The organism is Streptomyces sp. NPDC049597 (assembly GCF_040675505.1).
Classification (GTDB): domain Bacteria; phylum Actinomycetota; class Actinomycetes; order Streptomycetales; family Streptomycetaceae; genus Streptomyces.
The window spans coordinates 55,778-107,751 of sequence record NZ_JBFAOY010000025.1 but is presented as its reverse complement, the minus strand read 5'-3'; the positions used below and the strand labels follow the sequence as shown (position 1 = coordinate 107,751).

The 51,974-nt window shown below is 71.1% G+C and carries 49 protein-coding genes, 2 tRNA genes and 1 riboswitch (1 of these 52 cut by a window edge); of the genes, 24 read left to right on the top strand and 27 right to left on the bottom strand.

Going from position 1 to position 51,974, the window contains the following annotated elements; genetic code table 11:
- On the bottom strand, nt 1–571 hold a 571-nt coding region (locus AB0K02_RS25590), incomplete at its 3' end, for a PLP-dependent transferase (protein WP_365994856.1).
- Between the two features lie 51 nt (nt 572–622).
- Nucleotides 623–1,000, bottom strand: a complete 378-nt coding sequence (locus AB0K02_RS25585; RefSeq protein ID WP_365994855.1) for a phage holin family protein — start codon at nt 998–1,000, stop codon at nt 623–625.
- Nucleotides 1,001–1,047: 47 nt separating this feature from the next.
- On the opposite strand from AB0K02_RS25585, the gene AB0K02_RS25580 reads away from it, so the two are divergent.
- From AB0K02_RS25580 to AB0K02_RS25565, 4 genes are all read left to right on the top strand, one after another.
- The gene (locus AB0K02_RS25580; protein WP_365994854.1) at nt 1,048–1,365 is read left to right on the top strand and encodes a cupin domain-containing protein; all 318 of its coding nucleotides are present in this window, start codon (nt 1,048–1,050) and stop codon (nt 1,363–1,365) included.
- Between the two features lie 128 nt (nt 1,366–1,493).
- On the top strand, nt 1,494–1,709 hold the full coding sequence (locus tag AB0K02_RS25575; RefSeq protein ID WP_365994865.1) for a DUF5326 family protein: 216 nt from the start codon (nt 1,494–1,496) through the stop codon (nt 1,707–1,709).
- A 309-nt stretch (nt 1,710–2,018) separates the two neighbouring features.
- Entirely contained in the window at nt 2,019–2,567 is a 549-nt protein-coding gene (locus tag AB0K02_RS25570) for a helix-turn-helix domain-containing protein (RefSeq protein ID WP_365994852.1), read from the top strand.
- Nucleotides 2,568–2,712: 145 nt separating this feature from the next.
- Nucleotides 2,713–3,147: an SsgA family sporulation/cell division regulator gene (locus AB0K02_RS25565; RefSeq protein ID WP_365994851.1), complete on the top strand. Its 435-nt coding sequence runs from the start codon at nt 2,713–2,715 to the stop codon at nt 3,145–3,147.
- A 22-nt stretch (nt 3,148–3,169) separates the two neighbouring features.
- On the opposite strand, the gene AB0K02_RS25560 is transcribed toward AB0K02_RS25565, so the two are convergent.
- Entirely contained in the window at nt 3,170–4,498 is a 1,329-nt protein-coding gene (locus tag AB0K02_RS25560; protein WP_365994850.1) for a YibE/F family protein, read from the bottom strand.
- A gap of 71 nt (nt 4,499–4,569) precedes the next feature.
- Nucleotides 4,570–4,702: riboswitch (TPP riboswitch) on the top strand.
- Between AB0K02_RS25560 and thiC the strand changes: the two genes are divergently transcribed.
- On the top strand, nt 4,695–6,470 hold the full coding sequence (gene thiC, locus AB0K02_RS25555) for a phosphomethylpyrimidine synthase ThiC (RefSeq protein WP_365994849.1): 1,776 nt from the start codon (nt 4,695–4,697) through the stop codon (nt 6,468–6,470). (Overlaps the previous riboswitch by 8 nt.)
- A gap of 155 nt (nt 6,471–6,625) precedes the next feature.
- Here the strand turns inward: thiC and AB0K02_RS25550 are convergent, their stop codons facing one another.
- The 3 genes from AB0K02_RS25550 to AB0K02_RS25540 form a co-directional block, all read right to left on the bottom strand.
- Nucleotides 6,626–7,450, bottom strand: coding sequence for a hypothetical protein (locus AB0K02_RS25550; RefSeq protein ID WP_365994848.1), 825 nt, complete (start codon nt 7,448–7,450; stop codon nt 6,626–6,628).
- 148 nt (nt 7,451–7,598) lie between these two features.
- Complete coding sequence (locus AB0K02_RS25545) at nt 7,599–8,681, bottom strand: metallophosphoesterase (RefSeq protein WP_365994847.1); 1,083 nt, start codon at nt 8,679–8,681, stop codon at nt 7,599–7,601.
- A gap of 175 nt (nt 8,682–8,856) precedes the next feature.
- The gene (locus tag AB0K02_RS25540; protein ID WP_365994846.1) at nt 8,857–9,969 is read right to left on the bottom strand and encodes a LacI family DNA-binding transcriptional regulator; all 1,113 of its coding nucleotides are present in this window, start codon (nt 9,967–9,969) and stop codon (nt 8,857–8,859) included.
- 362 nt (nt 9,970–10,331) lie between these two features.
- Here AB0K02_RS25540 and hisC point away from each other — a divergent pair, with 362 nt between their 5' ends.
- A complete protein-coding gene (hisC, locus tag AB0K02_RS25535) occupies nt 10,332–11,411 on the top strand; it encodes a histidinol-phosphate transaminase (protein WP_365994845.1) in 1,080 nt (359 codons plus the stop codon).
- A 46-nt stretch (nt 11,412–11,457) separates the two neighbouring features.
- Here hisC and AB0K02_RS25530 read toward each other — a convergent pair whose 3' ends face one another.
- Nucleotides 11,458–11,868 carry a cyclophilin-like fold protein gene (locus AB0K02_RS25530; protein WP_365994844.1) on the bottom strand — a complete coding sequence of 137 codons (411 nt, stop codon included), beginning with the start codon at nt 11,866–11,868 and terminating at the stop codon, nt 11,458–11,460.
- 201 nt (nt 11,869–12,069) lie between these two features.
- On the opposite strand from AB0K02_RS25530, the gene AB0K02_RS25525 reads away from it, so the two are divergent.
- The 4 genes from AB0K02_RS25525 to AB0K02_RS25510 all read left to right on the top strand — a co-directional run bounded on the left by AB0K02_RS25525 (nt 12,070) and on the right by AB0K02_RS25510 (nt 19,646).
- Nucleotides 12,070–13,575 (top strand): cytochrome ubiquinol oxidase subunit I, encoded by a 1,506-nt coding sequence (locus tag AB0K02_RS25525; protein ID WP_365994864.1) that lies wholly within the window; start codon nt 12,070–12,072, stop codon nt 13,573–13,575.
- A 21-nt stretch (nt 13,576–13,596) separates the two neighbouring features.
- Entirely contained in the window at nt 13,597–14,598 is a 1,002-nt protein-coding gene (cydB, locus tag AB0K02_RS25520) for a cytochrome d ubiquinol oxidase subunit II (RefSeq protein ID WP_365994843.1), read from the top strand.
- A 15-nt stretch (nt 14,599–14,613) separates the two neighbouring features.
- Nucleotides 14,614–18,168 (top strand): thiol reductant ABC exporter subunit CydD, encoded by a 3,555-nt coding sequence (gene cydD, locus AB0K02_RS25515; protein WP_365994842.1) that lies wholly within the window; start codon nt 14,614–14,616, stop codon nt 18,166–18,168.
- 314 nt (nt 18,169–18,482) lie between these two features.
- Nucleotides 18,483–19,646: a M23 family metallopeptidase gene (locus AB0K02_RS25510; RefSeq protein WP_365994841.1), complete on the top strand. Its 1,164-nt coding sequence runs from the start codon at nt 18,483–18,485 to the stop codon at nt 19,644–19,646.
- A gap of 62 nt (nt 19,647–19,708) precedes the next feature.
- Here the strand turns inward: AB0K02_RS25510 and AB0K02_RS25505 are convergent, their stop codons facing one another.
- Entirely contained in the window at nt 19,709–20,572 is an 864-nt protein-coding gene (locus AB0K02_RS25505; protein WP_365994840.1) for an HAD hydrolase family protein, read from the bottom strand.
- Between the two features lie 94 nt (nt 20,573–20,666).
- Here AB0K02_RS25505 and AB0K02_RS25500 point away from each other — a divergent pair, with 94 nt between their 5' ends.
- Nucleotides 20,667–21,566, top strand: a complete 900-nt coding sequence (locus AB0K02_RS25500) for an LLM class flavin-dependent oxidoreductase (protein ID WP_365994839.1) — start codon at nt 20,667–20,669, stop codon at nt 21,564–21,566.
- 90 nt (nt 21,567–21,656) lie between these two features.
- Here the strand turns inward: AB0K02_RS25500 and AB0K02_RS25495 are convergent, their stop codons facing one another.
- Nucleotides 21,657–22,229 carry an RNA 2'-phosphotransferase gene (locus AB0K02_RS25495; protein ID WP_365994838.1) on the bottom strand — a complete coding sequence of 191 codons (573 nt, stop codon included), beginning with the start codon at nt 22,227–22,229 and terminating at the stop codon, nt 21,657–21,659.
- 874 nt (nt 22,230–23,103) lie between these two features.
- Here AB0K02_RS25495 and AB0K02_RS25490 point away from each other — a divergent pair.
- The 4 genes from AB0K02_RS25490 to AB0K02_RS25475 are packed head-to-tail and all read left to right on the top strand — an operon-like array spanning nt 23,104 to nt 26,613.
- Nucleotides 23,104–24,069: an ABC transporter ATP-binding protein gene (locus AB0K02_RS25490; protein WP_365994863.1), complete on the top strand. Its 966-nt coding sequence runs from the start codon at nt 23,104–23,106 to the stop codon at nt 24,067–24,069.
- Complete coding sequence (locus AB0K02_RS25485; protein ID WP_365994837.1) at nt 24,066–24,968, top strand: ABC transporter permease; 903 nt, start codon at nt 24,066–24,068, stop codon at nt 24,966–24,968. Before AB0K02_RS25490 ends, AB0K02_RS25485 begins: the two co-directional genes overlap by 4 nt.
- Nucleotides 24,965–25,876, top strand: coding sequence for an ABC transporter ATP-binding protein (locus AB0K02_RS25480; RefSeq protein WP_365994836.1), 912 nt, complete (start codon nt 24,965–24,967; stop codon nt 25,874–25,876). Before AB0K02_RS25485 ends, AB0K02_RS25480 begins: the two co-directional genes overlap by 4 nt.
- 17 nt (nt 25,877–25,893) lie before the next feature.
- Entirely contained in the window at nt 25,894–26,613 is a 720-nt protein-coding gene (locus tag AB0K02_RS25475; RefSeq protein ID WP_365994835.1) for an ABC transporter permease, read from the top strand.
- Between the two features lie 25 nt (nt 26,614–26,638).
- Here AB0K02_RS25475 and AB0K02_RS25470 read toward each other — a convergent pair whose 3' ends face one another.
- Both AB0K02_RS25470 and AB0K02_RS25465 read right to left on the bottom strand, forming a co-directional pair.
- Nucleotides 26,639–26,908: a hypothetical protein gene (locus tag AB0K02_RS25470; protein ID WP_365994834.1), complete on the bottom strand. Its 270-nt coding sequence runs from the start codon at nt 26,906–26,908 to the stop codon at nt 26,639–26,641.
- Complete coding sequence (locus tag AB0K02_RS25465) at nt 26,872–27,639, bottom strand: hypothetical protein (RefSeq protein WP_365994833.1); 768 nt, start codon at nt 27,637–27,639, stop codon at nt 26,872–26,874. Before AB0K02_RS25465 ends, AB0K02_RS25470 begins: the two co-directional genes overlap by 37 nt.
- A 287-nt stretch (nt 27,640–27,926) precedes the next feature.
- On the opposite strand from AB0K02_RS25465, the gene AB0K02_RS25460 reads away from it, so the two are divergent.
- Complete coding sequence (locus AB0K02_RS25460) at nt 27,927–28,547, top strand: NAD(P)-binding domain-containing protein (protein ID WP_365994832.1); 621 nt, start codon at nt 27,927–27,929, stop codon at nt 28,545–28,547.
- Nucleotides 28,548–28,807: 260 nt separating this feature from the next.
- Nucleotides 28,808–28,894: transfer RNA gene (locus tag AB0K02_RS25455), tRNA-Ser, on the top strand.
- A gap of 3 nt (nt 28,895–28,897) precedes the next feature.
- Here the strand turns inward: AB0K02_RS25455 and AB0K02_RS25450 are convergent.
- The 9 genes from AB0K02_RS25450 to AB0K02_RS25410 form a co-directional block, all read right to left on the bottom strand.
- A complete protein-coding gene (locus AB0K02_RS25450) occupies nt 28,898–29,710 on the bottom strand; it encodes an HAD family hydrolase (protein WP_365994831.1) in 813 nt (270 codons plus the stop codon).
- Nucleotides 29,707–30,984: a serine--tRNA ligase gene (gene serS / locus AB0K02_RS25445; RefSeq protein ID WP_365994830.1), complete on the bottom strand. Its 1,278-nt coding sequence runs from the start codon at nt 30,982–30,984 to the stop codon at nt 29,707–29,709. The genes AB0K02_RS25450 and serS overlap by 4 nt, the downstream gene beginning before the upstream one ends.
- Nucleotides 30,985–31,464: 480 nt before the next feature.
- Nucleotides 31,465–32,406 carry a prephenate dehydratase gene (gene pheA, locus AB0K02_RS25440; protein WP_365994829.1) on the bottom strand — a complete coding sequence of 314 codons (942 nt, stop codon included), beginning with the start codon at nt 32,404–32,406 and terminating at the stop codon, nt 31,465–31,467.
- 45 nt (nt 32,407–32,451) lie between these two features.
- Nucleotides 32,452–33,681, bottom strand: coding sequence for an iron uptake transporter deferrochelatase/peroxidase subunit (efeB, locus tag AB0K02_RS25435; RefSeq protein WP_365994828.1), 1,230 nt, complete (start codon nt 33,679–33,681; stop codon nt 32,452–32,454).
- Nucleotides 33,682–33,687: 6 nt separating this feature from the next.
- On the bottom strand, nt 33,688–35,628 hold the full coding sequence (locus AB0K02_RS25430) for a copper resistance protein CopC (RefSeq protein WP_365994862.1): 1,941 nt from the start codon (nt 35,626–35,628) through the stop codon (nt 33,688–33,690).
- 15 nt (nt 35,629–35,643) lie between these two features.
- Nucleotides 35,644–36,090: a copper chaperone PCu(A)C gene (locus AB0K02_RS25425; protein ID WP_365994861.1), complete on the bottom strand. Its 447-nt coding sequence runs from the start codon at nt 36,088–36,090 to the stop codon at nt 35,644–35,646.
- Entirely contained in the window at nt 36,090–36,749 is a 660-nt protein-coding gene (locus AB0K02_RS25420; RefSeq protein WP_365994827.1) for an SCO family protein, read from the bottom strand. The genes AB0K02_RS25425 and AB0K02_RS25420 overlap by 1 nt, the downstream gene beginning before the upstream one ends.
- Nucleotides 36,750–36,780: 31 nt before the next feature.
- The gene (locus AB0K02_RS25415; protein WP_365994826.1) at nt 36,781–37,527 is read right to left on the bottom strand and encodes a YcnI family protein; all 747 of its coding nucleotides are present in this window, start codon (nt 37,525–37,527) and stop codon (nt 36,781–36,783) included.
- A gap of 95 nt (nt 37,528–37,622) precedes the next feature.
- Entirely contained in the window at nt 37,623–38,405 is a 783-nt protein-coding gene (locus AB0K02_RS25410; protein ID WP_365994825.1) for a hypothetical protein, read from the bottom strand.
- A 202-nt stretch (nt 38,406–38,607) separates the two neighbouring features.
- Between AB0K02_RS25410 and AB0K02_RS25405 the strand changes: the two genes are divergently transcribed.
- Entirely contained in the window at nt 38,608–39,060 is a 453-nt protein-coding gene (locus AB0K02_RS25405) for an ATP-binding protein (protein WP_365994824.1), read from the top strand.
- 28 nt (nt 39,061–39,088) lie between these two features.
- On the opposite strand, the gene AB0K02_RS25400 is transcribed toward AB0K02_RS25405, so the two are convergent.
- Both AB0K02_RS25400 and AB0K02_RS25395 read right to left on the bottom strand, forming a co-directional pair.
- Complete coding sequence (locus tag AB0K02_RS25400) at nt 39,089–40,546, bottom strand: aminopeptidase P family protein (RefSeq protein WP_365994823.1); 1,458 nt, start codon at nt 40,544–40,546, stop codon at nt 39,089–39,091.
- Between the two features lie 129 nt (nt 40,547–40,675).
- Nucleotides 40,676–42,217 (bottom strand): PP2C family protein-serine/threonine phosphatase, encoded by a 1,542-nt coding sequence (locus AB0K02_RS25395; protein WP_365994822.1) that lies wholly within the window; start codon nt 42,215–42,217, stop codon nt 40,676–40,678.
- 493 nt (nt 42,218–42,710) lie between these two features.
- Here AB0K02_RS25395 and AB0K02_RS25390 point away from each other — a divergent pair, with 493 nt between their 5' ends.
- Nucleotides 42,711–43,451, top strand: coding sequence for a bifunctional DNA primase/polymerase (locus AB0K02_RS25390; RefSeq protein ID WP_365994860.1), 741 nt, complete (start codon nt 42,711–42,713; stop codon nt 43,449–43,451).
- 189 nt (nt 43,452–43,640) lie between these two features.
- Complete coding sequence (locus tag AB0K02_RS25385) at nt 43,641–44,258, top strand: hypothetical protein (protein WP_365994821.1); 618 nt, start codon at nt 43,641–43,643, stop codon at nt 44,256–44,258.
- Between the two features lie 193 nt (nt 44,259–44,451).
- Here the strand turns inward: AB0K02_RS25385 and AB0K02_RS25380 are convergent, their stop codons facing one another.
- The 3 genes from AB0K02_RS25380 to AB0K02_RS25370 all read right to left on the bottom strand — a co-directional run bounded on the left by AB0K02_RS25380 (nt 44,452) and on the right by AB0K02_RS25370 (nt 47,045).
- Nucleotides 44,452–45,435: a DUF5926 family protein gene (locus tag AB0K02_RS25380; RefSeq protein WP_365994820.1), complete on the bottom strand. Its 984-nt coding sequence runs from the start codon at nt 45,433–45,435 to the stop codon at nt 44,452–44,454.
- A 153-nt stretch (nt 45,436–45,588) separates the two neighbouring features.
- On the bottom strand, nt 45,589–46,188 hold the full coding sequence (locus AB0K02_RS25375) for an ATP-binding protein (RefSeq protein WP_365994819.1): 600 nt from the start codon (nt 46,186–46,188) through the stop codon (nt 45,589–45,591).
- Nucleotides 46,189–46,241: 53 nt separating this feature from the next.
- A complete protein-coding gene (locus AB0K02_RS25370) occupies nt 46,242–47,045 on the bottom strand; it encodes a glycerophosphodiester phosphodiesterase (protein ID WP_365994818.1) in 804 nt (267 codons plus the stop codon).
- A 276-nt stretch (nt 47,046–47,321) separates the two neighbouring features.
- Here AB0K02_RS25370 and AB0K02_RS25365 point away from each other — a divergent pair, with 276 nt between their 5' ends.
- Complete coding sequence (locus AB0K02_RS25365) at nt 47,322–48,767, top strand: trypsin-like peptidase domain-containing protein (protein WP_365994817.1); 1,446 nt, start codon at nt 47,322–47,324, stop codon at nt 48,765–48,767.
- A gap of 79 nt (nt 48,768–48,846) precedes the next feature.
- Nucleotides 48,847–48,931, top strand: a tRNA-Ser gene (locus tag AB0K02_RS25360).
- 292 nt (nt 48,932–49,223) lie between these two features.
- Here AB0K02_RS25360 and AB0K02_RS25355 read toward each other — a convergent pair.
- A complete protein-coding gene (locus AB0K02_RS25355) occupies nt 49,224–49,511 on the bottom strand; it encodes a DUF3303 family protein (protein WP_365994816.1) in 288 nt (95 codons plus the stop codon).
- 541 nt (nt 49,512–50,052) lie between these two features.
- Nucleotides 50,053–50,961, bottom strand: a complete 909-nt coding sequence (locus tag AB0K02_RS25350; protein WP_365994815.1) for a LysR family transcriptional regulator — start codon at nt 50,959–50,961, stop codon at nt 50,053–50,055.
- A gap of 121 nt (nt 50,962–51,082) precedes the next feature.
- Here AB0K02_RS25350 and AB0K02_RS25345 point away from each other — a divergent pair, with 121 nt between their 5' ends.
- Complete coding sequence (locus AB0K02_RS25345) at nt 51,083–51,817, top strand: type 1 glutamine amidotransferase domain-containing protein (protein ID WP_365994814.1); 735 nt, start codon at nt 51,083–51,085, stop codon at nt 51,815–51,817.
- Between the two features lie 35 nt (nt 51,818–51,852).
- Nucleotides 51,853–51,974, top strand: the 5' end (the start) of a protein-coding gene (locus AB0K02_RS25340) for a type 1 glutamine amidotransferase domain-containing protein (RefSeq protein WP_365994813.1). 574 nt of this gene lie beyond the right edge of the window; the window shows 122 of its 696 coding nt (coding positions 1–122); the start codon lies at nt 51,853–51,855; its stop codon lies off the right edge, out of view.

Here is a 51,974-nt window from a genome sequence, read left to right as displayed (position 1 = left end):
CGCCGAGGTCCAGCGGCCGCTGCCCGAGCGGGGTGGCGAGCGTGTTGTCGACGGCGACGAGCGCGCCGACGGCGTGCGCGGCCTCGGTCAGGCGCCGTACGTCGCACACGTCGAGGCCCGGGTTGGACGGTGTCTCGATCCACAGCAGCCGTGCCCCGCCGAGGACGGAAAGCTGCGCGTCGCCACCGGTGGGGGCCGTGCGGACCTCGATGCCGTACGCCTCGAGCTGTTCGCGGACCAGGGGCAGGGCCTGGTAGCCGTCGGAGGGCAGGACGACCGCGTCGCCGGACCGCAGCCGCGACAGGAGGACGGCAGAGACCGCAGCCATGCCGGACGAGAAGGTGATGGTCTCGACGGCCTCCCCCGGCGCCTCCAGTTCGCTGATCGCCTGCTCCAGGCGGGTCCAGGTCGGGTTCTCGTCGCGGCCGTAGGTGTACGGGCCGGTGGGCTCGCCCGGCAGGTGGAAGTGGGCGGCGAAGACCGGGCCCGGCAGGGGCGGCTCGTACTTCACCGGATCGGGCAGCCCCGCCCGTACCGCTCGTGTGCCGTCTCCTCGGGGCGCACCGGTCATGCAGGCCGCTCCTGTGCCGCGTCTTGTGCGATGCCGGATCTCATGCCGCGCTCAGTCCTTGTCGGGCAGGACGACGTTCAGCGCCCACGAGACGACGGAGATGATCAGGCCGCCCAGCACGGCGGTCCAGAAGCCCTCCACATGGAAGTTCAGATCGAATTGGTCGGCCAGCCACGAGGTCAGCAGCAGCATGAGCGCATTGATGACCAGGGTGATCAGACCCAGGGTGAGGATGAACAGCGGCAGCGTGAGCAGCTTCACCACGGGCTTGACGAGGAAGTTCACCAGGCCGAAGATCAGCGCCACCAGGATGAGGGTCCACACCTTCTTGCCAGTGCTGTCCCCGGTGAGGGTGATGTCCTGCAGGAGCCAGATGGCCACCAGCAGGGCTCCCGCGTTGGCGATCGTCTTGACTAGGAAATTCATCATGTGTCTGATCGTGGCAGACGTATCGGGCCAAGTGCAGGGGCGGACGGATGAAGGCATTCCGACTGGACGAGCTGGAGGCGGAACGCGCCGCCAACGACGGCGCGTATCTGCAGTTCCTGCGTGAGCGGAACATGTCGGTCGGCCTGTACGCACTGGACGCCGGACAGATCGATCCGCAGCTGCCCCACAACCAGGACGAGGTCTACCTCGTCGTCAGCGGCCGTGCCTCGATCACGGTGGGCATGGAGACGACGCAGGTCGGGCGGGGCAGTGTCGTCTACGTGCCGGCGGGGATGCCGCACAAGTTCCATCACATCAGCGAGGATCTGCGGGTCATGGTGGTCTTCTCTCCCCCCGAGAGCTGAGCCGGACCCCGCACGGTCCCTAGGGGTTCACTCAGGGGACTTCAAGGGATCACGGGCCCCCGGGCAGAGCGTCCCTCCGCCTAGCATCGAAGGCACGCAGTCCAGGAAACGAGGTAGGGACGATGGCCGTGCGGAAGCTGTTCGCGGGGATGCCCTGGTGGGTGAAGTGGATCGCGGTGCCTGTCATCGCCCTTGCCGTGTTCGGCGGCCTGATCACGAGCGTCATCTGGTTCGTGGTCAGCGTGCTCTTCAAGGTGCTGCTCTTCGTCGCGCTGGTCGGCGGACTGATCTTCGTCGTACGGAAGTTCATGGCGTCCTCGGGGTCGTCGCGCGAGGACTGGTGAGCGGGTGACGGGCGTCCGTTAGCCCGGTCGGGGGAACGGGCCGGACAAAGCCCGCCCCGTGCCGGGTGCTGCCCCTAGAGTGGCAGCTCTCTGCCGCCCCCTCGGACATCTCGGCGCACGTGTGCGCCGGCCGGCGCACACGTGCCGGCCCGCGGCTGACCGCCTGTTCAGACCGGCTGTTCAGGGTCCCGGGGTTGCGGCGGCCGCGCGGGGGCGGCCCCCGCGGGCGGGCACGCTGCCCGTCACCACGCCTGGGGGTGACCTTTGGCCGGGGCTACGAACGCCGCTGTCCCTACCCTGATCGGCTCGGTGCAGCGTGCGCTCCGGCTGCTGGAGGCGGCGGGGGCGCACGAGGGCGGAGCCCCCGCCAAGCAACTCGCGCGCGAGGCCGGCATTCCGCTGCCCACCGCCTATCACCTGCTGCGCACCCTGACGCACGAGGACTATCTCCGCCGGGACAAGGGCGTGTTCACGCTCGGGGACGCGATCGGACGGCTGGCCGGGAGCGGACGTGTGCGCGGTCGCCGCAGCACCGTCGAGGACTCACTGACGCACTGGCGGGACGCGTTCGACGTCGCCGTCTACCTGGCCGTCCACCGCGAGGGCGGGATGCGCGACCGTGCCGCGCTCCTGGAGCGGCCCGAATCCCCCGTGCCCGGCGAACCGCTCGTCGAACGCCAGGAGTACGCGATGGGCACGGTCTGCGCGGCCATTCCGATCACAGCGGGTGACATGGCTGGGACGATGGCCGTCTCCCTCCCCGTGCACCAAGAGGCCAGGCTCGGCCCGGCAGTTGAACAGCTGCAGGCAGGGATCGGCAGCCTGCTGGCATCGCTGGCGTTCTCTATCAGTATCTGAAATATCACTCCTTGTGATCTGCTGCCGCTTCCAGCACGATGGCGTCGACAAGGCCGAGAGAGCCGGCAGCGATCGTTCCTGGCCGTTTCCCTCCTTTTTTCGTCAGCACGATTCATTCCATGCTTCAGCTACTGCGAGGTACGTGATGCGCGAGTCGGTCCAGGCCGAGGTTCTGATGAGTTTTCTCGTCTCCGAGGAGCTGTCCTTCCGGATCCCGGTGGAGCTGCGCTACGACACCGCGGATCCGTACGCGGTGCGGATGACCTTCCACCTTCCCGGTGACGCCCCCGTGACCTGGGCCTTCGGCCGGGAACTCCTGCTCGACGGGATCAACACGCCGAGCGGGGACGGCGACGTGCACATCGCGCCGACCCGGGCCGAGGCGCTGTCGGACGTCCACATCCGGCTGCGCGTCGGGAGCGATTCCGCGCTGTTCCGCGTCGGCGCTCCGCCGCTCGTCGCCTTCCTCGACCGTACGGACAAGCTGGTGCCGCTCGGCCAGGAGCTCGCGCTGGGTGATTTCGAGGTCAGCCTGGAGGAGGCGCTCGGGCGCATCCTGGCCGAGGAGAACGCCGGCTGACGGCCGGTGATCGGCCGCCGCGCTACTTCTTGCGGCGCCGCCCCCTGCCGCCCCGTGCGGGCGCGGCCGCACCTTCGGCCGCCCGTCCCGGGCGATCCGCGGACACGACGAGTGCGGCGAGCGCGGTGGTCACGGGTACGGAGGCGACGAGCCCGATCGAGCCCACCAGGGTCCGGACGATCTCCTCCGCCACCAGCTCGCTGTTGGCCACCGTGCCCACGCTGGACTGGGCGATCGAGAACAGCAGCAGCAGCGGCAGCGCCGCGCCCGCGTACGCGAGGACGAGCGTGTTGACGACCGAGGCGATGTGGTCGCGGCCGATCCGGATGGCGGAGCGGTAGAGGGCGCGCGGCCCCATGTCCGGGTCGGCCTGGTGCAGTTCCCACACCGCCGACGTCTGGGTCACGGTGACGTCGTCGAGCACGCCGAGTGAGCCGATGATGACCCCCGCGAGCAGCAGGCCGCTCATGTCGATGTTCGGATAGAGGCCCTTGATCAGGCCGGTGTTGTCGTCGGTGTTGCCGCTGAGACTGGCCCAGCCGATGAACAGTGAGCCGAGCAGGCCGATGAGAAGCAGTGAGATCAGCGTGCCCAGTACGGCGACCGACGTCCGCGCGGTGATGCCGTGGCACGAGTAGAGCGCGATGAGCATGATCGCGCTGGCCCCGACCACCGCGACGATCAGCGGATTCGAACCCTGCAGGATCGCGGGCAGGATGAACAGCGTCAGCACGGCGAACGAGACGGCGAGCGCGATCAGCGCCATCACGCCGCGCATGCGTCCGACCAGGACGACCACCAGGGCGAAGATGCCCGCCAGCAGGGCCATCGGGAATCCGCGGTCCACGTCGGTCACCGAGTACTGCAGATCGCGGGGCGCGTCCGGCGCGTACGCCACCACCACGCCCTGGCCCTCCTTCAACTGACGCGGCGCGTCGGGCTGGACGATCTCGACGAACTTCCGGCCCTTGTCCTTGCCGGTGGTGACCTCGACGGTGGCCTTTCCGCAGTCTCCTCGCTGCGCGGTGACCGCCTCGCGGCCCTCGGGCGTCGAGGTGTCGCCCGTCGGCGGGACCTGGCCGGCGTTGACGTCCTTGCAGTCGACCCTCTCGACGCTCACCACCCTGCCCTGCTCGGTCTGCCGGTCGAAGCCGACGCCGGAGCGCTCGTGGCCGGGCGCCGAGCCCGGCCACAGCACGGCGAGGCCGACGAGAACGGCCGTCGCGAAGGGGATCAGCACCGCGGCGATGACCTTGCGAAGGTGCTGGGAGACGGGCGCCGCCGGCCCGTGACTGTGCACGTGGCCGTGGTCGTGGCCCTGCTGTTCGGGGTGCTGCGGTGATGAGGTCACGGACAGATCATCGCAAGAACGAGAGGGGCCCTCTGTTCAGCGCGCCAGACGTGACGCTAGCGTGGTGTCACCTTTGCACACGCGGGAGCTCGGAGCACCGGGCTGAGAGGGCGCTGACCTTCGTACATCCGTACGGGACAGCTGCGCCGACCGCCGAACCTGTTACCGGGTAATGCCGGCGTAGGGAGTAGGTCTCATGACCGTATCGGACGCACGCACGCCTGCCTCGAACCAGAACGACGAGGCCGGGAAGTCCATCGGCTGGCACAAGGGGTACGTCGAGGGCTCGCGTCCCGACCTCCGTGTGCCGGTCCGCAAGGTGCACCTCACCAACGGCAAGGACGTGACGCTGTACGACACGTCCGGGCCGTACACGGATCCCAACATCGAGACGGACGTACGCCGCGGTCTGCCGCCGCTTCGGGAGAACTGGATCGTCGCTCGCGGCGACACCGAGGAGTACGCGGGCCGCCCGGTCCGCCCGGAGGACGACGGAATCAAGCACACCTCGCCGCGCGGCGGCCTGCGCAACCTCGACGCCGTCTTCCCCGGCCGTCAGCGTCAGCCGCGGCGGGGCCGGGACGGGCAGGCGGTGACGCAGCTCGCGTACGCCCGCCGCGGCGAGATCACGCCGGAGATGGAGTACGTCGCCCTCCGGGAGAACGTCGCGCCCGAGGTGGTGCGGGAGGAGATCGCGGCGGGCCGCGCCGTCCTGCCGGCGAACGTCAACCACCCGGAGATCGAGCCGATGATCATCGGCAAGCGGTTCCTGGTGAAGGTCAACGCCAACATCGGCAACTCCGCGGTCACCTCCTCCATCGAGGAGGAGGTCGAGAAGATGACCTGGGCGACCCGCTGGGGCGCCGACACGGTCATGGACCTGTCCACGGGCCGGAACATCCACACCACGCGCGAGTGGGTCCTGCGCAACTCCCCCGTGCCGATCGGCACCGTGCCGCTCTACCAGGCGCTGGAGAAGGTGGACGGCAGGGCCGAGGAACTGACCTGGGAGATCTACAAGGACACGGTCATCGAGCAGGCCGAGCAGGGCGTCGACTACATGACCGTCCACGCCGGCGTCCGCCTGCCGTACGTGCCGCTCACGGCCAACCGCAAGACCGGGATCGTCTCGCGCGGCGGCTCGATCATGGCCGCGTGGTGCCTGGCGCACCACAAGGAGAGCTTCCTCTACGAGCACTTCGAGGAGCTCTGCGAGATCCTCGCCGCGTACGACGTCACGTACTCCCTCGGCGACGGCCTGCGACCCGGCTCGATCGCGGACGCCAACGACGAGGCGCAGTTCGCGGAGCTCAGGACGCTCGGTGAGCTGAACACGATCGCCAAGCGGCACCACGTGCAGACCATGATCGAGGGCCCGGGCCACGTCCCGATGCACAAGATCAAGGAGAACATCGACCTCCAGCAGGAGATCTGCGAGGAGGCGCCGTTCTACACGCTCGGCCCGCTGACCACGGACATCGCTCCGGCCTACGACCACATCACCTCCGGCATCGGAGCGGCGATGATCGCGTGGTGGGGCACGGCCATGCTCTGCTACGTGACGCCCAAGGAGCACCTGGGCCTGCCGAACCGCGACGACGTGAAGACCGGCGTCATCACCTACAAGATCGCGGCACACGCGGCGGACCTGGCCAAGGGGCACCCGGGCGCCCAGGAGTGGGACGACGCGCTGTCCGACGCCCGCTTCGAGTTCCGCTGGGAGGACCAGTTCAACCTGGCCCTCGACCCCGACACCGCTCGGGAGTTCCACGACGAGACGCTGCCCGCGGAGCCGGCGAAGACCGCGCACTTCTGCTCCATGTGCGGTCCGAAGTTCTGCTCGATGAAGATCTCCCAGGACATCCGCCGACAGCACGGCGGCAACCAGGAGGAGATCGAGGCGGGCATGGCGGAGAAGTCCAAGGAGTTCGCCGCTGCGGGCAACCGGGTCTACCTGCCCATCGCGGACTGACACAGGTCACGGACCGCCGCCTCCGCCCGGCCCCCTTGCGTCCGGCCCCTTTCCGTCCGGCCCTCGTGCACGAGCACGGGTGCGGACGTCGGTGGCGCGGGCGGAGGCCGGGCGTACGGCGGCGGTGCCCGCTGGTCCGGTGGGCGGGCCGGCGGTCAGTCCGGCTGGTGCTCCGGGCCGCCGAAGTCGGGGCTGGAGAAGTCCGGACTGGTGTAGGTCGGACGCCGGCCCGCTGTACGGCCCTCGGCCGGGCTGGAGAAGTCCGGCCCGCTGTAGCCGACCTTGGGGATGCGGTTCACGCGGTGCGGGGGACCGGCCGGGGACGCCGTGGCGGCGGGGTCGGTCAGGGCCGCGCGGAGGAAGGGCAGGATGCCCCGCTCCAGCAGGGCCTCGCACCAGGCCTCTTTGGCCAGCCGGACCTCGTCCGGCAGCTCGCCCTCCTGCCGCCCGTCCGCGACATGGCTGGCACCGTTGCGCAGGGCGGTGAGCAGCAGCGCGACGGCCGCCACCAGAATGGCGGCGGCCATGAGCGCCCCGAAGACCCAGCCGGTGAAGACCAGGGTGTCGGCGAAGGACGGGGTGGGGCTCAGCATCTTGAGGATGTAGCCGACGATCAGGAAGATCGCGGCCGCCGTGCCCGCGAGGAGCGGCGCCAGGACGGCGACGACGGCCGCGACTCCGGCGCCGGTCCCGGCCGCCTCGCCGGCCGGGGCGGTGGGCGAAGAGCCGTGCACCGAAGCGGCGGCGGACGCGCGCGTCTCCGCGCGGACCTTCACATAGTGCTCGTACTCGGCGGCGGCCGAGGCGGTGATCAGCGCCGTCGCGCTCAGGGCCATGGCGCGCAGTTGTTCGGGGCTCAGCCGCGCTTGCACGGCGGCCGGATCCTGACGTTCGCGGGCGTCGCGCAGTGCGCCGTCGAGGACCCGCTCGTACTCGGCGCGGTCCTCGGTCAGCAGGTGCGGAGCGCTGTTCATGTGCATCCCCCGATGCTCCGTAGGGCCGGACCGCCCGTGTGTGCCGGGCAGTTGGGCGGAAACGGAGGAGAGCCTGCTACGGATAGGCCGATGGTAGAGCGGTTACGCCACGGCGTGACAGGGGGTTTCCGTAAATCGCCTGCCGCCGCCCCGGTCAGCCCCGCAGCGGGAGCTGCTGGACAAGAAGCTTTCCGGCCATGGTCACTCCGCCGTCCATGGCGATGGCCAGATTGTCCGCGTACACATGGGGACTTTCGACGACGGGACGCTCGCCGTCCTCGCCGTCCTCGGTGCCGACCTCACCGAGGAGGTACGGGATCGGGCTGTGGCCGTGCACCACGCGCGTGCCGCCGTACGCGGACAGCAGTTCGCGCACGGCCTGCGGGCCGCCTTCGTCGCGGAAGGCGAAGCGCTTGGTGAACTTGCGGAACAGGTCCCAGCACTCGTCGGCGTCATTACGGGTGAGGATCGCGTGCACCGCGTCGTTGACGTCCTCGATGGTCGAGCCGTATTCGAGGTAGGCGGTGGTGTCGGAGTGGAGCAGCAGATGGCTGTCCTCCTCCACGATCGCGTCGAGCCGGGCCATCCACTGCAGGTGGACGTCCTGCAGCCGGTCCATGTCGTATTTCTGGCCGCCGTTGAGCAGCCAGGCGGCCTGGAAGGTGGCGGTGCCCGCACCGGAGTTGACGGGGGTGTCCCCGAAGCGCTTCGCGCCGATCAGCAGCAGCTCGTGGTTGCCCATGAGCGCCTTGCAGTAGCCGCCGGCGGCCGCGGCCTCCGCGGACAGCCGCATGACGAGGTCGATGACGCCGATGCCGTCGGGGCCGCGGTCGGTGAAGTCGCCGAGGAACCAGAGCCGGGCGTTGCCCGCGGACCAGCGGCCCTCGGAGTCGATGAGGCCCTTCTCGGCGAGGGCGGCGACGAGTTCGTCGAGGTAGCCGTGGACGTCGCCGACGACGTAGAGCGGGCCGAGGCCGTCGGGCGCCGGCTGGTCGTCCACCGTGACCTGCACCTGGACGGTGTCGCCCGGTCCGCCGCGGGTGATCACGGGAAGGTCGCGCGCGGTGGGGGTGTAGCCCTCCGGCGGCTCTCCCTCGGGGAACGCGTTGCCGGGGTGGCCCGCGTGGCCGGGGTCCACGGACTGCGACTGCACGGGAACCTGCGCGTACGGCGGCACGCGGAAATCACGCAGCGTTGCCGTCCGCACCACGGGTCCTTGACCGGCCCCCTGAGTCATCGACCCCTCCACCACCGTCGCGCCGCCGTTCACCTCTCGGCCCAGCCTGGTCGAGGGTGGTCCGCGGTGTCGTTCGCCCATCATAGGAATGAGCCCGGCGGTGTGTGACGCACCAGGGGTGGTGAATCCTTCCGCACCCCTGGTTCATCGGCCCTTTCGCCCCAATTGGGTTGGTCTAGTCCTTCGTGGGGGACCGCGGCGCGCTCACCGTGGTGCGCGGAGGACGGCGCTGTGAGGACGTCCTGACGATCAGTTCGGTCGGTATCACCTGCTCGATCGGCCGGTCCTCGTCGACCCCCTCGATGGCGTCGATCAGCAGCTGGACCACGGCCGTGCCGATCCGGCGGGGCTTGAGCGAGAGCGTCGTGATCGGCGGCTCGGTGGTGGCGTACACGGTCGACTCGCTGCAGCACACGAGCAGCAGGTCGTCGGGGACGCGCAGGCCGTACCGCCGGGCGGCGGCCAGCAGGTCGGTGCCGTTGGGGTCGAAGAGGCCGTAGACGGCGTCGGGCCGGTCCGGCCGGGCGAGCAGCCGGTCGGCGGCGACGGCACCCGCGCAGGGGTCGTGCGCCGGGTAGGACTCGTAGACCGGGTCCTGGCCGACCCGTTGGCACCAGTCGAGGTACGCGGTGGTCGACAGCCGGGTGTAGGTGTCGGTGGTGGTGCCCGTGAGCAGGCCGATCCTGCGGGCGCCGGCGGCGGCGAGGTGGTCGAGCAGGTCGAGTACCGCGGCTTCGTGGTCGTTGTCGACCCAGGCGGTGACCGGGAGCGTACCGGCCGGGCGGCCGTCGGAGACGACGGGCAGGCCCTGGCGCACCAGCTCGGTCACGACGGGGTCGTGGTCGGAGGGGTCGATGACGACGGTGCCGTCGAGGGCGACGTTCGACCAGACGTCGTGGCGCGAGGTGGCGGGGAGGATGACGAGCGCGTACCCGCGGGCGAGCGCGGCGGACGTGGCAGCTCTGGCCATTTCCGCGAAGTACGCGAATTCCGTGAAGGTGAAAGGTTCATCCCCGTAGGTCGTCACGGTCAGGCCGATTAAGCCCGATTTCCCCGTTCTGAGTGTGCGGGCCGCGGCGGAAGGGCGGTAGCCCAGCCGGTCGGCGACCTCGCGGACATGCCGACGAGTGGCGTCCGGGAGTCTCCCTTTGCCGTTGAGCGCGTCGGAGACAGTTGTGATGGAGACTCCGGCTGCGGCGGCGACGTCCCGGATGCCCGCCCGGCCTTGCCGGCTGCCCCGGCGGGATGTGTCCGTCCGGCTCACCTGGTGCTTCCCTGCTGCTGTCATGGCGAGCCGATAGTAGGGCTCGCGCGGTGGGTCTGGCCGGTCGCATATGCAGGCGTTGACAGGCACGTTTTTGCATGATCATTAGAGCTCAAACTCAATGAATATCAAGGCAGTTGGAGGCGGGTGGCTCAATGTGTCGGGTATCCGGCCGTATGGGCCTGTCCACAGGCCCAGGTTGCGAAGAGGTCTCAACTCACCACTACGAGGGATGCGCGCCACGGCGTGAGCCACCGGCGTGCGCCAGGGCTGCGCGCTCCCCTTTTTTCCTTGCCTGCGGCCATTCGCAGCAGCCAGGAATCCTCATAAGGTGAGGAGTATTGGTGTGAGCGGTACCGAACATGCATGATCGAGGAGGACCTGCGGTGAGCGAGACGAGCCCCAAGCTGCGCGCCGAGCTGGACGGCATCCCCACGTACAAGCCCGGCAAGCCGGCGGCGGCCGAAGGCCCGGTCGCCTTCAAGCTCTCCTCCAACGAGAACCCGTACCCGCCGCTGCCCGGCGTCATGGAGAGCGCCCTGGCCGCGGCGCGGAGCTTCAACCGCTACCCCGACATGGCCTGCACCGGTCTGGTCGGCGAGCTGGCCGAGCGGTTCGGGGTCCCCACCTCGCACCTGGCGACCGGCACCGGCTCGGTGGGCGTCGCGCAGTCGCTGCTGCAGTCCACGTCGGGCCCGGGCGACGAGGTGATCTACGCCTGGCGCTCCTTCGAGGCGTACCCGATCATCACGCAGATCAGCGGTGCGACGTCCGTGCCGGTGCCGCTGACCAAGGGTGAGGTGCACGACCTGGACGCGATGGCGGACGCGATCACCGACCGGACCCGGCTGATCTTCGTCTGCAACCCCAACAACCCGACGGGCACCGTGGTGCGCCGGGCCGAGCTGGAGCGCTTCCTGGACCGGGTGCCCTCGGACGTGCTCGTCGTGCTGGACGAGGCGTACCGCGAGTTCATCCGCGACGCGGACGTCCCGGACGGCATCGAGATCTACCGCGACCGCCCCAATGTGGCGGTGCTGCGCACCTTCTCCAAGGCCTACGGGCTCGCGGGGCTGCGGGTCGGCTTCGCGATCGCCCACGAGCCGGTGGCCGCCGCCCTGCGCAAGACGGCGGTGCCGTTCGGCGTCTCGCAGCTCGCGCAGGACGCGGCGATCGCCTCGCTGCGGGCGGAGGACGAGCTGCTGGGACGGGTCGGCTCGCTGGTGTGCGAGCGCAACCGCGTGCACGAGGCGCTGGTGAAGCAGGGCTGGACGGTCCCGGAGACGCAGGCCAACTTCGTCTGGCTGCGGCTCGGCGAGCGCACGCTCGACTTCGCGGCCGCCTGCGAGAGGGCGGGCGTCGTCGTACGGCCGTTCGCGGGCGAGGGCGTGCGCGTGACGATCGGCGAGGACGAGGCGAACGACCTGTTCCTGCACGCCGCCGAGACCTTCCGCGCGTCCCTCTAGGCCCCCTTCGGATCGGGCCCGGCAGGATCGGACGAGGGCCTGGGTCTCAGGCCCGGTCGGCAGCGACCCCTTCCACCCGGATCGGGTCGCCGTCACGGACGGACGCGAGCCGGCGCGGGTCGCCGTCGATGCGGCCGAGGACGTTGCACGGGCTCGCGAGACGGCATTCTCCCGCGAACTCGGTTCGGGGAGCTCCCCAGCCCTGGGAGATGGGTGTCGGGCCGTACGGCAGGGCCAGGGCGTCGCCGTCGGTCCAGAACGCGACCGTGCCCGGCTCGACGACCTGGCGCGCGTCCGATTCCAATGCGGGGGAGACGGGGGTCTCGAAGTAGACCTCCTCTCCCCAGGTCCGCGCCGTTGCGGAGAACGGCAGAACCCCCATGAGCGCCTTGCTCGTGGGGGATTCGTCGATCGTGGCGGTCAGCTGTCCGGTGGGCCAGGAGATGCGTATCTGCATGCTCCGGATTCAACAATATGTTGAAAATTTTGGGAAGAGGGTCCTTAGGGCACCCCCCGGTAGGCCCTACGGATTTCGTTTGAGCCATAATTGCTTGTGAATGTGAACGCGTTCACAAGCTCGCCCGTCTTGATCCCGTATGGAAGGGAATGGGTGAGCGACCACGGTGACCACGCCGAAGTAAGGAGAGACGACGTGGACCTGAACCTGGCGCTGGCGCCCGAGACCTTGGCGCGCTGGCAGTTCGGCATCACCACCGTCTACCACTTCCTCTTCGTACCCCTCACGATCTCGCTCGCCGCGCTCACGGCCGGACTGCAGACGGCCTGGGTGCGGACGGAGAAGGAGAAGTACCTCAGGGCCACCAAGTTCTGGGGCAAGCTGTTCCTGATCAACATCGCCATGGGCGTGGTGACGGGGATCGTGCAGGAGTTCCAGTTCGGTATGAACTGGTCGGACTACTCGCGCTTCGTCGGTGACGTCTTCGGTGCGCCGCTCGCCTTCGAGGCGCTGATCGCGTTCTTCTTCGAGTCGACGTTCATCGGCCTGTGGATCTTCGGATGGGACAAGCTGCCCAAGAAGATCCACCTGGCCTGCATCTGGATGGTCTCGATCGGCACGCTGCTGTCGGCGTACTTCATCCTCGCGGCCAACTCCTGGATGCAGCACCCCGTCGGCTACCGGATCAACGAGGAGAAGGGCCGCGCCGAGCTGACCGACTTCTGGGCCGTCCTGACCCAGAACACCACGCTCAACCAGGTCTTCCACAGCTTCTCGGCGGCCTTCCTGACGGGCGGCGCCTTCATGGTCGGCATCGCCGCCTTCCACCTCATGCGCAAGAAGCACATCCCGGTGATGCGGACCTCGCTCCGGCTCGGCCTGGTCACCCTGGCGGTCGGCGGCATGCTCACCGCGGTCAGCGGAGACACCCTCGGCAAGGTCATGTACGAGCAGCAGCCGATGAAGATGGCCGCCGCCGAGGCACTGTGGGACGGCGAGGAGCCGGCGCCCTTCTCCGTGTTCGCCTACGGCGACGTCGACAAGGGGCACAACAAGGTCGCCCTGGAGATTCCCGGGCTGCTGTCCTTCCTCGCCCACAGCGACTTCGACTCGTACGTGCCCGGCATCAACGACACCAACAAGGCGCTGCAGGAGAAGTTCGGCCCCGGTGACTACAAGCCCGTCGTCCCCGTTGCCTACTGGGGCTTCCGCTGGATGATCGGCTTCGGTATGGCCTCCTTCTCCCTCGGCCTGCTGGGGCTGTGGCTCACACGCAAGAAGTTCCTGATGCCTGCCGCCCTGCGGACCGGGGAGGACGAGGTGCCGCACCTGGTACTCCTGCGACAGCCGCTCGGGACAAGGCTCACCCGGCTGTACTGGCTCCTGGCGCTGTGGACGATGGCCTTCCCGCTGATCGCCAACTCCTGGGGCTGGATCTTCACCGAGATGGGCCGGCAGCCCTGGGTCGTCTACGGCGTGATGCAGACCCGGGACGCGGTCTCCCCCGGTGTGTCACAGGCGGAGATCATCACCTCGATGACCGTCTTCACCCTGCTCTACGCGGTGCTCGCCGTGATCGAGGTCAAGCTGCTCGTGAAGTACGTCAAGGCGGGACCGCCCGAGCTGACAGAGGCCGACCTCAACCCGCCCACCCGGATCGGCGGCCACGACCGTCACGCCGACCGGCCGATGGCCTTCTCGTACTGAGACCGCTGAGGAGCTTGAGGCATGGAACTCCACAACGTCTGGTTCGTACTCATAGCCGTTCTGTGGATCGGCTACTTCTTCCTGGAGGGTTTCGACTTCGGAGTCGGTGTCCTGACGAAACTGCTCGCCCGTGACCGCGCCGAGCGCCGGGTGCTGATCAACACCATCGGGCCCGTCTGGGACGGCAACGAGGTGTGGCTGCTGACCGCGGCCGGTGCGACCTTCGCGGCCTTCCCCGACTGGTACGCCACTCTCTTCTCCGGTTTCTACCTGCCGTTGCTGCTGATCCTGGTCTGCCTGATCGTGCGCGGTGTCGCCTTCGAGTACCGGCACAAGCGGGCCGAGGAGCGCTGGCAGACCAACTGGGAACACGCGATCTTCTGGACGTCGCTGCTGCCCGCCGTGCTGTGGGGCGTGGCGTTCGGCAACATCGTGCGCGGCGTGAAGATCGACGAGAACAAGGAGTACGTGGGCGGGCTGTTCGACCTGCTGAACCCGTACGCGCTGCTGGGCGGGCTCGTGACGCTCGCCCTGTTCACCTTCCACGGCGCGGTCTTCGCCGCGCTGAAGACGATGGGGGGCATCCGGGTGCGGGCCAGGGCGCTGGCGCTGAAGCTGGGGCTGGTCACGGCCGCCGCGGCGCCGGCCTTCCTGGTCTGGACGCAGGCGTCCCGCGGTGACGGCACCAGCCTGGTCGCCATGGTGCTCGCCGTCGCGGCGCTGGTCGGTGCGGTCGGAGCCATCAAGGCGGGGCGCGAGGGCTGGTCGTTCGCGCTGTCGGGAGTGACCATCGCGGCGGCCGTGGCGATGCTGTTCCTGACGCTCTTCCCGAACGTGATGCCCTCCACCCTCGACGACGCCTGGAGCCTGACGGTCACCAACGCCTCGTCGAGCCCGTACACCCTGAAGATCATGACCTGGCTGGCTGCGGTGGCCACACCGCTGGTGCTGCTCTACCAGGGCTGGACGTACTGGGTGTTCCGCAAGCGGATCGGCACGCAGCACCTCGCCGACTCCCACTAGCGAGGGATGTTTCACGTGAAACCGATCGACCCCCGTCTTCTGCGGTACGCCCGTGCCACCCGCCTCTTCCTGGGCGCGGTGGTGGTACTCGGGCTCATCGGCGCGGTGCTGGTCATCGCGCAGGCGATGCTCGTCGCCGAGGTCGTGGTCGGCGCCTTCCATCGAGGGCTGACCGTGTCGGGGCTCTCGGCGCCGCTGGTGCTGCTGGCGGCCGTCGCGGCCGGCCGAGCGCTCGTCTCCTGGCTGACCGAGCTGGCTGCCCACCGGGCGAGCGCGGCGGTCAAGTCGGAGCTGCGCGGCCGGCTGCTGGCGCGGGCGGCCGATCTGGGCCCTGGCCGGGCAGGTGATGACGGTCCGGCCCGGGGCGGCACCGGTGCACTGGTCACGCTCGCCACGCGCGGCATCGACGCCCTGGACGACTACTTCTCGCGCTACCTTCCGCAGCTGGGGCTCGCGGTGGTGGTCCCGGTCGCCGTGCTCGCCCGGATCGTGACCGAGGACTGGGTCTCCGCCGCGATCATCGTGGTGACGCTGCCCCTGATCCCGCTGTTCATGGTGCTCATCGGCTGGGCCACCCAGTCCCGGATGGACCGTCAGTGGCAGTTGCTGTCACGGCTCTCCAGGCACTTCCTGGACGTCGTCGCCGGGCTGCCGACGCTCAAGGTGTTCGGGCGGGCCAAGGCGCAGGCGGAGTCGATCCGCTCGATCACCACGCAGTACCGGCAGGCGACGGTCCGCACCCTGCGGATCGCGTTCCTGTCGTCGTTCGCCCTGGAGTTGCTGTCCACGCTGTCGGTGGCACTGGTGGCGGTCAGCATCGGCATGCGGCTCGTCCACGGGGAACTCGACCTGTACACGGGCCTGGTGATCCTCATCCTCGCGCCCGAGGCGTATCTGCCATTGCGTCAGGTCGGAGCGCAGTACCACGCGGCGGCCGAGGGTCTCGCGGCCGCCGAGGAGATTTTCGACGTGCTCGGCACGGAGCCGGCGCGCACCGGCGGCAGGCCGGTCCCGGAGGAGCTCCGGCTGGAGTTCGAGGCGGTCACCGTACGCCGTCCCGGGCGCGACGAGGCCGCTCCCTCCGCGGCCTCGCTCGTGGTCGAGCCCGGTGAGACGGTGGCCGTGGTCGGTCGGAGCGGCGTCGGCAAGTCGACGCTGCTGGACGTGCTGATGGGGTTCGTGGAACCGTCCGAGGGACGGGTGCGGATCGGCGGCACCGACCTCGCCGCCGTCGACCCCGAACTCTGGCGTCAGCAGATCGCCTGGGTGCCGCAGCGCCCGTACCTCTTCGCCGGGACGATCGCGGAGAACGTCCGGCTGGCCCGCCCGGACGCGGACGACGCGGCGGTGGCCGCCGCCCTGCGGGATGCCGGGGCGTACGACTTCGTCAGCGCTCTCCCCGCGGGTGCGGGCACGCTGCTCGGCGAGGACGGCGCGGGGCTGTCCGCCGGACAGCGGCAACGGCTCGCGCTCGCTCGGGCGTTCCTGGCCGACCGGCCGCTGGTGCTGCTCGACGAGCCGACCGCCGCGCTCGACGGCGAGACGGAGGCGGGCGTCGTCGAGGCCGTGGGCCGGCTGGCGCAGGGGCGCACGGTCCTGCTCGTGGTCCACCGCCCGGCCCTGCTGGCCGTGGCGGACCGGGTGGTCACGCTCACCAGCACCGGTGGCGATTCCGTCGCGGCGCACGCCTCCGCCGGACCGGCACCGGCGCCCGAGGTGGTCCGGCCGGACGAGGAGGCCGGCGCGGAGCCGTCCGGCGTACGCGCCCTCGTCCCGGACGCTGTGCGGTCTCCGTTGCTGAGGGTCCGTGCGGCGGCGGACGGACTGCGCGGCAGGCTCGCCCTGGCCCTTCTGCTGGGAAGCCTCGCCCTCGGATCGGCGGTCGGGCTGATGGCCGTGTCCGGATGGCTGATATCCCGGGCGTCCCAACAGCCGCCGGTGCTCTACCTGATGGTGGCGGTCACGGCCACCCGTGCCTTCGGCATCGGACGGGCCGTATTCCGGTACGCGGAGCGACTGGTCTCGCACGACGCGGTGCTCCGCATGCTCGCCGAGACACGGGTCGCGGTCTACCGGCGGCTGGAGCGGATCGCGCCCGCCGGGCTGCGCCGGACCCGGCGCGGGGATCTCCTCTCGCGGCTGGTCGCCGACGTGGACGCCCTCCAGGACTACTGGCTGCGCTGGATGCTTCCCGCGGGCGCGGCCGTCGTCGTCGGCGCGGCCTCCGTCGGGTTCACCGCCTGGCTGCTGCCCGCGGCGGGGGCCGTCCTCGCCGCCGGCCTGCTGGCCGCGGGCGTGGGCGTGCCGCTGCTGAGCGGGGCCGTCGCCCGGCGGGCGGAGCGGCAGCTGGCGCCGGCGCGCGGAGTGCTCGCCACCACGGTGGCCGACCTGCTGCGCGGAACGGCCGAACTGGCCGTGGCCGGGGCGCTGCCGCGGCGGCTCGCCGCTGCGCGGGACGCGGACCGGAACCTGACCGGCATCGCCGCGCGCGGAGCGGCCGCCACCGCACTCGGCGGCGGGCTCTCGTCGCTGATCTGCGGCCTGACCGTCGTGGGCGCCGCGTTCACCGGCGTCCAGGCGGTGCACGACGGCCGGCTCGCCGGCGTGAGCCTCGCGGTCGTCGTCCTCACACCGCTCGCCGCCTTCGAGACGGTCCTCGGACTGCCGCTCGCCGTGCAGTACCGCCGCCGGGTCGAGCGCAGCGCCGAGCGGGTGCACGAGGTGCTGGACGCGCCCGTGCCGGTGCACGAGCCCTCGCACCCGGCAGCACCGCCCGCCACCGCCTTCCCGCTGGAACTGCGCGGGATCGGCGCCCGGTACGCGGGGCAGGAGGCGGACGCGCTGAGCGGCGTCGACCTGACCCTCACGGCAGGCCGCCGGGTGGCCGTCGTCGGCGCCTCCGGGTCGGGGAAGACGACGCTCGCCCACGTGCTGCTCCGTTTTCTTGACGCCGCCTCGGGGACGTACACGCTCGGCGGCGTCCCGGCCGAGGCCCTGGAGGGCGATGCGGTACGGCGTCTCGTGGGGCTGTGCGCCCAGGACGCCCACATCTTCGACAGCACGCTGCGGGAGAACCTGCGCCTGGCACGACCGGAGGCCACGGAGGACGACCTCAGGCGGGCGCTCGGCGAGGCGCGCCTGCTGGACTGGGCCGACGCGCTGCCCGAGGGGCTCGACACGCTCGTGGGGGAACACGGAGCCCGCCTCTCGGGCGGCCAGCGCCAGCGGCTCGCCCTGGCACGGGCACTGCTCGCGGACTTCCCGGTGCTCGTCCTGGACGAGCCGGCCGAGCATCTCGACCTGGCGACCGCCGACGCACTCACCGCCGACCTGCTCGCGGCCGCCGAGAAGCGGAGCGGCGCGGGTCCGGCGACCGTACTGATCACGCATCGTCTGCGCGGTCTGGAGGCCGTCGACGAGGTCGTGGTGCTGGAGGCGGGGCGCGTCGTGCAGCGCGGCCCGTACGACGCGCTCGCCCTGGTGGAGGGGCCGTTGCGGTCGCTGCTGGAGCGGGAGCGGGCCGCCGACGCCCACGGCTCCCGGCTCTCTGCCTCCCACCTGCCTCGCTAGCCTCGGCAGCAGGGCCGTGCCCTCGCGGGGAAGCCGTCCGACGCCGCGCACCGGGGGCCTGCGGCCCCTGGTCCAACGGGCTGCGTAATCCCGCGTACCGGGCCGGGGCAGGGGGCGGATCGAGCGGCGCCGGACCGGGCGTCGGGGCGGCAGCGCGGGTACGACGGCCTTTCGGGAGGCATCGCTGCAGTACCGCGGGGCCGTTCGGCGGGCGTCTGTCGCCCGAGCGCGGTGCCTGCTGGGCCAGGTGGCCGTACGACACCGCACCGCTGCCCGACTTGGCGGCGAAGCCGGGCGACGATCGCGGAATGTGCTTGAGACACCGTGACCGGCTGATGATCGTTCCGGTGGTGCTGTGCACGCTCCTCGGTGCGCCGGCATCCGCCGCGGCGGCCGGGGAGCCGAAGCCGTCGGCCGTCGCTGCCGCGCTGCAGCCCGTCCTTGATCAGCCCGAGCCGCCCCTCCCCGACCAGCCCGCGCTGCCGGTACTCGACCGGCCCGCCCCCCTCGCCCCGAGCGCCGACCAGCCCGCGCCCCCGGTCGCCGTCGAAGTGGCACGGCTGTTCTCCGAGGCGGCCAAGGCCACCGCGGCGTACGAGCGGAGCAGGCGTGCGGCGGACGTGCAGCGCGTCGTGGCGGAGAATCTCCAGTCCCGACTGGCGGAGCGGAAGGCGGAGCTCGCGGCCATCCACGACTCGATCGGCGGCGTCGCGCGCGAGCAGTACCGCACGGGCGGTTCCCTCGCCCACGCCGCACGGCTGCTGCTCGCAGACAACCCCGACGCGTTGCTGCGCGGCTACAGTGTCGCGGCGAAGACGGAGCGGGCGGTGAACCTGCTGCTGGAGCGGGCCAGTCTGGCCGAGCGGCGGCTCGGGCGTGCCGAGCAGAAGGCGCAGGCCGCCTGGCGGAACCTCGCCACGCGCCAGGCGCAGCTCGCGGTGGTCAAGCGGGGTATCGAGGCGAAACTGGAGACCGCGCAGTGGCAGCTGCAGGGTGAGGCAGACGCCAGCGTGGCGGCGGGCGCCTGCGCGGGCGCCGTCCGCCTCGAGCAGCCCGAGCTGCCTGAAGGGGGACCCGAGTGGGTCGCACCCGTGGAGGACTACAGCCTGTCCGCCGGGTTCGACAGCGTCGGCGAGCGCTGGGCACGGCGGCACACCGGGCAGGACTTCGCCGTCGGCATCGGCGCGCCGGTGCGCTCGATCGGGGCGGGCCGGGTGGTCTCGGTGTCCTGCGGCGGCGGCTTCGGCATCGAGGTCGTCGTCGAGCACCCGGGCGGCTACTACTCGCAGTACGCGCACCTGGCCGCGGTGACCGTGGACCAGGGCGAGCGGGTGCGCACCGGCCAGTGGATCGGCCAGGCCGGTACCTCGGGCAACTCGACGGGTCCGCACCTGCACTTCGAGGTGCGGCTCACGCCCTACCTGGGGTCGGGGGTCGAACCGCTGGCCTGGCTGCGGGAGCACGGCGTCCCCGTGTAGCGGGCCGGCGAACGGCAGCCAAGCCCCCGGCGGACGTCAGACCGGCCGGGGGCGGCGCCGGGTCAGCCCCGCGCCCGGGCATGCCGGGTGAGGATCTGCTCGATCACGACGGCGACGCCGTCGTCGTTGTTGGCGACGGTCCGCCCGGACGCGGCGGCGACGACGTCCGGATGGGCGTTGCCCATCGCGAACGAGGTGCCTGCCCAGGTCAGCATCTCCACGTCGTTCGGCATGTCCCCGAAGGCCACGACCTCGTCGGCCGAGATCCCGCGCTCCGCGCAGCACAGGGCGAGCGTGCTGGCCTTGCTCACGCCCAGGCCGCTGATCTCCAGCAGCGCGGTGGGGCTGGAACGGGTGACGGAGGCGAGATTCCCGGTGGCCGCGCGGGCCAGCGCGAGGAACCCGTCGGGGGTCAGCTCGGAGTGGTGGGCCAGCAGCTTGAGCACGGGGGCGCCCTCGCCGGGCCGCGGTTCGTGGAGCAGCTTCTCGGCCGTGGCGACGGTCGCGCCCGGGTCGAGGTGGAAGGGCGGGTAGTCGGGCTCGTAGTGGATGCCGGTGGCCAGTTCGACGGCGAACGAGGTGCCGGGAGCCGCGGCCCGCAGGGCGGTCACCACGTCGAGCGCGTTCGCCCTCGGCAGGTCACGGACCTTGAGCAGCTGCCCGCCGGAGTGCAGATCCACGACGGCCGCGCCGTTCGCGCAGATCGCGAGGCCGTGGCCGTGGACGTGGTCGCTCACGACGTCCATCCAGCGGGCCGGGCGGCCGGTGACGAAGAAGACCTCGATCCCGGCCTCCTCGGCGGCGGCGAGCGCGGCGATCGTCCGGTCCGAGAGGGACTTGTCGTCGCGCAGCAGTGTGCCGTCGAGGTCGGTGGCGATCAGCCGGGGCGTCGCGGGCAGGTGGCGGGGATCGGTAGCTGAGGTCACCGTCACATTCTCCCGTACCGGGTGCACGGCCGTGCGGGAGGGCGCACATCTGAGGGGGGCGGCTTTCCCGTGCGCCGCCCCGTACGCTCGACGCATGCGTTTGAGCACCGTGATCCTTCCCGTACGACCCTGGCACGACGGCGGCCGCGACCAGTGGCTGCGTGCCGAGCAGCTCGGCTTCCACGCCGCGTACACCTACGACCACCTGTCGTGGCGGACCTTCCGGGACGGGCCCTGGTACGGCGCCGTGCCGACGTTGACCGCCGCGGCGGCCGCGACCGCACGGATGCGGCTGGGCACGCTGGTGACCTCTCCCAATTTCCGGCACCCGGTGACCCTCGCCAAGGAGCTGATCTCCCTGGACGACGTCTCCGGCGGGCGGATCACGCTCGGTATCGGCTCGGGCGGTGTCGGCTTCGACGCCACGGCGCTCGGACAGGAGGCGTGGACGCCGCGGGAGCGGGCCGACCGGTTCGCCGAGTTCGTGCAGCTGCTCGACAGGCTGCTGACCGAGGAGGCCGTCACCCACGAGGGGACCTTCTACTCGGCTGTCGAGGCACGCAACATCCCCGGCTGTGTCCAGCGCCCGCGGCTGCCGTTCGCCGTCGCCGCCACCGGGCCGCGGGGGCTGAGGCTCGCCGCCGCGTACGGGCAGGCGTGGGTGACGACCGGCGACCCGAAGCTGTTCGAGACGGGGACGCCCGAGCAGTCGGTCGAGGCCATCCGCGGGCAGATGGACGGGCTGTCGAAGGCATGCGCCGAGGCCGGCCGGGACGAAGCCGAGCTGGAGAAGATCCTGCTGACCGGGTTCACCCCCGACCGGGGGCGGCCGCTGGAATCGCTGGACGCGTTCGTCGACTTCGCGGGCCGGCACGCCGCCCTCGGTTTCGACGAGATCGTCATCCACGCGCCCATCCCCGACTCGGTCTTCGCCGCCGACCAGGCCGTCTTCGAGCAGATCGCGACGGAGGCCCTGGGACAGCTCGGCCGCTGACCGGTGCGGCGTCACACGCCGCGTACACGCGACCGGTCGCGCCGCCGGCGGCTCAGGGCGGTTTCGAGGAGAGCGGGGCGAGCGGGGGTGCTAGGCACCTGGGAAGCGGATGAACTCCGGGGGCACCGAGGCCGTCAGCCACACGCCGTTGGCGCTGACCCGGAAGACATGGCCCGCCCGGTGCAGCGCGCCCGCGTGGACGGCCAGCACCACGGGCCGCCCCCGGCGGGCGCCGACGCGGGTGGCGGTCCCCCGGTCGGGCGAGAGGTGGACGTCGTGTCGGCTCATCGCGCGCAGTCCCTCGGCGCGGATCGCGTCCAGGCTGCGCGCGACGGTGCCGTGGTACAGGTACTCGGGCGGTTCGGCCGCAGGGAGCCCGAGATCGACGTCCACCGTGTGGCCCTGGTTGGCGCGGATACGGGCTCCGTCGACGGTGAAGCGCCTCTTGTCGTTGACGGCCACGACATGGTCGAGCTCGGCGCGGGTGAAGGGGAAGCCGTGCTCCGCTGCCGCGCGCATCAGCTCGTCGATCGGTACCCAGCCGTTCGCGTCGAGGGTGATGCCGATCCGCTCCGGCTGGTGCCTCAGATGCTTCGAGAGGTACTTCGACACCTTGACGGTGCGCCGGTCGTCCGGGGAGGCGCCGACGGGTCTTGCGTTCATACCTCCAGCGTGCCTCCACGATGTCGGCCACGCCACTGGAAAAATTTCCGCCCAGATGTTTGGTCCACAACCAACTTCACTTATCCACAGGAGAATTGGCGAACTTGTGGACAACGCTCAGGAGATTTGCGCCATTTGGTCAAATCCTCTTCGGCCGATGGACGTTGTGGTGGACGAGTCCAACTCCCCTCGTGCATACCCGTGTTCGGACGTCACTGCGATGCACAGCGGCGGCAGGCGCCTTGCCAACAAGCTGCCGCTCCGCATCCCTTGTGCGCGGAGAAGCACCACCGACAGTGCTCTGAGCGGCATGATCCAGGACGCCGCCCAACGTGTACGCCGGATCGTGAAGCCCCTGTCTCGCGGGGCGAGTTGCGGCGTGACCATTTGTTGAGCCAGCCCGGCGAGGACGCCGGACGACACGCCGGTTTGGCGTAGGCAGGCTTCCGACGACCGAAGTGCCGGACGGAGGCGTGTGCGGAGGTGAACTCCGGGGAGCGTGCCGCAATGTGCCCGACCTGGCCCCTGAAACTCCGTGTGGCACCTGGAGATTGCGACCTGGAACACCAGCGGAACACAACTCCCCTGTCATGTCTGGATTTTGCGGGTTCCGCACCAGGAACTCGTCCTCCTCGCACCGGAATCCGTTCCAGTGCGCCGAGCACCCCGTCCAGGCCGCACCCCGCGTCCCACGCACCCGGCACCGCCTCGACCGATGCCGGCGTGCGACGCGGTCGACGAGATCCGCGCTCCGCCGCAGCCGCCTCCTCAGGTCGCATCGCCCCTACGGGTCCGTACCTCTCGAGTCGGACGCAGACCGGGCCGCGAGGCTGACGTCAGGTGTGGCGGACGCCACTACCGTCGAAGTGTGACTGTGATCGCGACCGAAAGCCTGAGCAAGCGGTTCCCGAGGGTGACCGCGCTTGACCGGCTCTCGTTGGACATCGGCCCCGGTGTGACCGGCCTGGTGGGCGCCAACGGAGCCGGCAAGTCCACGTTGATCAAGATCCTGCTGGGTCTGTCCCCCGCCACCGAGGGCCGTGCCGCCGTGCTCGGACTCGACGTGGCCACGAGCGGAGCGCAGATCCGCGAGCGCGTCGGCTACATGCCCGAACACGACTGCCTGCCGCCCGACGTCTCGGCCACCGAGTTCGTCGTCCACATGGCGCGCATGTCGGGACTGCCGCCGACGGCCGCCCGCGAGCGCACCGCCGACACGCTGCGCCACGTCGGCCTGTACGAGGAGCGCTACCGCCCCATCGGCGGCTACTCGACCGGCATGAAGCAGCGCGTGAAGCTGGCGCAGGCCCTCGTCCACGACCCGCAGCTCGTCCTCCTCGACGAGCCGACGAACGGGCTCGACCCGGTCGGCCGCGACGAGATGCTCGGCCTGATTCGCCGCGTCCACACCGACTTCGGCATCTCAGTCCTGGTCACGTCCCACCTCCTCGGCGAACTGGAGCGCACCTGCGACCACGTCGTCGTCATCGACGGCGGCACGCTGCTGCGCTCCAGCTCCACGAAGGACTTCACCCAGACCACGACCACGCTCGCGGTCGAGGTCACCGACTCCGAGACGCATCCCGACGGCACCGCCGCGCTGCGGGCCGCGCTCGCCGCGGCCGGAGTGACGCTGCACGAGCGGACGGAGGAGGGCCTGCCCGGCGCCGGCCACATCCTGCTGCTCGAGGCCGCCGGCGAGGAGACGTACGACATCGTCCGGGACACCGTCGCCGACCTCGGCCTCGGCCTCGTCCGGATGGAACAGCGCCGTCACCACATCGCGGAGGTCTTCCGCCCGGAGACGGCCGACCGGCCCATGGAGGTGCAGGCCCGGTGAGCACGCAGACCCCCGGAGCCCCGGAGACCACGCGGATCCACAACATCGGGTACCGCACCTACGACGGTCCCCGCCTCGGCCGCGCCTACGCGCGCCGCTCGCTCTACTCGCAGTCGCTGCGCGGCGCGTACGGCCTCGGCCGCTCGGCCAAGTCCAAGGTCCTGCCGATGATCCTGCTCGGCATCATGTGCCTCGTGGCGGCGATCATGGTGGCCGTCGCGATCTCGGTGCCGACGATGTCGGACCTGCCGGTGGAGTACACCCGCTTCGCGATCATCATGCAGGCGCTGATCGCCCTGTTCCTGGCGGCACAGGCACCCCAGTCCGTCTCCCGCGACCTGCGGTTCAAGTCGGTCCCGCTGTATTTCTCGCGTCCCATCGAGCGCGTCGACTACGTGGTCGCCAAGTTCGCGGCGATGGCCTCCGCGCTCTTCGTCCTCACGGCAACGCCGCTGGTCATCCTCTATCTGGGCGCGCTGCTGGCGAAGTTCGACTTCGCCGACCAGACGAAGGGCTTCGCGCAGGGCATGGTCTCCGTGGCTCTCCTCTCCGTCCTCTTCGGCGGCATCGGCCTCGTGCTCGCCGCCTTCACCCCGCGGCGCGGCTTCGGCGTCGCCGCCGTGATCGCCACGTTCACCATCACCTACGGCGCCGTGTCCACGGTCCAGGCCATCGCCTGGGAGACAGGCTCGGCCGGTGCCGTCCCGTGGCTCGGCGTGTTCTCGCCGGTCACGCTCATCGACGGGGTGCAGACCGCGTTCCTCGGCGCCACGTCCGCCTTCCCGGGCGGCGAAGGCCCGGGAGCCGGTGCCGGCGTCGTCTACCTCCTCGTCGTCCTCGCGCTCGTCGCCGGCTCGTACGCCGTGCTGATGCGCCGCTACCGGAAGGTCGGCCTGTGACAACGGTCAACATCGAGCACGCGTCGCGCTGGTTCGGCAACGTGGTGGCCGTCAACGACGTCACCATGGCGATCGGCCCCGGCGTCACCGGTCTCCTCGGCCCCAACGGCGCAGGGAAGTCCACCCTCATCAACATGATGGGCGGCTTCCTCGCCCCCTCCACCGGCACCGTCACCCTCGACGGCCGGCCGATCTGGCGCAACGAGTCGGTCTACCGGCAGATCGGCGTCGTCCCCGAGCGGGAGGCGATGTACGACTTCCTCACGGGCCGCGAGTTCGTCGTCGCCAACGCCGAACTGCACGGCCTGGGCGACCGCGAGGCGGCACGGGCGCTCGCCACGGTCGAGATGGAGTACGCCCAGGACCGCAAGATCGCGACGTACAGCAAGGGCATGCGCCAGCGCGTGAAGATGGCCTCCGCGCTGGTCCACGACCCGTCCGTGCTGCTGCTGGACGAGCCCTTCAACGGCATGGACCCGCGCCAGCGCATGCAGCTCATGGACCTGCTGCGCCGCATGGGCGCGGACGGCCGGACCGTGCTGTTCTCCTCGCACATCCTGGAGGAGGTCGAGCAACTGGCCTCCCACATCGAGGTGATCGTCGCCGGGCGGCACGCGGCCAGCGGTGACTTCCGCCGGATCCGCCGCCTGATGACCGACCGCCCGCACCGCTACCTGGTCCGCTCCAGCGACGACCGGGCGCTCGCCGCCGCCCTGATCGCCGACCCGTCCACAGCCGGCATCGAGGTCGACCTCGGCGAGGGGGCGCTGCGCATCCAGGCCGTCGACTTCGGCCGCTTCACCGAGCTGCTGCCGAGGGTCGCGCGGGAGCACGGCATCCGGCTGCTCACGGTCTCGCCGTCCGACGAGTCCCTCGAATCGGTCTTCTCCTACCTCGTAGCGGCCTGAAAGGAGCTGTGACGTCCATGTACAACCCCACAGTCGCCCGGCTCACCTATCGGGCCCTGCTCGGCAGGCGGCGCGCCGCCATCCTGTTCGTGCTGCCCGCTCTGCTGCTGCTGATCGCCGCCGCCGTGCGAACGTTCAACGGCGCGGACGACCAGGTCGCGGCCGACGTCCTGAGCGGGTTCGCCCTCGCCACGATGGTGCCGCTGATCGGTGTGATCGCGGGAACGGGCGCGATCGGCCCCGAGATCGACGACGGCTCGATCGTCTACCTGCTGGCCAAGCCGGTGAAACGGCCGACGATCATCTTCACCAAGCTGATCGTGGCGATCGCCGTGACCATGGCCTTCTCGGCCGTCCCCACGTTCGTCGCGGGCTTCATCCTCAACGGCAACGGGCAGCAGATCGCGATCGCCTGCACGGTCGCGGCCCTGGTCGCCTCCATCGCGTACAGCGCCCTCTTCCTGCTGCTGGGCACGGTCAGCCGGCACGCGGTGGTCATCGGGCTCGTCTATGCCCTGGTGTGGGAGACGCTGTTCGGCAGCCTGGTCCCCGGGGCGCGGACGCTCAGCGTCCAGCAGTGGTCCCTGTCGCTGGCCGAGAAGATCGGCGGCGAGGGAATGATCGGCTCGGACGTCGGCCTGCCCGCCGCGGTGGCGCTGCTCGCGGGGGTGACCGTGGCGGCGACCTGGTACGCGGGCCAGAAGCTGCGGGTGCTCAAGCTCGCCGGCGAGGAGTGACGGGCGCGGCCCGGCCACGCAGGCGTCACACGGTGCGGTCGCGGGCGGCGAGGACGCCCGCGACGGTCGCGACCGCACACACCCCGAGCATCAGCGTCGCCGGCGGCAGGGACCAGGTGCCCGTCGCCTGATGGACGGCGCCCGCCGCCAACGGTCCGGTGGCCGCGAGATGTCCCACCGCCTGTGCCATCCCCGACAGCCGGGCCGCCGCCGTCGCGGCCTCGTCCGTACGCAGAACGATGAACGTCAGGGCGAGGCTCAGAGCGCCGCCTTGGCCGCCGCCGAGAACGGCCACCCACAGCCAGGCCCCGTCCGCCGGGGGGCCATCAGCCCGGCGAAACCCGCGGCCACGGTGGCGGTCGCGAGAACGATCAGCGGGCGCTGGCTCCGCGTCCTCCCGGCGAGCGGGGGCAGCGCGAAGGCGCCGGCGACCTGGATCAGGTTGTTGACGCGAACACCAGACCGTGCTGTGGAGGCGGCCATGCCGTGGTCGGTGAGAACGGTCGGCATCCAGGCGATCAGCACGTACGACCACAGGGACTGCAGGCCCATGAACAGGGTGACCTGCCAGGCGAGCGCCGACAGCGCCCACGACGCGAGCGACGCCTGCCACCCGCCGCCCAGCAACCGCTCCAGCGGTACGGACCAGGCCGCGGCCGGCGTCGCCCCCGCGATCACGGCCCCGGTGCAGACCGAGGTCATCGAGGCGGCGCGATCCGGGAAGTCCCACTTGATCAGCCCGGGCATCAGCACGTTGAGCAGAGCGATCGCGGTGCCGACCAGCACGCCGCCGCCGTACAGGGCGACGACCGACGGCAGCACGCGGACCGCGATGCCCGGGGCGAGGAGCAACAGGGCGGCGAACAGCACCCGTTCCGTGCCGAAGCGGCGGCCCGGCCAAGGTGAGACAAGCGCGCCGACCCCGAGGAAGACCACGGGGACCGAGGTGATCAGGCTGCTCGCGGCCGACGAGAGGCCGAACGACGCACCGATCTCGCCGACGAGCGGCGAGACGCTCGCGAACACCGCCCGCATGTTGAGCGAGGCCGGCACGATGCCGGTCAGGAGTACGAGGGGACGCGCGACCAGGGCCCGCCGCGTGCTGTGCCCCCGGGGCGGGACGGCACGTCGGCCTCGGTGGCGGGAAGCAGGAGGGGGCCTGCGGGGCTGTGTCCGGGCGCGGCAAAGCGACCGCCTTTCGGGAACGGTGGAGGTGGGGGGCCTCGTTCCCCCGACCTAGGGCGGGAGCCCAGTCGCCTTCTGGTTCCCCCGGCCGATACGGGCGCACCGCCCTCCCGCCTAGCGTCACCCCCATGACGAACCTCGCGATCATCGGCACAGGAAACGTCGCCAGAACACTCGCGGCCGGGGCCGTGCGCGCCGGGCACGACGTGGTGCTCGGCTCCCGCGACCCTCAGAACAGGAAGGACCTGGACCACCCCGTGGTCACCGTCGCCGAGGCGGCCGCACACGGGGACATCGTCGTCAACGCCACGCCGGGGACCTCCGAGAGCGTCGAACTGCTCGCCTCGGTGCGGCCGCAGCTGGCCGGCAAGGTGCTGCTCGACGTCACCGTCGCCCTGACGCCCGCCATGGAGCTGGTGCACCACAACGAGAGCGTGGGCGAGATCCTCCAGCGGGCGCTGCCGGACACGGCGGTCGTCAAGACGCTGTCCACCATGGACGCCTCGGTCATGATCCGTCCCGACCTGCTGACCCCGCCCGGCACGGTCTTCCTGTCCGGGGACGACGCCGGTGCAAAGGAGCGCGTCGGCGACCTGCTGGAGGACTTCGGCTGGCCGGCCGCGTCCCGGCTCGACCTCGGCGGCATCGCCACGGCCCGGGGCCAGGAGCACTTCGCGCTGCTGTTCGTGGGGGTGGCCACCGCGCTCGGTGCGCACGTCTTCAACGTCGAGGTCCTGCGGGCCCGCTGACGCGAAAACCAGTGGCGCCGAACGCCCTTGCCGGGCAGAGTGGTTGAAGCCGGTACCGCACACGCGTGCGAGTGCCGGTGCCACCGACCGGGAGAGGAGTGCGGCGATGACCGAGAGTTCGAGTCGAAGTCCGTTGTGCTCCCGTCGGGGCGGCACCGGGCAGGCCGCGGAGTAGTCATCACCCTCCGCACGGCCGCCCGGAGCGGCTGCCCAGGGGGCGGCCGCTTCGAGCGCGCATCCGCGCGGGCCGCCCCCCTCCCGGAGGATTGGCCGAGTGGTAAGGCAGCGGCTTGCTAAGCCGTGGTCAGGGCTCCGACCCTGCGCGCGTTCGATCCGCGCATCCTCCGCCGTCAGCCCCGGAGCAGGTGCTCCAGCACCACCGCGATGCCGTCGTTCTCGTTGGACGCCGTGATCTCGTGGGCCACCGCCTTGAGTTCGTCGTGCGCGTTCGCCATCGCCACGCCGTGCGCCGCCCAGCCGAACATCGGGATGTCGTTCGGCATGTCGCCGAAGGCGATCGTGTCCGCGCCCCGCACGCCCAGCCGGCGCGCGGCCAGCGACAGGCCCGTGGCCTTGCTCAGGCCCAGCGGGAGGATCTCCACGATCCCGGCGCCCGCCATGACCACGTCCACGAGACTGCCGACCGTCGCCCTGGCCACCGCGGCCAGTTCGTCGTCGTCCAGCGTCGGATGCTGGATGTAGACCTTGTTCAGCGGAGCGGCCCACAGGTCGGCCGGCTCCTTCATCGGCACGTACGGCAGCGGGCCTTCCTGCACGCGGTAGCCCTCGCCGATCAGCACGTCGCCGTCGAGCCCGTCCCGGCTCGCCGCCAGCAGCAGCGGGCCGACCTCCGCCTCGATCTTGGAGAGGGCGAGCCCGGCCAGCTGCCGGTCCAGGGTGACCGACGTCAGCAGCCGGTGTTCGCCCGCGTGGTAGACCTGCGCCCCCTGCCCGCACACCGCCAGGCCGTCGTAACCGAGGTCGTCCAGGATGTGCCGCGTCCACGGCACCGCGCGCCCGGTGACGACGATGTGCGCGGCGCCCGCCGCGGTGGCCGCGGCGAGCGCGTCACGCGTGCGCTCCGAGACGGTCTCGTCGCCGCGCAGAAGCGTGCCGTCCAGGTCCGTCGCGACGAGCTTGTACGGGAAGGGGGCGGAACTCACTTGGAGACCGGCTCCAGCACCTCACGGCCGCCGAGGTAGGGACGCAGCACCTCGGGGACGCGCACCGAACCGTCGGCCAGCTGGTGGTTCTCCAGGATCGCCACGATGGTGCGCGGCACGGCGCACAGCGTGCCGTTCAGCGTCGCCAGCGGCTGCACCTTCTTGCCGTCGCGCATGCGGACGGACAGGCGGCGCGCCTGGAACTCGTCGCAGTTCGACGCGGAGGTCAGCTCGCGGTACTTGCCCTGGGTCGGGATCCACGCCTCGCAGTCGTACTTGCGCGAGGCGGAGGCGCCGAGGTCACCGGTGGCGACATCGATCACCTGGAACGGCAGCTCCAGGCCGGTCAGCCACTGCTTCTCCCACTCCAGCAGCCGCTTGTGCTCGGCCTCGGCGTCCTCCGGAGCGACGTACGAGAACATCTCGACCTTGTCGAACTGGTGGACCCGGAAGATGCCGCGGGTGTCCTTGCCGTACGTGCCGGCCTCGCGGCGGAAGCAGGGAGAGAAGCCCGCGTACCGCAGCGGCAGCTTGTCGCCGTCGATGATCTCGTCCATGTGGTACGCGGCGAGCGGGACCTCGGAGGTGCCGACCAGGTAGTAGTCGTCCTTCTCCAGGTGGTACACGTTCTCCGCGGCCTGGCCGAGGAAGCCGGTGCCCTCCATGGCGCGCGGGCGGACCAGCGCGGGGGTGAGCATCGGGATGAAGCCCGCCTCGGTCGCCTGGGCGATCGCGGCGTTGACGAGGGCGAGCTCCAGGAGGGCGCCGACGCCGGTCAGGTAGTAGAAGCGCGAGCCGGAGACCTTGGCGCCGCGCTCGACGTCGATGGCGCCGAGCGCCTCGCCGAGCTCCAGGTGGTCCTTGGGCTCGAAGCCCTCGGCGGCGAAGTCGCGGATCGTGCCGTGCGTCTCCAGGACGACGAAGTCCTCCTCGCCGCCGACCGGAACGTCCGGGTGGACGATGTTGCCGAGCTTGAGCAGGAGCTGCCTGGTCTCCTCGTCGGCGTCGTTCTGGGCGGCCTCGGCGGCCTTGACGTCGGTCTTGAGCTGCTCGGCCTTCTTCAGGAGCTCGGCGCGCTCCTCGGGAGAGGCCTTGGAGACGAGCTTGCCGAGCGACTTCTGCTCGGAACGCAGCTCGTCGAAGCGGAGGCCCGAGGACCTTCGCCGCTCATCGGCGGAGAGAAGCGCGTCGACGAGGTCGACATCCTCTCCACGGGCGCGCTGGGAGGCGCGAACACGGTCGGGGTCCTCACGGAGCAGGCGAAGGTCAATCACCCCACCAGGCTACCGGTGCCGACTCGGGCCACCCCACCCGATATTGCCTTGCGTGTCACTTTGACCGAATTGCCGGAATCAATAAAGGCGGGGGCAATTCCCCGATCCGGGCCGCCATTCTCCAGGACCTGTCCGGATCGTGGACCGCTTGTCCACAGGTGTTCGGCGGGGAGCGGAGTTATCCACAGGGTGTCCGAGCGGTCTGTGGACTATGGAATTGATCATTCCGAAAGGTCTGTGCGTGCCCCGGGATTCCCTGATCAAATCGCCCCCACGCACTCATTCGGGTGGGAATTCCTCGCTCTGAAGAGTTGATCAATGGAATGAGGGTGACAGGGGCCGACCCGGCGCTCTGTGGAAGGAAGGGGGAGACCTGGGCCGATTTGTCGACGATGTGGCGATGTGTTGTCGACTTGTCCCCAGGTCGAGAAGCGCGCCTGTGGATAAGTTCTGTGGACAACGAAAATCTGCCCTTACGACTCAGTCCTGTGCGCGGCCGTCCTGGCAGCGCGCCAGCCAGTCGGACGCCGCGGTGAACTCGGCGTCCGACGTCCCCGGGCGCAGCGGACGCACCCGCTCGGGCGCCACCCCCGCCCTCGGGTACGAGCCGAGGAACCGGACCTCCTGGCAGATCCGCTTCAGGCCCATCAGCGCCTCGCCCACCCGGCGGTCGGAGACATGGCCCTCGGCGTCGATGGCGAAGCAGTAGTTCCCGATGCCCGCCCCGGTCGGACGCGACTGGAGCAGCATCAGGTTGACCCCGCGTACGGCGAACTCCTGGAGCAGCTCCATCAGCGCACCCGGATGGTCCTCGCGCTGCCAGATCACCACCGACGTCTTGTCCGCGCCCGTCGGGGCCGCCGGCCTGGCCGGCCGGCCCACCAGCACGAACCGCGTCTCGGCGTTCTCGGCGTCGTGGATCTCGGTGACCAGCGCCTCCAGCCCGTACGTCGCCGCGGCGAACGCGCCCGCGAAGGCGGCGTCGAACCGTCCCTCCTGGACGAGCCGCGCGCCGTCCGCGTTGGACGCGGCCGATTCCCACAGCGCGTCCGGCAGATGCGCGCGCAGCCAGTTGCGCACCTGGGGCTGGGCCACCGGGTGGCCGGTCACCGTCTTGATCTCGGAAAGACTGGTGCCCGGGCGCACGAGCAGGGCGAAGGCGATGGGCAGGACGACCTCGCGGTAGATCATCAGCGGCTCGCCCGACGCCAGTTCGTCGAGGGTGGCCGTGACGCCGCCCTCCACGGAGTTCTCGATCGGCACGAGCGCCGCCGCGGCCTCACCCGCCCGTACGGCGTCGAGTGCGGCAGGCACCGAGACCATCGGGACCAGCTCCCGGGTCGCGGCTTCCGGCAGGGTACGCAGGGCGGCCTCCGTGAAGGTGCCCTCGGGACCGAGATACGTGTAGCGCGTGGCCGACATACGGTCACCCTAATGCGCCGCGGACCGCCCGTACGCCGCCTCGGCTCAGCCCTCCAGCAGTCGCTGCCCCACGTACTCGCCCTTCGCCGGCCCGCCCGGCACCGCGAACAGTCCGCTCGCCTCGTGCCGGATGAACGGGGACAGCGCGTCACCGCGGTCGAGCTTGCGCTGCACCGGCACGAAGCCGCGCAGCGGATCGGCCTGCCAGCAGACGAAGAGCAGCCCCGCGTCGGGGGTCCCGTCGGCGTCGATCCCGTCGTGGAAGGAGAAGGGCCGCCGCAGCATCGCGGCACCGCCGTTCTGCTCGGGCGCGGAGATGCGCGCGTGCGCGTTGCCGGGGATCACGAGCCTTCCGTCGGGCCCGGTCTCGTCGAGGGCGAGTTCCGTCGTCTCCGTACCGCCCGTCAGCGGGGCGCCGTCGGACTTGCGGCGGCCGATGACCTGCTCCTGCTTGCTCAGCGACAGCTTGTCCCAGTCGTCGAGCAGCATCCGGATACGGCGCACGACGGCGTAGGAACCGCCTGCCATCCAGGCGTGCTCGGTCGCCTGCGGCACGAAGACCCGCTGCCGGAAGTCCGGTTCGGACGGCTTGGGGTTGCCGGTGCCGTCGACCTGGCCCATCAGGTTGCGGGCGGTCATCGGCTTCGCGGTCGCGCCCGGGGCGCGGTTGAAGCCGTTCATCTGCCAACGCACCCGCGCGGCCCCGCCCGCCGACTTCTGGATCGCGCGCAGCGCGTGGAAGGCGACGAGCGCGTCGTCCGCGCCGATCTGCACCCACAGATCGCCGTCGGAGCGCTTCGGGTCGAGGCGGTCCGAGGAGAAGGCCGGCAACGGGTCCAGTTGCACGGGGCGTTCCGCGATCAGGGACGTACGGTCGAAGAAGGTGCGGCCGAACCCGAAGGTGACGGTCAGCGACGACGGCCCGGCGTCGAGCGCGACGCCGGTGTCACCGTCTCCCGCGGGCCGCCCCGCCATGAGCTCCGCCGCCAGGGCCGACCAGCGCCTCATCAGCGAGGCCGCCTCCTTGCGCCCGGCACCGGGCACGAGGTCGAAGGCGACCAGATGCCCGTGGGCCTGCTGCGGGTCGGTGATCCCCGCCTGGTGCGTGCCGTGGAAGGCGACGCCGGTGGCGCCGACCGAGGTCAGCGGCGTCGGGGCGTCCGACGAGGCGGCGTACGCGGCGGCGCCGCCCGCGGCGCCGAGCACGAGCCCGGTCGCGCCCGCGGCGCCGGCGGCGCTGAGCAGCCGCCGCCTGGAGATGTCGTTGTCGTTCACGGGGGTTCAGCCGATCCTGATGTTCTTGTCGACGGTGGTCTGGTCGATGTCGGAGGTGCGCACGGTCACCTTGACCCGCCAGTCGCCGGGCATGGGGATCTGGACCGCACGCGCGCTCCAGTGTCCCGCCGTCACCCGGTCCGGCGTGATGGGCAGCGGGCCGATCTCCTTGGCCTCCAGGGTGAACGAGACCTTCAGCTCGGGGGCGTCCAGCGGTGTGCCGTCCTGCGTCTCGGTCCACACGTGCATCTCGTTCCCGCCGGGCTGCGCGGGGGCGAGGCTGAGCCGTACCGTGCCCTTGCCCTGTGCGCCGCCCGTGTCGAAGGGCAGCTCGAACTCCGCGGGCCCGGTGGCCGCGGGAGCGGCCGACCGCTCGCCGCCGCGCGCGGCCTCCTCCTCCGTACGCCCCGGCTCGGTCGAGGTGAGCACGGTCGTCACGGCCAGCAGGACGACCGCGACCGCGGTCTCGGCCAGCACGGTACGGCGCAGTCCGGAGCGCTCGGCGTCGGCGTCCCTGGTGCGCCTGCGTTCGGCGGTGGCGATCGCGGCCTTCTGCCGCGCGAGTTGAGCGGCGCGGACGGGGTCGGCCGGCTCGGCGCCGGCGTCCTCGGGGGGTTCGACCTCCGGGGTCGTCGCGTCCTCGGCGGGTTCGTCGTCCGCGGTCGTCGCGTCCTCGGCGGGCCCGGACGCAGCGACCTCGGACAGGCGCGCGGTCCAGCGCCGCGAGATACACGCGACGGCGACCAGCACCACCACGAGGCCGATCTTGAGCAGGAGCAGCTGTCCGTACCGCGTCCCGGTGAGCGCCGACCACGTGCCGACCTGCCGCCACGACTGGTAGAGCCCGGTCGCCGCCAGCACCGCGACGCTGACGAGCGCGGCCGTGGAGAACCGCCGTACGGCCTCGCGCTCCACGGACGGCGCGCGGTACAGCGCGGTCAGCAGGGTGGCCAGACCGCCGAGCCAGACCGCGACGGCCAGCAGGTGCAGGACGTCCACGGGCATCGCGATCCCCGGCTGGATGCCGGTGGACGCGTGCTCCGACAGCGCCCAGGTCGCGGCGATCCCGGCCGCGACGACTGAGCCCCCCAGGGCGAGCCCGATGGTGAGGTCCTTGCGTTCCTCCTCGTCCTCGCGCCGGGCATACGCGCCGAAGAGCACCGCGACGAACAGCGCGGCCGCTCCGAGCAGCAGCAGCCGGGAGACGAGCGCGGCGCCGGTCTTCGTCTCGAGGACGTCCCCGAGCCCGCCGAGGTCGAGCGCGTCCGCGAGCTCGCCCGAGCCGGTGTACGGCGAACGCAGCAGCAGCATCGCCAGCGTGGCCCCGGTCAGCGTCACCCACCCGTGGGCGACGAGACGCTGCACGGGCCGCACCGACGCACCGCGCCGCCAGCACAGGAGCACGAAGGCCGCGCCGCCCGTGAGCAGGACGAAGCCCGCGTAGGCGGCGTAGCGCGCGATCCCGTACAGCACGCCGACGACTCCGCCGCCGGCCTGCTGGTCGGGCAGCGCGACGGTGGTCTTCGACGGCGCGCCGATGGAGAAGGTGAAGGCGCCGGAGACCGGGTGGCTGTCGGCGGAGACCGCCTGCCAGGCCACGGTGTACGTGCCGTTCGGAAGACCCGCGTGAAGGGCGACGCCGTACTTGACGGTGCCGCCGGAGCCGAGGTCGCGGATCTCGGCCGTGTCGGCGCGCTTGCCGCTCGGTTCGAGCACGCGGATCGAGTCGTCGCCCATGGCGATCTGCTCGGAGAAGGTGAGCGTGACCTCCTTGGGCGCGGTGGGCACCACCGCCCCGTCCTTCGGGTCGCTCGTGATCAGCGCGGCGTGCGCCGACGCGGGGCCCGCACCGGCCAGCAGAGCGCCGACGAGCGTGCCGGCGAGGACGACCGCGGCGAGCAGTCGTCGCAGCGGGGACGGGCCGAAGCGCGGGGCGGTGGCTGTCATCATGCGATCAGTCCCTCACTGCTTCTGCGGGTTGTAGGTGGTCTCCTTGACGGGGACCTCCACCGTGATCGGGTCCGACTTCTCGAAGTGCAGCTCGACCGCGACCTTGTCGCCCTGCTTCGGCCGCTGCTTGAGCGCCATGAACATCAGGTGGCTGCCGCCGCGTTCGAGATCGAGCGTGCCGTCCGCGGGGATGTCGAACGAATCCACCTCGCGCATCGTCCGGTTCGTCGTCCTGTGGATCGTGACGTCGTCCGAGATGTCGCTGGTGACCGAGGTGAGCGTGTCCGCACTCCCCCCGCTGTTCTCGACGGTGAGGAACCCGGCGGCCATGTCGTCGACGGGCTGCGGCATGAAGGCGCCGCTGACCGACAGCTTCGGCCCGGCCTGCGCCGAGCAGCCCGACAGCGCCAGACCGGCGCCCACGGCGACGGCGACGGCCAGGGACGTACGCCGGCGGATCACGGCTTCTCGCCCTTGATCAGCGCGGGCAGGTCCTTCGCCCACTCGTCGGCCGTGGTGTCCTCGCCGTACAGGACGTAGCCCTTGTCGGTCTTCGGCGAGAAGGCGATGACCTGGGCGCCGTGCATGGAGACGACGGTGCCGTCCTTCTCCTTCTTCGGCGGGTCGATGCCGATGCCGATGGCGCGCGCGCCCGCCTGGATGGCCGGGAACTCGCCGGTCAGGCCGATGAAGGACGGGTCGCCCGCGCTCGGCAGCCACTTGCCGAGCTCGGCGGGGGTGTCGCGCTCCGGGTCGGTGGTGACGAAGACGACCTGGAGCTTGTCCTGGTCCTCCTTGGGCAGCTGCTTCATGGCGATGGCGATGTTGCTCATCGTCAGCGGGCAGACGTCGGGGCAGTGGGTGTAGCCGAAGTAGATCAGGGTCGGCTTGCCCTTGGTCCGCTCCCGCAGGTCGAACGTCTTGCCACGGGTGTCGGTCAGGACGAGGTCCGGCTTGACGTACGGCGTGTGGAGCGCCGTCGCGGCCTCGGTCCTCTCCTGTGCCGAGACGTCGAAGTTGGGCTTGGCAGCGGCCCCTCCGTCGCCGGTGGCGCAGGCGGACAGGGTGAGCCCGGCGGCCACGACGAGCGCGGCCGCGAGCGAGGTCTTCTTACGCATTGAGCAGGTTCCAGACGTGGTGGGCGGGGTTTCAGGAGCTGCGGCGGCGGCCGGCGAGGACTGCGAAGGCGACGCCCGCGGCGCCGACGACGATGCCGACGACGCCCAGGACGCGGGCCGTGGAGTCGCTGCCGTCGGACGAGGAGGACGCCGCGGACTCGCTGTGCGCCCCCTCGTCGTCGTGGCCGCCGTTCTTGTCCTCGGCCGTGGCGCCCGTCGCGCCCGTGCCGTGGTGGTCCTCGGTCGCCGCGGACAGCTTCAGCACGGGAGCGGGGGACTCGGGCTCCTCGCCGCCCTCCTTCGGCTCCTCGATCCAACGCACGACCTCCTTGTTGTCGTACGTCTGGAGCGCCTTGAAGACCATCTCGTCGGTGTCCTCGGGCAGCCGGCCGAGGGAGAGGGGGAACTGCTGGAACTGCCCGGGGCCGATCTTCGAGCCGTCCGCGGTCCAGGTGACCTTGGAGACGGCCTCGATGATCTGCTTGCCGTGCACCTCGAGCGGCTTGTCGAGCTTCGCCTTGGTGACCTCGACCTTCCAGCCGGGCACCGGCTGCGGCATGACGGACGCCAGCGGGTGCTCGGTGGGCAGGGAGACCTCGAGCTTGACGGTCGAGGCGTTGTCGCGCTCGTTGGGGACCTTGAAGTTGACGGTCGCGTAGCCGCCCTTGGCGGCCTCGCCCTGCGGCTGCACGCTGACGTGCGCGAAGGCTGCGCCCGAGAAGACGACGACGGAGGTGGCGGCGACGACGGCAGCGGCGGCAGCGCGGTAGACGTTCATGCTGGCAAACACTCCACGGTGAAGGAGAGACGAGGTGCGCCGGCGCACGGGCGTGCGCGGGCACGGCGGCTCCGCTCCCGTCGAGCGAGCCGCGATCAGGCGCTGAGGACGAATACGCGCGGCGGCCCGCGCCTGATCACCGTGTGCTGAAGAACCTCGCCGGCGGCCGGCGGAGGCGGTTGTGCCGTGTGCGCCGACGGGCGGGGCAGGCGCTCCGGCGTGCCCGGCAGACCGGCGCGCAGGGCCCGTACCAGGACGACGGCCGCCCGCAGGGCGCGCAGCCGTGCCGCACCGGCCACCTCGTGGGCCGAGTCGGCGGAGATCCGCGTGAGCCGCAGCAGTGCCGCGTCCCCGCGCCGCAGCAGCAGTCCGGTCGCGATCCCGGCCAGCAGGTGCCCGAGCACCATGGCCAGCGAGGGCGCCTCGGGCCCCGTGGCCGCCGCTTCGGCGAGATGCGCGTGACCGGTGTGCGCGTCCGGGGCGATGCCCGCCATGGTGACGATGCGCCGCGCGTCGGAGGCACTGAGGGAGGCGGCGCCCGCACCGCACACCAGCTTGGCGGCCGTCCTGATCAGCGCCTCGTCGGCGGTCTGCGCGAGGTGCAGCCTGCTCTGTCCGACGCCGAACAGGGAGTGCAGCCCGAGTTGTCCGGCGGTCAGTACGGCCGCGATGGCCGGCAGCGAACGCTCCCGCCCCGCGAACGGCACGACCAGCGCGAAGACCCCGGCGCTCCCGGCCACGAGCGTCCACGGCGCGACCGTCTCGCAGGCGGCGAGCACATGCCCGATCGCGGACAGCACGACGCAGACCGCGGTGAACACCGCGGCCCTCAGGAGCCTCAGACCGGCTCCGGCACGTGCGTGGTGCGTGGACGACATGGCCGGGTCATCATCGCACTGCGCCGTTCGCGTCCGTACGGCAGGTCCGGAAGATCCCCTTTGCGGACCGGGTCGTCGGCATACACCGCGGAGCGCGACCGCGCATCCGCCGAACGAGGGCTGTCACGGCGACCCAGTGCTTACCGAGCGTGCCCGCGGGCAATACGTATCGGTATGTCGAGCCGCAGCCAGGAGGCTGAGCATGAGCATCTGGTGGTCCCTCCATCTGCGGCGCGAGGCTGCGAGCGTGCCGCTCGCCCGCCGTCTGCTGCTCGGCGCCATGGAGACCGCCGGTGTCGACCCGGACGTCTCCTACGACCTGTCGGTGGCCCTGACCGAGGCGTGTGCGAACGCCGTGGAGCACGGCGGCGGCGCCGACGGGCGCGGCGCGTCGGCGGGATACCGGGTGACCGCCTTCCTGGACGGCGAGAAGTGCCGTATCGAGGTGGCGGATTCGGGGCCGGGGTTCGTCCCGCGGCGCGGTTCGCTGTGCGGGCACCCCGCACCGTCCACCGCGGAGAGCGGCCGGGGGCTCTGTCTGATCGAGCAGCTCGCGGACCATGTCCATGTGCGCAGCCGGCCGGGCCGTGGCGCGGTGGTGAGCTTCGACAAGATCCTGAAATGGCGCGAGGGCGCGCTGCTCGGAGTCTCCTGAGCGGCGCGCCCTCGGTGCCGGTCCGGGGTCAGCCCTGCAGGCCGGCCATCCAGGCCTCGACCTCGTCGGCCCGGCGGGGGAGGGCGGCGGAGAGGTTCCGGTTGCCGTCCTCGGTGACGAGGATGTCGTCTTCGATGCGGACGCCGATGCCGCGGTACTCCTCGGGCACGGTGAGGTCGTCCGCCTGGAAGTACAGGCCGGGCTCGACGGTCAGGCACATGCCGGGCTCCAGGGTGCCGTCCACATAGCTCTCGGTGCGCGCGGCGGCGCAGTCGTGGACGTCCATGCCGAGCATGTGGCCGGTCCCGTGGAGGGTCCAGCGGCGCTGGAGGCCGAGCTCCAGGACGCGCTCGACGGGGCCGTCGACCAGGCCCCATTCGACGAGCTTCTCGGCCAGGACGTGCTGGGCGGCGTCGTGGAAGTCGCGGTACTTGGCACCGGGCCTGACCGCGGCGATGCCGGCCTCCTGGGCCTCGTACACGGCGTCGTAGATCTTGCGCTGGATGTCGGTGTAGCGGCCGTTGACCGGCAGGGTGCGGGTGACGTCGGCGGTGTAGAGGGTGGTGGTCTCCACACCGGCGTCGAGCAGGAGCAGGTCGCCGGAGCGCACGGGACCGTCGTTGCGGACCCAGTGCAGGGTGCAGGCGTGGGGGCCGGCGGCGGCGATGGTGCCGTAGCCGACGTCGTTGCCCTCGACGCGGGCGCGCAGGAAGAAGGTGCCCTCGATGTAGCGCTCGCTGGTGGCCTGGGCCTTGTCGAGGACCTTGACGACGTCCTCGAAGCCGCGGGCGGTCGCGTCGCACGCCTTCTGCAGCTCGCCGATCTCGAAGTCGTCCTTGACCAGACGGGCTTCGGACAGGAAGACGCGCAGTTCCTCGTCGCGCTCGGCGGTGACCTTGTCTGTCAGGGCGGCCTCGATGCCGGCGTCGTGACCGCGCACGACGCGGACCGGGCCGGTGGCCTCGCGCAGGCGGTCGGGCAGCTCGCGCACGTCGGAGGCGGGAACGCCGTAGAGCTGCTCGGCCTCGGTCAGCGAGTGGCGGCGGCCGACCCACAGCTCGCCCTGGCCGGACAGCCAGAACTCGCCGTTCTCACGGTTGGAGCGCGGCAGGAGGTGCATCGTGGCCCGGTGGCCCTCGCCCTCGGGCTCCAGGACCAGGACGCCGTCCTCCGTCTGGTCACCGGTCAGGTACGCGTACTCGGTGGAGGCGCGGAAGCTGTACTCGGTGTCGTTCGACCGGGTCTTCAGGTTGCCCGCGGGGATCACCAGGCGCTCGCCGGGGAACCGGGCGGACAGCGCCGCGCGGCGGGCGGCGGTCCGTGCGGCCTGCGGGACGGGCGCGAGGTCCCGCAGCTCCGTGTCCGCCCAGCCGGTCGTCATGTTCTCGGCCAGCTCGTCGGACACGCCCGGGTACAGGCCGTTCTTGCGCTGCTTGATCGGCTGCTCGTCCTCTTCCGGGGTCTCCGGGGTGAGCTCCTCCGCCACGTCTGCCTCCTGGGCCTGTCGGCCTTCGCGATACGACATAGGGCCCCCGCCGCCGTTCCGGCAGCGTGGGGCGTATCCATCGTATGTGCGAGGCGGGCGGACCGGGGCGGCCCTGTGAGATGCGGCGAATCAGTCGAAACGGGCGGCGAGCAGCACGACGTCCTCGTCGCCGTCCGCCCGGTCCAGCCCCTTGGGCAGCATCGTGTGCAGCACGTGGTCGGCGATCGCCGCGGGATCGTTCCTGGCGGCCTTCGGCACGCTCGCCGCTGCCGAGTGCAGGCGGGCGAAGGCCCGGTCCATCGGGTCGCCGGTGCGCCGGAGCAGTCCGTCGGTGTACAGCAGCACCGTTTCTCCTGGCTGCGCCGACAGCTCCACACTGGGCGCCTCCCAGCAGGCGAGCATGCCCAGCGGCGCAGACAGCGAGGTCTCGACGAACTCCGTGCGCTGGTCCCCGATCACCAGCGGCGGGGTGTGCCCGGCCCCGGCCAAAACGATCTTGCGGACGGCCGGCTCGGCGTACGCGAACAGGGCTGTCGCGGTGCGCGCCGGCTCGGTCAGGCGCAGCAGCAGCTCCAGGTCGGAGAGGACGGCGACCGGGTCCTCGCCCTCCATCACGGCGTACGCCCGCAGGGACGCGCGCAGGCGGCCCATCGCGGCGAGCGCGCTCGGACCCGATCCGCTGACCGAGCCGACCGCCAGGCCGAGCGCGCCTTCGGGCAGCGGCAGTGCGTCGTACCAGTCGCCGCCACCGCGCGGTCCGGCGCTGTGCCGGGCGGCGAGCCGGACGCCGGGCACGCGGGGCAGCCGGCTGGGCAGCAGCTCCTCGGCCACGGTCGCGACCGTGGCACGGGCGCGTTCGAGCTCCAGGAGGCGGGCGACGTGCTCGGTGGCGTAGCGCGTGTAGAGGCCGACCAGATGGGTCTGCCGCTCGACGGGTGCGGCCGGTTCGTCGTAGAACCACACGGCCGCGCCGAGCGTTCCGGACTCCTCGGTGGCCAGGGGGGACGTGTAGCTGGCGGCGTAGCCGAGGCGGACTGCGACCTCGCGGTGCAGCGGGTGCAGCGCGTCGTCGGCGAGCAGATCGGGGTGCGCGACCGGTCGCGGAACGGACGGCACGGGGCCGCCGCGCCGTCGGCCCTCCAGGATCGATCCGTACGCCGTGACCTCGCGCGGCACGGTCTCGATGTGGCCGAGGTCGGCCCGGCTGAGGCCGAGGCCCTTGGTGCGCGCGGGGCCGCTGCCGGCGGCGAACACGCCGTCGCCCGCGGGGGCGTCGGGGGGTTCGAGGACGACCATCCCGCGGCGGGCGCCGACCAGCGCGGCGCCGGCGCGCAGCAGTTCGTCGAGCGCGTCGTCGAGCGAGGCGGTCCGGATCAGCCGCTCGGTGAGCTCGTGGAGGGTGGTGAGGTCGGAGACCCATCCGGCCAGCCGGTCCTGGATCACCATGCCCGGGGCGGGCGGCGGGGCGGGGACGGGGGGCAACGGGGCAGTGTGCGCGGGCGCGGGAACTGTTGAATCGATTCCGGCCACTTTCGGCAGGTGCGGGGCGCTCACGGCTGCCGGCTTTCCGGCAGGTGCGTTTCGCTCAATAGCATCGCAAACCCCCATGTCCATCTGCGCCGCTACCCATGCATCCACATGTACACGCACACGCAAGGTGATGTCCAGCATTGTCCCGGTGGGATTGATGGTGTCTGCGGGACGGTTAACTTGGCCGAAAAAAGCACCCGATGGCGGATGTCTGCGATCGACTGAGGGCGTTCGGCAGGGGGACCCCGGGGTGCAGGCTCCAGGGGAAGCGTCATTGCAAGCGTGCTGGGTACGTGTACGTAGACGGTGATGGCCAGGGGCAGTTGGACCGCCCCCGGAACCTGGCAGCGGGCCCGAGCGTCTCAATGCCAAAGGCCGCGCCCCATCCTCGAGTGGCGGGAAAGTCGGAGCGGGACAGCAAGCGCCACGCGCGCGCCACCCCTCGCCACACGTTTAATGGACTACAGCCGACGTTCGGCCCCCGGGCGGCGATCCTGCCGCCGGTACGCAGGGGGCGCCCATGCCGGCGGCATGGGCGGTGACGCGCCGATCAGTACGCATTTGTACGCACAGTGAAGTCATGTGCACGTTTGTGATGTGGACCCCGGCGTTCAACGGAAAGGAACGAGCGCTCATGCGCGAGATCCTCGGAAGGCGACGCAGGCTTCGGTACCGGCGCAAGAAGGGGCCGATCCAGCTCGAAGCGGCGCTCACCTGCGCCACCGGGTGGGGCTGGCCCGTGCTCCCCGGTGTGGGACTGAAGGCCGCGGGCGGCAACTCCCCGGACGGCTCCGGAAGAAGCGGCGGTGACCGCGGGCGCGGCTGCGCCTGTCCCGACCCCGAGTGCGTCGTTCCCGGTGCGCACCCCTTCGACCCGGGAATCCTGGCGGCGACCACCGACGAGCGGATGATCCGCTGGTGGTGGACCAACCGGCCCGGCGCCCCGCTCGTGCTGGCCACGGGCGAGCGGGCGCCCTGCGCGCTGAGCCTGCCCGCGGTCCCGGCGGCCCGGGCCCTGGCCGTGCTCGACCGGATGGACATGCGGCTCGGGCCCGTCGTCGCCACGCCCACCCGCTGGTCGCTGCTGGTCGCCCCGTACACCCTGGAGCAGCTCGGCGAGCTGCTCTTCGTCAAGGACTGCGTGCCCAGTTCGCTGCGCTTCCACGGCGAGGGGGGCTATCTGGTGCTGCCCCCCTCGGAGACGGGGGCCGGGCAGGTGCGCTGGGAGCGGGCGCCCCTGCCCGGGTCCGCCGCACCGTGGCTGCCGGACGTGGAGGCGGTCGTGGACGCACTGGTCGAGGCGACCGCGAGCAGCGCCCCCGAGAGCGGTCTCTATCCGCCGGACGCGGGCGGAAGCAGCCGGCTCGCCTACTGAGCGCCGTCCCTCCATGGGCCCGGCCCCGGCCGGGCCCGCGCGGGATGCCCTGCTCGGCCGCCGTCACTCTTACGGGTAACAGCAGGGCCGACTTGTCACGGAATTGGGTGCGCGCCGTCCGGGGCGTCCGCATTTCACGGATATCTTCGGGCAACCGTCAGGAATTTCCGCCCAGTCGGCAGGTGGCCCATGAATCTCCGCATGATCGGGCTCGCCGCCGTGGTGGCCGTCGCCACGCTGGCCCCCCTCGCCGCGTCGGCCGGAACGGCCGGGGCCCCCGCTTCCGGATCGTCGTCGTCCGAGGAGGTGGAGAGCGGTGCGAAGGACGGTGCCGGTACCGGCGAAGCCGCTGAGGCGCCGGCCGTCGGGCTGCTGCCCGGGCTCGGCGCATCCGACGGAGCGGCCGGGAGCGAAGGGGCGCATGGTACTGGAACCGGCGAGCGGGCCCCAGCGCACGCCTCCGAGCGATGTGGGCCGGAACTCGCCTCCCCCGACGGTGTCGAGGCGCAGACATGCGTCCTGACCGACGGCGGCCGGACCTGGGCGCGTACGTATTACCGGAATGCGACGGGTGACGAATTGACGTCCGTGCTGACCCTGATGGGGCCCGGCGGGCGTACCTGGCAGACGAACTGCCCGATCGAGGAGGGCGACGAGCCGGGCACCTGCGAGACCGCTCGGGACCGTTCGCTGGGGGCTGCCTCGCACTACTCCGCCGTCGCGGAGTTCGCCGCCGCGTGGGCCGGCGCCGACGCGGCGCTGCTGCTGCGGTCCGGCAGCAACTCCCATAGGAACATGGGTAGTTGAGAAGCGGAACGCTCCGGGAAATGGAAGCGCCCGGTCGCTGGCGACGGGGGATGCACCAGCGACCGGGCTTCTAGAACGGTAACAAGAGATCTGCGGTTCGCAAATTCGATCTCTGGTATTCGGACAGGGATTTAGCTCGCGATAGAGCGAGTTGTGACTGGCGTCACTCGGAAGACCCCGGAATTCGTCACTCTCAGCTGAGGGTGACCTGGCGGTTGGTGAGGCCGCCGCGGGCCCGGCGCTCCTCGGGGGTCAGCGGTGCGTCCTTCTCCAGGGCCGCCGCGAGCCGCTCGGCGAACTCCGCCGCGGGCGTCTCGCACTCCTTGGCCCCCATGGAGCTGGGCAGGTCCCAGACCGGGACCATCAGCCCGTGGGCACGGAAGGAGCCGACGAGCCGGGTGCCTTCGCCGAGCGAGGACGTGCCGGCCGCGTGCAGCCGGGCCAGTGCGTCGAGCAGCCGCTCCTCGGGGTGCGGCATGACCCAGCGCAGGTGGTTCTTCTCCGGCGTCTCGCACCAGTAGGCGGCGTCGACACCGGAGAGCTTCACGGTCGGGATCGCCGCGGCGTTCGCGCGCTCCAGGGAGGCGGCCACCTCTCCCGACGCCTGTTCGGCCGAGTCCGGAACCCAGAACTCGAAGCCGGAGTGCACCTGCGGCACGAAGTCGGCGTCCGGGTCGAGCAGATCCTGCAGACGTACGTCCGAGGCCGGGTCGCTGCCGGTGACGGGCGTGCCCGGCTGGGCGGCGAGTGCCTTTCGCAGGGTGCCGGCGAGGTCGCGGCTGAGGTCGCCGGAGGGCGTGTCGTTCTGCAGGCCGAGCAGAACGGAACCGTCGTCACGGCGCAGCGCGGGCCACGCCATCGGCAGGACGGTGGCGAGCGTCACGGACGGCACGCCTTCGGGCAGTCCGCCCTTCAGGGTCAGCTCGACGGTGGCGGCGGGCACGAGTTCGCGCAGGGCCACCCAGTCGCACTCGCCCGGCAGTCCCTCGAAGGGCCGCTGGACCAGTTCGGTCACGGCGTGCGCGGCGGCCCGGCCGTGACAGGCCTTGTAGCGACGGCCCGAACCGCACGGGCAGGGCTCGCGCGCGCCCACGACCGGCACGGGCTCGTTGACGCCTGTGGCCCCGGCCTTGGTCTGAGGCTTCGTCGCCTTCGTCTGGGGGCGCTTCTTGGCCATGGTGTGGCTTTCTCCCGAATGCGGCGGTGCTGTGTCGGGCGCGAGCCTAGCCGTATGCCGCCCTCGTGGGGGAGCGGTGACGCACCGGGTGCGGCGGTGTGCCGGAAGGAGGGTGTGACGGACCGTCGGCACCGTCCCCGTACAGGGGCCGGATCAGTCCAGATCGTCGAAGGAGTCGGCGAAATCGAAGGACGGCCCCGCGACACGCGTGGCGAAGTCCTCGCGGCGATGCCCCTCCGTGACGATCACCCACACGGTGACCTCACCGGACATGCCGTCCCGCACGCCCCACTCCTGGGCCAGTGCCGAGATGATGTTCAGCCCGCGGCCGCCGCGTGCGGTGACCGAGGGCGTGGCCGGAACCGGGCGGGTCGGACCGCCCCCGTCCGTCACCTCGACCGTGAGCCTGCCCGCCTCGTCCACGCGCCAGGCGGCGCGGATGTCGCCGTCGCCCACGTCGGCGCGCCCCAAGGGTCTGCCGTGGCGACACGCGTTGCTGAGAAGTTCGGAAAGGATGAGAACTGCATCGTCGACGACCGCTTCGGACACGCCGCTGCGGCTCAGCTGCTCACGCATCCGGTGTCGCGCCTCACCCACGCCCGCAGGGCCATGGGGTACGGCCATGCTCGACGACGTGGGCACCTCCTGTGCCACCACCAACGCCACCCCCGAGACCTCCTTTGCCCCACGCCACGGTGTGAATGCCCCAATGGCCTGGACCGGAAACCGGCCAACCAGGGACGAGTGACGCACTCGACACGCCCGGATACGCACCGAACGCGCCGGAGCACTCCCTGTAACGACAGTTACGCCCGGCCCAGTTGGGACAAGACCTGTTTGGGGCGATTGGTGATGATTGCGTCAACACCGAGGCGGACGCAGAGTTCGACGTCCTCCGGTTCGTCCACCGTCCACACGTGGACGCGATGGCCCGCCTGGTGCAGCCGGGCCACGTAGCCGGGATGGCCGCGCACGACCCGGATCCCCGGGCCCGCGATCCGCGCGCCGCCGGGAAGCCGCCCGTCGCGCAGCCGCGGAGTCATGAACTGCGTGAGATACACCGTGGGCAGGCCGGGGGCGCCGACCGCGATCCGGTGCAGGGAGCGGGCCGAGAAGCTCATCACCCGCACCTGCGACTCGTCGGCGGACGGCGGCGCGTCCAGGCCGAAGCGCCCGAGCAGCTTCAGCAGCCGCTCCTCGACCTGACCGGCCCAGCGGGTGGGGTGCTTGGTCTCGATGGCGAGCTCGATGTGGCGCCCGGAGTCGGCGACCAGTTCCAGCAGTCGTTCCAGGGTCAGCACGGAGGTGAGGGACGGGTCCCGCCAGTCCGGGCTCTCGGGGGCGTCCTTCCAGGAGCCGAAGTCGAGGGCGGCCAGATCCGCGAGCTCCAGGGCCGAGACCGCGCCGCGGCCGTTGGATGTGCGGTTGACGCGGCGGTCGTGGACGCAGACGAGATGCCCGTCGGCGGTGAGGCGCACATCGCACTCGAGGGCGTCCGCGCCGTCCTCGATCGCCTTGCGGTAGGCGGCCAGCGTGTGTTCGGGCGCGTCCTCGGAGGCTCCTCGGTGGGCGACGACCTGGATCTGGTGCTGCTGCCGTGCTTGGGTCACCGCGTCATGGTGTCACCGGGACGGGGTATACGGATGCAGGAGTGTGGCGGAACGCACTGTTCCTGTCCGTCTCGGGCCGTTCCGTCAGGCGGCTCCGCGCAACCGGTCGGACGCACTCGGGATGCGTCCGTTTTGTCGGAAGTAAAGGATTGCCGGGATACGCACAGCTCCTGCTTACAGTGGTCTGACGTGCTGTGGGAAAAGCTGTCTGCGGACGGATCGTGCCGACAGAGCAGAACGAACCGACACCGACGTGGAATCTGAGGAGACAGAGCTGTGAGCACCGAGAACGAGGGCAACGCGGTTCCGGCCGCCCCGTCCGTACCTCCTCGGCCGGACACCGCTCCCGAGGGTTCTTCGCCCGGCCCCTCCCCTGTCGGCCCCGGGACCCTGGGCCCGCAGGCGGCGCAGGCACCGGAGGCGGCGACCGCGGCGGAGCGGCCCTGGCAGTCCCCCCAGCCGGGGCACGCCCCCGCGCAGCACCCCGGCGCCGCATGGCCGCCGCCCCCGCTGCCCTCCTACGGGGGCGGAGGCAGCGGCGGTCCCGCGTGGGGAGCGCCGGTCCCGGCGGCCGAGCCCCGGCGCAGGCGTGCGGGCGGGCTCGTGGCGGCCGTGCTCGTCGCGGCCCTGGCCGCGGGCGGTGTCGGCGGGGGCATCGGCTACTGGGCCGCCGAGCGCAACGACGGCGTCCCCGGCTCCACCACGGTCTCGGCCGTCTCGCCGCAGGACCTCAAGCGCGAGCCGGGCACGGTCGCCGCGGTCGCGGCCAAGGCGCTGCCGAGCGTGGTGACCGTCGAGGCGAAGTCGGGCGCCGGCGGGCTGGAGGGCTCCGAGGGCGGCGGCGAGGCCGGCACGGGCACCGGCTTCGTCTACGACAGGGAAGGCCACATCCTCACCAACAACCACGTGGTGGCCTCCGCGGCCGACGGCGGCGCGCTGTCGGTGATCTTCTCGAACGGCAAGAAGTACGACGCCGAGGTCGTCGGCCGGGCCCAGGGCTACGACGTCGCCGTCCTGAAGCTGAAGAACGCGCCCTCCGGACTCGCCCCGCTGCCCCTCGGCAACTCGGACAAGGTCGTGGTCGGCGACTCGACCATCGCGATCGGCGCCCCCTTCGGTCTGTCCAACACGGTCACCACGGGCATCATCAGCGCCAAGAACCGTCCGGTGGCGTCGGGCGACGGCTCCAGCGGCAAGAACTCCTACATGAGCGCGCTGCAGACCGACGCCTCGATCAACCCCGGCAACTCGGGCGGCCCGCTGCTCGACTCCAGCGGTGCGGTCATCGGCATCAACTCGGCCATCCAGTCGGCGGGCAACGGCCTCGGCCAGTCCCAGGCAGGTTCGATCGGCCTCGGTTTCGCGATCCCGATCAACCAGGCGAAGACGGTCGCCGAGCAGCTGATCAAAACCGGTCGGCCGGTCTACGCGGTGATCGGCGCGACGGTGGACATGGCGGGCGAGGGTACGGGCGCCAAGATCGCCTCCGAGGGCGCGGGCGGCACGGATGCGGTGACCCCCAACGGCCCCGCGGCCAAGGCGGGTCTGAAGCCGGGCGACGTGATCACCGGCTTCGGCGACAAGGCGATCGACAGCGGCCCGACGCTGATCAGCGAGATCTGGAACCACAAGCCGGGAGACAGGGTCACGCTGACGTACGAGCGCGACGGCAAGGAGCACAAGGCCGAGGTGGTTCTGGGCGAACGCGAGGGCGACAGCTGAGTCCCGGAGAACGCTGCTGCACCCGGTGGGCCCGGCCCGGTAGTCTGTAGCCCGCTCCGGCGCAGGTGACCGGGGCGCTGGTGGGTTGCCCGAGCGGCCTAAGGGAACGGTCTTGAAAACCGTCGTGGCGCGAGTCACCGTGGGTTCAAATCCCACACCCACCGCAGGTGAAAGGCCCCTGACCAGGTGAATCGGTCGGGGGCCGTTCTCATGCGCGCTGTCCGTCGACCACCGTGGTTGCCCGCCAGTTCCCGAGCGATCGGGCACGACAGGGGCACGGTCAACACGTTCTGATCCGTAGCTTTTGCCGGATCGGTCAGCGACGGCCATACCGGCCGCCACGAGGCCCGGGAGGGACGGTAGCGGAGGGGGGCGGTTGCTGGGGTTGCGGTATTTCACTGCTGTACGGCCCGACCACAGAGGGCCTTCATCATGCGGTCGCTGAGATCAGATCTGCTACTTCAGGGCAGCAAGGCCCTTCTGCAAATCGTCGAGGTTCATGACCGGCTCAAATGTGACCTCCGCGCCCATCTCCTGGAAGAACGGATCGGCGATGGAGGGCAACTGCGAGCTGTCCTGCATGTCGAATACGAGAATCATGGAGCGCCCACCCTCAGGGGTGAAGTAGGCGGCCTCCGGCTTCAGCCGCTCGATGGTTGACTTCAGCGACTCGGGCATCGCTCCGCCCTTCGTCACCTGATTCGACATCTTGGTGTCCATGCGGGCCTTCATCATCATCCGCATCGCACGCTCTCCTCGCGCACCGCGACCTGCGCGGTTCTGTCCGCGCTCGCTGGGATCCGGTGCATCCCGCTCAGCTTCACCTCGCTGATCACTGTCCGCAACATCTCGTACGCTCTACGTGACTCCAAGGAAGAGGAGACGTTGCTACGCGGAGACATCTAGAAACCCTCTGCGACCGCCCCAGGCACAGCGGGCCTGCTCCACCGTCAACCCTTCGCCGTTTCGGCGTGCGGTCCGTCGTACGGGGACGGTGGGCACATATGGCGGTGAGCACCACAGTGGTCGCAACCAGGGTGGGGGATGGTCCTGATGCTCACCTCCTCGTGGGGTGGTCGGGAGTCGGGCATGGGCTGCCCCGGCCGGCGTCGGCCTGGTCGATGGCCGCCTGGTCGTGGGCGGCCTGCATCGCGGTCGGCAGGTACGACCAGTACGTCACTGGATTGCGGTGCGGTCCTCGACCGACCGGAGCGCTGCCTGGTGCTGCTGGGATCCCGGGTCCACGGGGGCTTGGACAGTCAGGCCACGGTGCCGCTGGGTCGGCTCACCAGGTTTTCGCGGCGGCCAGCAGGTGCTCGCGGACGAGTGTCACGTGTGGGTTGGTGGAGCTGCCCGGGCGCTGGACGAGGTAGGAGGTGTTGATCGGCGGGTCCTCGGGCTGGTGCAGCAGACGCAGGACGCCGGAGGCGAGTTCGGTGCGGCACAGATAGCTGGGCAGGACGCTCCAGCCGGCGCCGACGCTGACGGCGGTGAGGACGCTGCGCAGGTCGGGGACTGTGATGGCGGCCTGGGCGTGCAGGCGGCGGTCGAAGACGTGGCGCCAGTAGCGGCGGGCGATGGGCAGATCCTCGGCGTAGGCGATCAGCGGAAGGCTCTCCAGGGCAGTGGGCAGCTCCTGCCCCTCGAGCCGTTCTGCCCATACCGGCGCGGCGACGAGGACGAACTCCTCGTCGCCGAGGAGTTCGGCGTACAGCGTCCGGCCACGGGGCCGCCGGGTGGCGACGACGAGGTCGTGGCGCCCGGCCCGCAGTTCTTCGAGAAGTGATTCGGTCAGCCCGGTGGCCACCCGCAGCCGGACGCCCTGCGCGACCAGCTGGGCCAGCACCGTGAGGCCGAGAGTGCCCAGGAACTCGGCGGGTCCCGCCAAATGGACCGGCCCTACGGCACTGCTCGGTTCCTCACCGGTGATGACGGCCAACTGGTCGAGGGGCGCCGACAGCCGGACGGCGAGTGCGTCCGCATGAGGCAGTGGAGTGACGCCTTGCGCCCGGCGTGCGAACAGCTCGCGGCCCAGGCGCCTCTCCAGTGCCCGGATGTGCGTGGTGACGGTGGACTGCGACAGGCTCAGCTGACGCGCCGCGGCGGTGAAGGAGCCCAGGCGGTGCACCGCGAGGAAGGTACGCAGCAGATTCAGGTCCAGCGGACCGGCCCCATGAATGTCGTGATCGCTCACGGCTTCGAGCCTACGAGGTAGGCATGCCGGCCAGGTGCCGTATGTCCCTGGACCAGGCATCGGTTCTTCGATACCCGGTATCGGGCTCTTCATTGGCGCCCGATACATCCACAGCTTTAGCTTGGAAACCACGGGCCGCCCAGGAGACGAGGACAAGGTGAGACAGAAAAAGATTCTTGCGGTCGTGACCAATCAGGCCACCTATGGGGCGAGCGAGCACCAGACCGGACTGTGGCTGGGCGAGCTCGTCCATTTCTACGACAAGGCGGTGAAGGCCGGTCACACGGTGGACGTGGTGAGCCCGGCGGGCGGAGTCGTGCCGCTCGACCCGCGTAGCCTCGGTCGCTTGTTCGTTGACCGGACGGTTCGCGGGTATCTCGACGACCAAGCCTTCATGGACGCCCTGAAAGCCACCCCTTCGGTTGCCGACACGGATCCGGACGACTACTCCACGATCTTCTTCACGGGTGGTCACGGCACCATGTGGGACTTCCCCGACAGCGCCGACCTGCAGCGAACGGCCCAGGCCATCTACGCCGACGGCGGCATCGTCTCCTCGGTGTGCCACGGCGCCTGCGCCCTCATCAACCTCCGCGACACCGACGGAAACCCCCTGGTGAGGAACCGCACCGTCACCGGTTTCGCGACGGTCGAGGAACGACTGGCCGGCGTGAAGAGCAGGGTGCCGTTCCTCCTGGAGGACGAACTGCGCGCGAAGGGCGCCAAGTATGTGCGCTCCACTGTCCCGATGACGCCGCACGCCGTGCGCGACGGCCGCCTGATCACGGGACAGAACCCGGTGTCCACCAAGGCCGTCAGCGACCTGATCCTCGCTGCCTTGGCCGGCACCGAATGACGACCCAGCTGGACCCGGCTCTAGGAGACCGCACCATGTCGAAGATCCTTTTCGTGTTGACCGGCGCCGACCACTGGACGCTCGCCGACGGCACCAAGCACCCGACCGGCTTCTGGGCCGAGGAGGCCGTGACCCCGTACCAGGCGTTCACCGCCGC

Bases quoted from the DNA above. Each gene is read 5' to 3' on its own strand.
- AB0K02_RS25550 (WP_365994848.1), bottom strand. From the start codon at position 7,450: ATGCACATGAACAGCGCTCCGCACCTGCTGACCGAGGACCGCGCCGAG.
- cydB (WP_365994843.1), top strand. From the start codon at position 13,597: ATGGAACTCCACAACGTCTGGTTCGTACTCATAGCCGTTCTGTGGATC.
- AB0K02_RS25420 (WP_365994827.1), bottom strand. From the start codon at position 36,749: ATGCGTAAGAAGACCTCGCTCGCGGCCGCGCTCGTCGTGGCCGCCGGG.
- AB0K02_RS25355 (WP_365994816.1), bottom strand. From the start codon at position 49,511: ATGCGGATGATGATGAAGGCCCGCATGGACACCAAGATGTCGAATCAG.
- AB0K02_RS25530 (WP_365994844.1), bottom strand. From the start codon at position 11,868: ATGCAGATACGCATCTCCTGGCCCACCGGACAGCTGACCGCCACGATC.
- AB0K02_RS25390 (WP_365994860.1), top strand. From the start codon at position 42,711: ATGCGCGAGATCCTCGGAAGGCGACGCAGGCTTCGGTACCGGCGCAAG.
- AB0K02_RS25475 (WP_365994835.1), top strand. From the start codon at position 25,894: ATGTACAACCCCACAGTCGCCCGGCTCACCTATCGGGCCCTGCTCGGC.
- AB0K02_RS25580 (WP_365994854.1), top strand. From the start codon at position 1,048: ATGAAGGCATTCCGACTGGACGAGCTGGAGGCGGAACGCGCCGCCAAC.
- AB0K02_RS25495 (WP_365994838.1), bottom strand. From the start codon at position 22,229: ATGAACGCAAGACCCGTCGGCGCCTCCCCGGACGACCGGCGCACCGTC.
- AB0K02_RS25540 (WP_365994846.1), bottom strand. From the start codon at position 9,969: ATGACAGCAGCAGGGAAGCACCAGGTGAGCCGGACGGACACATCCCGC.
- AB0K02_RS25565 (WP_365994851.1), top strand. From the start codon at position 2,713: ATGCGCGAGTCGGTCCAGGCCGAGGTTCTGATGAGTTTTCTCGTCTCC.
- AB0K02_RS25395 (WP_365994822.1), bottom strand. From the start codon at position 42,217: ATGCTGGACATCACCTTGCGTGTGCGTGTACATGTGGATGCATGGGTA.
- AB0K02_RS25405 (WP_365994824.1), top strand. From the start codon at position 38,608: ATGAGCATCTGGTGGTCCCTCCATCTGCGGCGCGAGGCTGCGAGCGTG.
- pheA (WP_365994829.1), bottom strand. From the start codon at position 32,406: ATGTCGGCCACGCGCTACACGTATCTCGGTCCCGAGGGCACCTTCACG.
- AB0K02_RS25415 (WP_365994826.1), bottom strand. From the start codon at position 37,527: ATGAACGTCTACCGCGCTGCCGCCGCTGCCGTCGTCGCCGCCACCTCC.
- AB0K02_RS25500 (WP_365994839.1), top strand. From the start codon at position 20,667: ATGCGTTTGAGCACCGTGATCCTTCCCGTACGACCCTGGCACGACGGC.
- thiC (WP_365994849.1), top strand. From the start codon at position 4,695: ATGACCGTATCGGACGCACGCACGCCTGCCTCGAACCAGAACGACGAG.
- AB0K02_RS25385 (WP_365994821.1), top strand. From the start codon at position 43,641: ATGAATCTCCGCATGATCGGGCTCGCCGCCGTGGTGGCCGTCGCCACG.
- AB0K02_RS25430 (WP_365994862.1), bottom strand. From the start codon at position 35,628: ATGACAGCCACCGCCCCGCGCTTCGGCCCGTCCCCGCTGCGACGACTG.
- AB0K02_RS25545 (WP_365994847.1), bottom strand. From the start codon at position 8,681: ATGACTCAGGGGGCCGGTCAAGGACCCGTGGTGCGGACGGCAACGCTG.
- AB0K02_RS25410 (WP_365994825.1), bottom strand. From the start codon at position 38,405: ATGTCGTCCACGCACCACGCACGTGCCGGAGCCGGTCTGAGGCTCCTG.
- AB0K02_RS25380 (WP_365994820.1), bottom strand. From the start codon at position 45,435: ATGGCCAAGAAGCGCCCCCAGACGAAGGCGACGAAGCCTCAGACCAAG.
- AB0K02_RS25460 (WP_365994832.1), top strand. From the start codon at position 27,927: ATGACGAACCTCGCGATCATCGGCACAGGAAACGTCGCCAGAACACTC.
- AB0K02_RS25585 (WP_365994855.1), bottom strand. From the start codon at position 1,000: ATGATGAATTTCCTAGTCAAGACGATCGCCAACGCGGGAGCCCTGCTG.